Here is a 56,003-nt window from a genome sequence, read left to right as displayed (position 1 = left end):
GCCCGGGCCGACCGTCCAGGCGAGCACCTGCCGTCCGGCGGCCGTGTCCGCCGCTGGCAGGTGCCACACCTCGACCGGTACCGCGTCCGCCTGTGTCGCGCCCATCCGTACCCTTCCGCCCGTGTGCCGCCGTGCCCTGTGTCCGGTGTCCGGGCGCCATTGTGCCGACCGCGGTTCGGTCCGCGGGCCCGCCGTGGCCGAATCCGCTGCCCGCCGCCGACTGCGGATGCCACCATGGACGGGGACGCGAAGCGGGGAGAGAGGCGGGGTCGATGTCGTACGAGCTGGACCACGTGGTGCTGTGGGTGGCCGATCCGGTGCGGTCGGCGGGCTTCTACCGCGACGTGGTGGGGCTGGAGCCCGTGCGGCTGGCCGAGTACGAGGCGGGCGAGGCGCCGTTCGTGAGCATGCGGATCACGGCCGGCACGCTGATCGACCTGGTGCCGCTGACCGTGGCACCCCGGCTCAACGCCGCTCCCGGTGCGGCCGGCAGCGCCGGCAACAAGGCCAATCACGTCTGCCTGGCGATGTCCGAGGACGACTTCGAGGCGCTGCGCACCCGGCTGGAGGCGGGCGGCCACCCGGTGACCCCGTACGCGGAGAAGTCGTTCGGTGCCCGCGGCGTCGCGCCGCGGACGTACTACTTCGCCGACCCGGACGGGAACGTCCTGGAGGCCCGGTACTACGGCTGATCGCCGGGGCACGCCCTCAGGGCCGATCGCCGCCCGCCGGGGCGCGGGCTTCGGCCGCGAAGCGGGCGACCAGTGGACTGCGGTCGCCGCGCCGGTACGCCAGGCCGACGGAGGTGCGGGCGGTGTCCGGGGAGATCCGGCGGTAGGCGACACCGCGCAGTCGGAACCGCCGCACTCCGGCCGGTGCCAGGGACACCCCGAGGCCGGCCCCGACCAGCGCCGCCACCGTCTGCCACTCCACGGCCCGCTGGGCGACCCGCGGTTCGAACCCGGCCTCCCGGCACACTCCGACGATCCGGTCGTGGACCGTCGGCCCGCATGCCCGCGGCAGCAGGACGAACGGCTCCGCCGCAAGGCCCGACACCGGGACGACCCGTCGGGCCGCCAGCGGGTGCCCGGACGGCAGCACGGCGACGAAGCCCTCCGACAGCAGGGGTTCGACGACCAGGTCCGGGTCCTCGGGCGGCTCGCGCATCAGGCCGACGTCGATCGTGTGCGCGTGCAGCGCCGCCACCTGCGGCGCCGTGGTCATCTCGCGGATCTCCAGCTCCACCCCGGGATGCCCGTCCCGGAAGGCCCGCAGCAGGCCGGGCAGCACGGTCGGCGCCAGGGAGGCCGCGAAGCCGACCAGCAGCCGTCCCGCCTCGCCCGCCGCGACCCGGCGGGCCGCCGACAGCCCGGCCGACACCTCCTCCAGGGCCCGCCGCGCCGCAGGCAGCAGTTCCTCGCCCGCCGCCGTGAGCGCGACCCGCCCCGGTTCCCGGACGAACAGCGGATGGCCCACGCGGTCCTCCAGCCGCCGGATCTGCTGGCTCAGCGGCGGCTGCGCAATGCCCAGCCGCTCGGCGGCCCGCCCGAAGTGCAGTTCCTCGGCGAGCACGGCGAAGGCGTGCAGCTGGTTCAGTGCGAGCTCCGGGCGGCCGTCTTCCATACGCCGAGAGATATCACGAGGGCCGCTGCGGCGTATTGGACGTATCCCTGCAGGCCTGCCTACGGTCGGGGTCATGACGCAGCGACGGACGATCCTCAGCGGCTCCCTCTTCGAGGAGCAGATCGGCTACGCCCGGGCGGTGGTGGACGGCGACCGGGTGCACGTCTCCGGCACCACCGGCTTCGACTACACCGCCATGACCGTCTCCGAGGACGTCGTGGAGCAGGCCGAGCAGTGCCTGCGGAACATCACCGCGGCGCTCGCCGAGGCGGGCTGCACCCTCGCCGACGTCGTCCGGGTGCGCTACCTGCTGCCGGACCGCGCGGACTTCGAGCCCGTCTGGCCGGTGCTGCGCAGCGCGTTCGGCACCGTCCGCCCGGCCGCCACCATGATGGTCTGCGGTCTCGCCGACCCCCGGATGAAGGTGGAGATCGAGGTGGACGCACGGCGGCCCGCCACCGACCGATCGGCGGCGGGCCGGTCGTGGGACGCCGGGTCGAACGGACGGGGAGCGGCTCAGACCGAGTAGCCGAGGCGGCCCACGGTGCGGCGGCGCAGCAGCCGCAGCAGCGGGGCCGGCCGATCGGCGGGAGGTTCACTGCTGCCCCGGGCCAGGCTGGCGAGCCGGTCGGCCTCGTGGCCGCTCACCGCGACCGGCGCACCGATGCCGGGGTCGCGGTGGCCGGACAGCTCGACGAGGGCTGCAACGAGCACGGAGTAGTCGCTCATTCTGAGTTCCTTTCGGTCGATTACCTCTGACCTCAAGGATGACGTGCCGTCATGACACCAGGTTTGCAGGTGAGTCTCACTCTCGTGGCCGATCGGCGACCGGAGGTTACAAGCCGGTGACCGTGCGCCCGACGGTGTTACGGACGGGCGGTCCGGACGAGTTCGGGACGAGCCCGGGGCGTTCGGTCGGAGGGAATCACCGGCCCGCCCCGCGCGTTCAGCGGGCATGACGCTTCCTCCCGGCACCCAGGTCCTGCGCTACGCCGCGTTCACCACCGACCCGTCCGGCGGCAACCCCGCCGGCGTCGTGCCCGATGCGGCCGGGATCGACGACGACACACGGCTCGCGGTGGCCGCCGAGCTCGGCTACTCCGAGACCGCCTTCCTCACCAGGACGGGTGAACGGACCTACGAGGTGCGGTACTTCAGCCCGCTGGCGGAAGTGCCGTTCTGCGGACACGCCACCATCGCCTCGGCGGTGGCGCTCGGCGAGCGGATCGGTCCCGGCCCGCTGCTCTTCGAGACCAAGGCGGGCCCGGTGCCGGTCGACGTCGCCGCCGGTCCGCACGGCGGGCTGAGCGCCACGCTCACCAGCGTCGAGCCCTCCGTCGAGCCGGCCGCCGAGGAGGACGTGGCCGAGGCCCTGGCCGCCCTCGACTGGAGCGCCGACGACCTGGACGAGACGCTGCCGCCGCGGATCGCCTACGCCGGTGCCCGGCACCTGGTGCTCGCCGCCGCCACCCGCAAGCGGCTCGCCGACCTCGCGTACGACTTCGACCGGCTGGCCCGGCTGATGACCCGGCTCGACCTGACCACCGTCCAGCTGGTGCACCGCGTCTCGGACACCGTTTTCCACGTCCGCGACCCCTTCCCGGTCGGCGGGGTCGTGGAGGACCCGGCCACCGGTGCGGCCGCCGCCGCGTTCGGCGCGTACCTGAGCGAGCTGGAGGGCCTGGGGCAGGCCGTCCTCACCCTGCACCAGGGCGAGGACCTCGGCCGCCCGGGGCTGCTCCGCGTCGAACTGCGCGAGGGCGAGCGGCGGGTGCGGGTGAGCGGCGCCGCGGTGCGCATCCCCGACCCGGAGCGGTGACCGCCGCCGGCGGCCGTTCTCCGCGGCCTTCCTCCGCGCGCGTACTACGCAGGGAGTAGGCGCGCCCACCCCGGCGGGCTGACGCCCGGGCGGTGGTTCGGCGGCTAGCCTTCCCGGCATGACCGAGGAACCCCAGCCCTGGCAGCCGCCGTGGGTCCGCGCTTCGAAGGCGGGCTGGCCGGTCGCGTCCTCGGTGCTGGTCGCGGTCGCCCAGACGGTCGGGACGAGCGCGGCGGCCCGGCACCAGGCCGGGCGCCTGCCGCTGGACGCCTTCGGTTACCTGCTGCTCCTGCTCGGGCCGGCGCTGCTGGTCCTCCGGCAGCGCCGGCCGGTCGCCGTCGTGGTCGGCACCACCGCCGTCACCGTCGCCTACCTGTTCGCCGGGTACCCGTACGGGCCGGTCTTCATCAGCCTGGTGGTGGCCGTCTGCGTGGCCGTTCAGCGCGGCCACCGCCGGGCCGCCTGGGCCTGCGCGGGTGCCTTCTACACCGCCCACCTGCTGATCTCCTACGTCCTGCCCGCGGACTGGGTGCGCGGACCGGACTCCCGGCCGACCGGCTGGCAGGAACTCGGCGTCGCCGCCTGGCTGCTGCTGGTGCTCGCGGTCGCGGAGATCCTGCGCTTCCGGGCCGAGCGGATCGAGGCCGTCCGGGCCGCCGCCGAGCAGGCCCAGCGCCGCCGGATCGACGAGGAACGGCTGCGGATGGCCCGCGAACTGCACGACATCCTGGCGCACAGCATCTCGCTCATCCACGTCCAGGCGGGGGTCGCCCTGGAACTGCTCGACAGCAGGCCCGAGCAGGCCAGGACGGCGCTGACCACCATCAAGGCCGCCAGCAAGGAGGCGCTCGGCGAGGTCCGGCAGGTGCTCGGCACCCTGCGCGGCCCGGACGCCGCGGCACCGCGCAGCCCCGCCCCCGGCCTCGACCGGCTGGACGAGCTCGCCCAACAGGCCCGCCGGGCCGGGCTCGCGGTCGCCGTACGCAGCCGCGGCACCGCCCGGCCGTTGCCCCAGGGACTGGACCTGACCGCCTTCCGGATCGTCCAGGAGGCACTCACCAACGTCATCCGGCACTCGGCGGCACGCAGCGCCGACGTGCTGCTGGAGTGGTCGCCCGAGGGGCTCACCGTCCAGGTCGAGGACCCCGGCCCGGCGGGGGCGGGGGAGCCCGGAGGGTCGGGCAGCGGGCTGATCGGCATGCGGGAGCGGGTGTCTGCGGCCGGCGGCACCCTGGAGGCCGGGCCGCGGGCAGAAGGCGGCTTCCGGGTGAGGGCGTGGCTGCCGACGGCGGCGCCGGGCGGTCCGGCACCGTCGGGCGGTCCGGCGGGAGGCGAGGACGCGTGATCCGGGTACTGCTGGTGGACGACCAGGTGCTGGTGCGGGCCGGATTCCGCGCCCTGCTGGACGCCCAGCCCGACCTCGAGGTGGTCGGCGAGGCCGACGACGGCGAGCAGGCCGTCGCACTCGCCGCCGAACTGCACCCCGACGTGGTGCTGATGGACATCCGGATGCCCCGGCTCGACGGTCTGGAGGCCACCCGCCGGATCGGCTCCGACCCGGCGCTGGCCGCCGTCCGGGTGGTCGTGCTGACCACCTTCGAGCTCGACGAGTACGTCTTCGAGGCGCTCCGCTCCGGCGCCGCCGGGTTCCTCGTGAAGGACACCGAACCGGCCGAACTGCTCCGCGCCGTACGGGTGGCCGCGGCGGGCGACGCCCTGCTGTCCCCGGGCGTGACCCGACGGCTGATCGGCGAGTTCGCCGCCCGCTCCAAGTCCCCGCAGACGGGCGGATCGGAGGCGCTCGCCGCCCTCACCGACCGCGAACGGGAGGTGCTCGCCCTGGTCGGGCTGGGGCTCTCCAATGACGACATCGCCCGCCGACTGGTCGTCAGCCCGCTCACCGCCAAGACCCATGTGAGCCGGGCCATGGTGAAGCTCGGCGCCCGCGACCGGGCCCAACTGGTCGTCCTCGCCTACGAGTCGGGACTCGTCAGGCCCGGCTGGCTGGGGTAGCCGGCGGCCGGTGCCGTCGCCGGCTCCAGGGCCGGTGCTGTCCCTGGCAGCAGGGGCGGTGCTGTCCCCGGCTGCAGGGCCCGTGGTGGTGCAGGGTTCAGGACGAACACTCATGCAGGCGGGATGGTGACGGCCCCGGCGGCGGAGAAGACTTCACCGCATGCGAACCCTCCACCGGGCGGCACACCCGCCCGCCACTGCCGCCCTTGCCGTCCTGCTGTCCCTCGCCCCCCTCCTCACCCCGGCACGCGCCCGTGCCGCCGCACGGCGTGCCTCCCGCCGTGCGCCCTGCTGTGCGCCCTGCTGCGCCGGTACGTCCCGGCACCGCCACGGGTACTACGGCGGGAGTACCGCAGGTGCCGCTGGCCGGACGACGCGCAGGGCAGGCCCCGGGCGGGACGCTCGATGCAGTCCCGACACAGCCCTGCATCGAGGAGATGGACACCGTGGACACCCTGCTCGCACACGCCTACGGCCCCTGGCCCGGCCCGTGGATCCTGCTGATCCCGCTGGCCTGGGCTGCCGTGATCCTCCTGGTGGTGCTGATCCTGCGCCGTACGGTCTGGCGCGGCGGCCACGGCCCGGGCGGCCGGTGGCACGGCGGCAGCCCGCTCGCCACCCTCGGCGACCGGTACGCCCGCGGGGAGATCGACGCCGACGAGTACCGGGCCAGGCGCGCGGTGCTGACCGAGGCGGACAAGCGCACCGGCGGTGCACGATGACCGTCGTCGAGCTGCACGCCGCCGCCCGGGTCGCCGACGCGGTCAAGCTGTACGGCATCGGCGAGACGCAGGTCCGCGCCCTGGACCACGTCTCGGTGGAGTTCCCGGCCGGGCGGTTCACCGCCATCATGGGCCCGTCCGGCTCCGGCAAGTCCACCCTGATGCACTGTGTTGCGGGCCTGGACACCCTCACCGCCGGCAGCGCCTACATCGGCGGCACCGAGCTCGGCACCCTCAACGACCGCCGGCTGACCGAGCTGCGCCGCGAGCGCATCGGCTTCGTCTTCCAGTCGTTCAACCTGGTGCCCACCCTCACCGTCCGGGAGAACATCACCCTCCCGCTGGACCTGGCCGGCACGGCACCCGACCGGGACTGGGTGGACGCCCTGATCGACGTGGTCGGCCTCGGCGACCGGCTGCAGCACCGGCCGTCCGAGCTGTCCGGCGGCCAGCAGCAGCGCGTCGCCGTGGCCCGGGCGCTGGCCGGCCGGCCGCACGTGGTCTTCGCGGACGAACCGACCGGCAACCTGGACTCCCGCTCGGGCGCCGAGGTCCTCGGCCTGCTCCGGCAGGCCGTCGACACCATGGGCCAGGCCGTGGTGATGGTCACCCACGACCCCGGCGCCGCCGGCTGGGCCGACCAGGCGCTGTTCCTCGCGGACGGCCGACTGGTCGACAGCATGGACGCGCCCACCGCCGACCGGGTGCTCGACCGTATGAAGGCCTTCGACACCGCGCCCGGCCCCACCGCACCCGGCCCCGCGCCCACCGGCCCCACCGCACCCGGCCCCGCGCCCACCGGCCCCACCGCACCCGGCCGCACCGGGGCCACCACCCTCCGGAGGAGTGAGCGAGGATGAACACCGCCCTGCGGATCGGTCTCCGCTCGGCCCGCGCCCACCGGCGCCGGCTGGTGGGCACCGTGCTCGCCGTCCTGCTCGGCGTCGCCTTCCTGACCGGCACCATGGTGCTCGGCGACACCCTGCGGGCCAACTTCGACACCCTCTTCGCCGACGCCAACGCGGGCACCGGCGCGGTCGTCCGCAGCGCCGACGTGCTGCCGGCCCAGAACGTCCCCGGCGGTGTCCGCGCACCGGTGGACACGGCCCTCGCCGACCGGCTGCGGACGGTGCCCGGGGTGAGCGCCGCCGAGCCGTCCGTCCAGGGCGCCGGCCAGCTCGTCGGACGGAACGGGGAGCCGGTCGGCGGCAAGGGCCCGCCCACCCTGGCCGGCAACTGGCTCGCCGACGGTACCCTCAACCCCTACCGGCTGGCCGAGGGGCGGGCACCCTCCGCACCTGGCGAGGCGGTCGTCAACCGCGGCGCCGCGAAGGCCGGCGACCTGCACGTCGGCGACAGCACCGTGCTGCGCACCCCCGACCCGGTGCGGATCACCGTCGTCGGCATCGCAACGTTCGGCGCGGACGCGGACGGCATGGGCCCGTCCACCTTCACCGGTCTGACCCTCGCCGACGCCGAGAAGTACCTCACCCCCAAGGGCGAGGGCCAGGCCTCGGCGATCCGGCTCCGCTCCGACACCCTGACGCAGCAACAGCTCGTCGACCGGGTGGAGCCGGTGCTGCCGACCGGTGTCGAGGCACTGACCGGCCAGGCCGCGACCGCCGAGTCCACCGCGGACGTCTCCGGCCGCTTCCTGACCATGTTCACCACCCTGCTGCTGGTCTTCGCCGGGATCGCGCTGCTGGTGGCCACCTTCACCATCCACAACACCTTCGCCATCGTGGTGGCGCAGCGGACCCGGGAGAACGCGCTGCTCCGGGCGCTCGGCGCGAGCCGCCGCCAGGTCCTCGGCGGCACCCTGGCGGAGGCGGCCGTCGTCGCGGTGGTCGCCTCGGCGGCGGGCCTGGCCGGCGGCATCGGGGTGGCGGCCGGGCTGAAGGCGCTGTTCGCGGCCCTCGGCTTCTCGCTGCCCACCGGCGGGATGGTGATCGCCGCGGCCTCCGTCGTCCTGCCGCTCACCGTCGGTGTCGTGGTCACCCTGGGCTCCGCCCTGCTGCCGGCCGTCCGGGCCGGCCGCACCGCCCCGCTGGCGGCGCTCCGCGAGAGCTCGGTGGACGACGCGGCGAGCGGCCGCTCCGGCCGGGTCCGTGCAGCACTGGGCGCGGCCCTGCTGGTGGGCGGGGTGCCCGTGGCGGTGGCCGGTGCCACCGACGGGCCGTCGGTGGCCATGACCACCGCGGGCGCGGTGGCCGCGCTGGCCGGCACGGTCGTGCTCGGCCCGGTGGCGGCCGCGGTGGCCGTCCGGGTGCTCGGCGCCCCGCTGCCCCGGCTGCGCGGCGTCAGCGGTGCCCTGGCCCGGCGAAATGCGGCCCGCAACCCCTCGCGGACGGCGGCCACCGCGACCGCGCTGATGGTCGGCGTCGCCGTGGTGACGCTGTTCACCGTCTTCGCCGCCTCGATCCGCGCCACGCTGGACGACACCGTCGACCGCTCCTTCGCGGGCGACCTCGCCGTCACCGCACCCGCCTTCGGCGCCGGCGGCAGCGGCGTCAGCCCGAAGCTCGCCGAGGCCGTGCGCGGCCTGCCCGAGGTCGAGCAGGCCGTGGGCCTCGGCCGGGGTGTCGCCCGGATCGACGGCCACGGCCGGGAGTTGGACATCACCGACCCGGCCCGGCTGCCCGGCGTGGTCGGCCTCGGCCGGGTGGACGGCGACCTCGCCGCCCTGGGCACCGACGGCCTCGCCGTTTCCCGCAGCGAGGCGGCCGAGCGCGGATGGCAGCTGGGCTCGACGGTCTCCGTCGCCTTCACCGACGGCACGCAGCCGTTCACCGTCCGGGCGCTGTACCAGGGCGGCGGCGTGGCCGGCGACTACCTGATGACCCGCCAGGCCTGGGCGCCGCACCGGGTCCAGGACAGCGACACCCTGGTGGCGGTCGCCCTGAAGCCGGGCGTCTCCCTCGCCGAGGGCAAGGCAGCGGTGCAGCACGTCGCGGACGGCTTCGGCAAACCGCAGGTGCAGGACCGCGACGAGTACGCGGCGAGCGCCGCGGGCGGCGTCGACACCATGCTCTCCGTGGTCTACGCCCTGCTCGCCCTGGCCGTCCTGATCGCCCTGCTCGGCATCGCCAACACCCTGACGCTGTCCGTGCACGAGCGCACCCGGGAGCTCGGCCTGCTGCGGGCGGTCGGGCAGACGAGGGGCCAGCTGCGCTCGATGGTCCGCTGGGAGTCGGTGCTGGTCGCGGCGTTCGGCACGGTCGGCGGCCTCGGCCTCGGAGCCTTCCTGGGGTGGGCCCTGGTCCGGGCCTCCGACAGCGCGGGCACCGGCTCCTTCGCCCTCCCGCCCGGGCGGCTCGCCGTGGTGCTGCTGGCCGGCCTGGTGGCCGGCGCGGTCGCCGGGCTGCGCCCGGCCGGCCGGGCGGCCAGGCTGGACGTGCTGCGGGCGATCGCCGCGGACTGACCGGCCCCGTCGGGCCGGGCGCAGGACGGGCGCAACGGCGAGTGGTGCCGCTGCGCCCGTCCGTAACCGCTGTGGCGGTCGATAAGGGTTCGCTGGAGATGCGGTAACAGTCACTTATTGTAGTCACCTGTTACGCTTGGTGGGGGTGACGTCGTCAGGACAAGGGAGGCTCGCGATGGCTCTGCACACCGTGGACGTGGACCGCTCCGACCCGGAGTACCGCGCCTGGCTCAAGGAGGCCGTGCGCAGGGTCCAGGCGGACGCCAACCGCTCCGCCGACACCCACCTGCTGCGCTTCCCGCTCCCCGACGAGTGGGGCATTGACCTCTACCTCAAGGACGAGTCCACCCACCCCACCGGCAGCCTCAAGCACCGGCTGGCCCGCTCGCTCTTCCTGTACGGCCTCTGCAACGGCTGGATCAGACCCGGCAAGCCGGTCATCGAGGCGTCCAGCGGATCGACCGCCGTCTCGGAGGCGTACTTCGCCAAGCTGATCGGCGTCCCGTTCATCGCGGTGATGTCCCGGACGACCAGCCGGGCCAAGATAGAGCTGATCGAGTTCCACGGCGGCCGATGTCACCTCGTCGACGACCCCTGCGAGGTCTACGACGTGTCCGCCCGGCTCGCCGAGGAGACCGGCGGCCACTACATGGACCAGTTCACCTACGCCGAGCGCGCCACCGACTGGCGCGGCAACAACAACATCGCCGAGTCCGTCTTCGCCCAGCTGCGCCTGGAGCCGCACCCCGAGCCGGCCTGGATCGTCGCCACCGCGGGCACCGGCGGCACCTCCGCGACCATCGCCCGGTACGTGCACTACATGCAGTACGACACCCGGATCTGCGTGGCCGACCCGGAGAACTCCTGCTTCTTCGACGGCTGGGTCAACCACGACCCGGACGCGACCTGCACCAGTGGTTCGCGGATCGAGGGCATCGGCCGCCCCCGGATGGAGCCGAGCTTCGTGCCGGGCGCCGTCGACCGCATGATGAAGGTCCCCGATGCCGCCTCGATCGCGGCCGTCCGCGTCCTGGAACGGGTCCTCGGCAAGAAGGCCGGCGCCTCCACCGGCACCGGCCTCTGGAGCGCCCTGCGGATCGTCGCCGAGATGCGCGCCGCCGGCCGTACGGGCAGCATGGTCGCGCTCATCTGCGACCCGGGCGACCGCTACCTCGACAAGTACTACTCCGACGCCTGGCTCGCCGAACAGGGCATCGACATCACCGCCTACGTCGCCGAACTCGACGGATTCCTCGACGGATCGTCGATCGGCCTGGGCTGACCGAACGGCGGGGCGGCGCATCCCGGCCGCCCACCGGAGCCGGAGCCACGACCGGCCGAAGAAATCCCGGCCAGCGATGTCGAGAACCCGTGGCCGGCTCCGTCCCCGCGGTGAACGCGACCACAATGGGTCGCACCAGCACCGAGGAGGAGCACCATGGCCAAGTACCTGCTGCTCAAGCACTACCGCGGCGCCCCGGCGCCGGTGAACGACGTGCCGATGGACCAGTGGACGCCGGAGGAGATCTCGGCGCACATGCAGTACATGAGCGACTTCGCGGCCCGGCTGGAGCGGACCGGCGAGTTCGTCGACGGCCAGGCGCTCGCCCCCGAGGGGACGTTCGTCCGGTACGACGGGGAGGGCCGCCCGCCGGTCACCGACGGCCCGTTCGCCGAGACCAAGGACCTCATCGCCGGCTGGATGGTGATCGACGTCGACAGCTACGAGCGCGCCGTCGAGCTCGCCGGAGAACTGTCGGCCGCCCCCGGGGCGGGCGGGAAGCCCATCCACGAGTGGCTCGAGCTGCGCCCGTTCCTGTCGGCGCCGCCCACCATCACGGAGTGACCTCACCCATGGACGAGGCCCTGCTCCGGAGCCTCACGCCGAGCGTGCTCGGCATCCTCGTCCGCCGCGGAGCCGACTTCGCGGCGGCCGAGGACGCCGTACAGGACGCGCTGCTCGAGGCGGTCCGCGTCTGGCCGGACGACCCGCCCCGGGACCCGAAGGGCTGGCTGGTCACCGTGGCCTGGCGCAAGTTCCTCGACGCGGCCCGGGCGGACACCGCCCGCCGCCGGCGCGAGGACCTCGTCGACGAGGAACCGGCGCCCGGGCCCGCGTCCGGGGTGGACGACACGCTCCGGCTCTACTTCCTGTGCGCCCACCCGTCGCTGACGCCGGCGTCCGCCGTCGCCCTCACGCTGCGCGCCGTCGGCGGGCTGACCACCCGCCAGATCGCCCGGGCGTACCTGGTGCCCGAGGCGACCATGGCGCAGCGGATCAGCCGGGCCAAGCGCACCGTCTCCGGCGTGCGGTTCGACCGGCCGGGCGATGTCGCCACCGTCCTGCGCGTCCTCTACCTGGTCTTCAACGAGGGCTACTCCGGCGACGTCGACCTCGCCGCCGAGGCCATCAGGCTCACCCGGCAGCTCGCGGCCAGGGTCGACCACCCCGAGGTGGCGGGGCTGCTCGCCCTCATGCTGCTCCACCACGCCCGGCGCGCCGGCCGGACGGCGCCCGACGGCAGCCTGGTGCCGCTCGCCGAGCAGGACCGCGGCCGGTGGGACACCGCCTCGATCGCCGAGGGCGTCGAGATCCTGCAGGCGGCCCTCGCCCGCGACCGACTGGGCGAGTTCCAGGCCCAGGCCGCCATCGCGGCACTGCACGCCGACGCGCCCACCGCCGAGGAGACCGACTGGGTGCAGATCGTCGAGTGGTACGACGAGCTCATCCGCCTGACCGACAGCCCGGTCGTCCGGCTCAACCGTGCGGTCGCCGTCGGCGAGGCCGACGGACCGCGCGCCGGGCTGGCGGCGCTCGCGGCGCTGGACGACTCGCTGCCCCGCCGCACCGCGGTGGCGGCGCACCTCCACGAGCGCGACGGCGACCTCGCCACGGCCGCCCGGCTGTACGCCGAGGCGGCCCACCAGGCGCCCAACCTCGCCGAGCGCGACCACCTGGTGCGCCAGGCCGCCAGGCTCAACGCCCGCCGGCGCCGCTGACGGGCCGTTCCCGGGCGGCGACGTGCGCGGATCACCGCGTGCCAGGGGCGTTCTGCGCGCGCCCTTTCCTGAGGAGTCCTCAGCTCTTCCTGACTTTTTCGGTGCGCGGGGATTGACCGTGTCGAAACTCGGGGCCTAGGTTTCCTAAAACTTGCGAACTTGGTTCCGAAAATTTTCGCAAACCGGCTTTCGGTAACCCCACCCCACGCGAAGGGACCCCCCGTGATCAAGGCGACTCGTGCCGCGCTCGCCGGCGCCGCTGCCGCAGCCCTGGCCGTCTCCCTGATGGCCCTGCCCACCGCCTCGGCCGCCACCGGAGGCGAGGACGGCACCTCGACCGGCCGGGCGAAGGACGGCGCACCCCGCACCCTCGGCGAGCTCGGCCGCCGGGCCGGCATCCGGATCGGCACCGCCGTCGACATGTCGGCCCTGGCCGCCGACGCGCCGTACCGGGCCGAGGTCGCAGGCGAGTTCTCCTCGGTGACCCCGGAGAACGTCATGAAGTGGGAGGCGGTCGAGGCCACCCGGGGCAGCTACACCTGGGGCCCCGCCGATGAGTTGATCGACTTCGCCCGCGACAACCGCCAGTTCGTCCGCGGCCACACCCTGGTCTGGCACAGCCAGCTGCCCGCCTGGCTCACCACCGGCACCTTCACCCCCGACGAGCTCCGCGAGATCCTGCACCGTCACATCACCGACGAGGTCACCCACTTCAAGGGCAGGATCTGGCAGTGGGACGTCGTCAACGAGGCCTTCAACGAGGACGGCACCCTGCGCGACAGCATCTGGCTGCGCAACCTCGGCCCCGGCTACATCGCGGACGCCTTCCGCTGGGCCCACGAGGCCGACCCCAAGGCCGAGTTGTACATCAACGACTACAACGTCGAGGGCGTCAACGCGAAGAGCACGGCCCTCCTGGCCCTGGTCACCGAGCTGAAGAAGCAGCGGGTGCCGATCGACGGCGTGGGCGTCCAGGGCCACCTCGCCGTCCAGTACCCGGCCCCGCACGACATCGCCGACAACCTGCGGCGCTTCGACGACCTGGGCCTCGACACCGCGATCACCGAGGCCGACGTCCGCATGGTGCTCCCCGCCGACGCCACCAAGACCGAGGCCCAGGCCGAGGGCTACAGCGTGCTGCTGCAGGGCTGCCTGCTCACCGAGCACTGCACCGACTTCACGGTGTGGGGCTTCACCGACAAGTACTCCTGGGTCCCCGGCACCTTCTCCGGCCAGGGCTCGGCGAACATCCTCACCGAGGACTACCGGCCCAAGCCCGCGTACACGGCGCTCAGCCAGGACCTCCGGCTCGCCGGCCGCGGCTGACCGGCCGGCCTCGAGGGCCGTACGCCGGCCGCCCGGTTCGGACCGACCGGCACACGGGGGCGGGGAAGGAGCGGCGTCAGGCCAGGACGACCTCGCCGATCAGCTCCCGGGCGGCGGCCGCCGCCTCGGCCGGCAGGCCGGCGTCGGTGACCCAGGTGTCGACCTCGGCCAGTTCCGCGAAGGTGGACAGCCCGACCGTGCCCCACTTGGTGTGGTCGGCCACCAGCACCGTACGGCGGGCGGAGGCCACCAGGGCCCGATTGGTCTCCGCCTCCGCCAGGTTGGGCGTGGTCAGCCCGGCCTCCGGCGAGATGCCGTGCGTGCCGAGGAAGAGCAGGTCGAAGCGGAGCTCGCGGATCGCCCGGTCCGCCACCGGCCCGACCAGCGCATCGGAGGGCGTCCGGACGCCCCCGGTGAGCACCACGGTCGCGGCCGGGCCGCCGCCCCGCTGCGCCTGCTCGAAGACGTCCGAGACCCGCACCGAGTTGGTGACCACGGTGAGCCGCTCGATCCCGGTCAGCCGCCGGGCGAGGGCGTAGGTGGTGGTGCCCCCGGAGAGGGCGATCGCCGACCCGGGGGAGACCATCCGGGCGGCGGCGCGGGCGATCTGCTCCTTGGCGGACAGCTCCAACGCCGACTTCGCCTCGAAGCCGGGCTCGTGGGTGCGGGCCGGCCCGGCCGGCACCGCCCCGCCGTGCACCTTCTCGACGGCGCCGGAGCGGGCCAGCGCGTCGAGGTCCCGACGGATCGTCATGTCGGACACGTTCAGCTGCTTGGTGAGCTCGTTGACCCGGACGCCGCCGCGCCGCCGGATCTCGTCGAGGATCAGCGCACGGCGCTGTTCGGCGAGCAGCTGGGCGTTGTCGGTCACGGGTTCTCCTCGGGTCGTCTCCCGGCCCATCCTTGCACGTGACCGGCGCGCGACGGCCGGGAGCGGTCGAAGCCGTCCGGCACCTGCGCGGTACGGGGACCGGTTCAGACGGGCAGGTCCTCGGGGACGAGCAGCTGCAGCTCCTCGGTGGACGGGTCGGCGAGCTGGGCGACCCGCATCGCGTGCCGTTCCACCATCGTCTCGAACACCTGCCTGGCGGTCCGGCCGTTGCCGAACGCCGGGCCGCGCTCCAGCGAGGCGAAGTGCTCCCGCAGCGCCTTCTCGGTGGGCTCGGCCAGCTCGTACTCGTGCTCGGCGCACTGCGCGCGGGCGATCTCCAGCAGTTCGTCGGCGCTGTAGTCGGGGAAGGTGACGGTGCGGGAGAAGCGCGAGGACAGCCCGGGGTTGGCCGCCAGGAAGCGTTCCATCTCGGCGGTGTAGCCGGCGACGATCACCACGACCTCGTCCCGGTGGTCCTCCATGAGCTTGACCAGGGTGTCGATGGCCTCCCGGCCGAAGTCCCGGCCGCCGTCCTCCGGTGCCAGTGCGTACGCCTCGTCGATGAAGAGCACGCCGCCGCGGGCCCGGTCGAAGGCGGCCGCGGTGCGGATCGCGGTGGAGCCGATGTGCTCGCCGACCAGGTCGACCCGGGCCACCTCCACCAGGTGGCCGCGCTGCAGCACGCCGAGCGCGGCCAGGATCTCGCCGTACAGCCGGGCGACCGTGGTCTTGCCGGTGCCGGGGGCGCCGGTGAAGACCAGGTGCCGTCGGAGCGAGGGCGCCTTGAGTCCGGCCTGGCGGCGGCGCCGGCCGACGGTGATCAGATCGATCAGGGCGCGCACCTCCTGCTTGACGGTGGCCAGGCCGATCAGGGCGTCCAGGTCGGCGAGCGTCTCGTCGGCGGGGCGGCAGTCCGGGATCGGGGCGATCGCGGCGGGGCCGGAGGCGGGCCCGGCGCTGGTCAGCCGGGCGGTGGCCGGTACGAGCGCCGGGCCGGGCAGTCCGGCGGCGGGGCCGAGCCCGAACCCGGGCACACCGGGTGGCACCAGCGGCGGCGGAGGCACGAGCGTCCCGGCGAAGGAGGGGGAGGGGGCGGCGGGTAGTGCGGCGCGCGGCAGCGGGAGTGCGGGCGGCGGCGGGGGCACGTCGTCCGAGACGCAGCCCTCGGTGACCGGCCCCGCCTCGGAGAACTCGAAGCCGGCCCGCCCGTTCTGCTCCGCCCGGCAGCGGGTGAGCACCGTGCGGCAGCCGTCGATGACGTGGAAGCCGAAACCGCGGCCGTGCGAGACCCGGAAGTCCTCGAAGGTGCCGCGGCCCTGGGCGGAGACGTACACGCCCGCGTCGCCCGCACCGCGGACGGTGCATTCGCGCAGCACCGGGTCGGCGCCCTTGGCGACGATCACGCCGGTGGCGACGTCGGCGATCTCGCAGCCGGTCAGCAGGCCGCCGCTGCCGTGGTCGCGGAACCACAGCCCGGTGCCCGCCTCCTGGATGCGGCAGTCGGTCAGGTCGGCGGCGGCGCCGCCGCTCACCGAGACCGCGGAGGAGCGGATGCGGCTGAACGAGCAGTCGGCGGCGCTCGCCCGGGAGTCACGGTCGAGGACGAACAGGGCGTCCGGCAGGTCGTGCAGCGAGCAGTCGGCGAGGGAGACCCGGGCGCCGTCGCTCACCCAGAGCGCCGGGTAGTCGCCGCCCGCGGAGTGGATCTCGCTGCCCTCGGCCTCCACCTCGGTGTCGGCGTCCCAGACCGAGAGGGCGCCGCGGCCGAAGCCGTGCAGGGTGCACCGTTCGAGCCGCAGCCGGGCGCGGCCGCGCAGGTCGGCGGCGTTCTCCGGCAGGTCGTGGATGCGGCAGCCGGTGAGCAGCAGTTCGGCCTCGCTGTCCAGGGTGAGGCCGTTGCCGGTGACGCGGTGCACGGTGCAGTCGGTGAGCCGGCCGACGGCGCCGTCCTCGGCCTGGACACCGCTGCCGCGGATCTCGTAGATCTCGCAGCCGGTGAGTTCGGCGCCGCTGCCGGCGCCGGTGAGCAGCAGTCCGGCGCCGCCGGCGTGGTGGATGCGGCAGCGGTCGAGCACGGCGGCGGCACCGCCGAGCACGGCGATCCCGGCCTGGCCGGCGGCGGACACCTCCGACTCCTGCAGTCCGGCCCGGGCGCCGGCGCGCAGCCGTACGCCGAGGCCGGCCGGGTTGGCGACGGTGCAGCCGCGCAGGACGGCGGAGGCGCCCTCGGCGAGTTCGACGCCGGCCGAGGCCTGGGTGTCGATCCGGCAGGTGTTCAGCCGGGCGCCGTCCGCGGTGACGAGGACGGCGGGCAGCGAGCGGTCGGAGCCCTCGACGGTGAGGTCCTGCACGGTGGCGGCGGCGGTGACGGTGAGCGGCACGCCGGCCGGCGGGTTGATCCGGACGCTGCCGGGGCCCCCGGCGGCCAGGACGGTGACCGGCTTGTCGAGCAGCACCGCCTCGCGGAAGGTGCCGGGCCGCACGGTCACGGTGTCGCCGGGTTCGGCGGCCTCCAGGGCTTCCCGGAGCGTGTCGTACTCGCCGGCGCGGCGGCGCCAGCGGGACCCGCTGTCCTGCGTGACCCGGACCCTGAGCTCTGTCATGCGGTCTGTCGTCCCCACCTTCGTCATCGGCCCTGCGGATGGTCGGCCGCCTGCGCGGGTGCCCCGCTGCGGCAGGGGCGCCGTCCGCGCACTACAACGAGTGGGCGTCGGCGCGGTGCCGGTCAGCGCCGGGTGTCGGGCCGCGGGCGCGGGCCCTCCTCCAGCACGGTGACCTCGTCGCCGACCCGGAGGGTGCCGAGGACGTCGCCGACGGACCCCTCCGGACGCTCCGGAATGAGGTTCTGACCGAAGACCAGCTTCTTGCCGAACCGCCGCCGGCGGCCGAGCGTCAGCAGCGGCTCGGGCCCGCGCCGCTCGCCGGTCTCCTGGTCGGTGGTGGTGACCACGCAGCGCCCGCAGGGCTTGACCACCCGGAAGACCACCTCGCCGACCCTGATCCGGCGCCAGCCGTCCTCGGCCCACGGCTCGGTGCCGGAGACGACCAGGTTGGGGCGGAAGCGCTCCATCGGCAGCGGCTCGGCCCGCCGGTCGCCGTCGGGGTGGTCCGCGGCGAGGTGCCCGTTGAGCGCGTCCAGCGAGGCGGTGGTGGCGAGCAGCAGCGGGTAGCCGTCGGCCATGCTGGTGGTCTCGCCGGGCCGGCCGTACTCGGGGTCGATCTGCCGGCCGGTGGCCGGGGCCTCGAGGTGCAGCAGACGGACGTCGCCGAGCCGCTCGGCGAACCAGACCTGCACCTCCTTGGCCGCCTCGACCGCGGGGAACAGGGTGCCGAAGACGTCGCCCTGCGCGGCCTGGTCGCCGGCGGCGGTGCCGGGCACGGGGACGCGGATCGTCGCTCCGGACGGGTCGGTGACGGTCAGCGAGCCGTCGGGGTGCGGCTGGGTCCGGTACTGGCCGAGGGACGGCTCGTCCCGCTGGGTCACGGCGCGGCCGGTCGGGCCGGCGAGCATCCATCGGCGGTCCCCGGCGAGACCCCACGGTTCCACCCGGGCACTGTCGGGGCTCAGCCGGTAGGTCGACTTGACGGGGTAGACGTGGAGAGCTGTCAGCTGCGGCATGCCCCCATCCTGCCAGCCGCCGGCAGTGCTCCGGTGCCGCGGCCGGGAATGCACGGAGGCCGCCCGGTCCGCCTGGTACGGCGGTCCGGACGGCCCCCGGAGGAAGACCTCGGTGCCTGCTCCCCCGGCGCCCTCGTTCGCCGGGGTGGTGCGGGTGGGTCAGCCGGCCTGCGGGTAGTACGCGGGGCCGGGGTACTGCTGCTGGACGGGACGGACCGGGGCGACCGGTGCCGCCGGGCGCAGCTGGTTGCCGCCGAAGCTCTGGTCGGCGAAACCCTGCTGCTGGCCCTGGCCGAAACCCTGCGCGCCGAACTGGCCGGTCATCCCGGTCGGTGCCGACGCGAAGCTGTTCTGGCCGCCGAAGCTCTGGCCGGCCTGGTAGCCGCCCTGGGGCGACTGGAGGGCCGGCGCCTGCGGACGCTGCGGGGGGAGGTACGGCTGCTGGCCGTACCCGGGGACGGCCGGCTGCGGCGCCGACCCGTACATCGACGGCGCGGACTGCGCCGGGATGTACGAGGTGGCGGGGCCGCTGCTGGGGCCGGGGCCCAGGGCGAGGCGGGCCGGCGGCAGGGCGGGCAGGTTGGAGGCGGCCGGGCTGTCGAAGCCGGTGCCGTAACCGCTGCCGTAGCTGCTGCTGTAGCCGGAGCCGTAGGTGGCCGGGGGCAGGGCCGCCGGCACGTTGATGGGCGCGATCTGCGGGACACCGCGTTCTGCGACGAGGCTGTCGTAGATGGGCGTGCCGGAGGAGAAGGACGGAGAGGGGTAGCCGACTCCGTCGTAGGAGCGGGGCGAGGTCATGGGGCATACCGTAAGCCCACAACGTGCCTGCTGAGGAGAGTGGAACGGGGGGGATTTCGACCGTTCACACAGTCTTCGCTCGATTGGAACGCTCGAAAGCAGGCAAATCCGACATATCCTCGGCTACTTCAGGCCATCATCCGGGCCTGACCCCCGGTCGAACGCGGGGCGAACCGGCGGCATCGATCCGACGGACCCCGCGCCGTCCGAACCGGAGGGCGTGCGGAGCACCCCGCACGCCCTGTGGATCACCCGGCCGGACGTCGGCCGGGAAACCGCCGGTCAGCGCACGTGGACGGGCTGCGCCGGGAACCACGGCCGGCCGGCCGGCTCCGAGGTGCAGTGCGCACAGCGGACGGCCGCCGCCGGAACCGTGCTCAGGCAGTCGGGGCAGTCGGTCTTCGCCACCGGCGCGTCCTTGCGCGGCTCGAACCGCGCCTGCAGCCGGCCGACCGGCAGCACCACGGCGAAGTAGATCACCGCGGCGATCAGCACGAAGCCGATCAGTGCGTTGAGGAACGCCCCGTACGGGAACACCGTGCCGGCGACGGTGAACGCCTCCTTGCTGTGGTCGCCGACCGCCCCGCTGGCGATGCCGATCAGCGGAGTCAGGAACGCCGTCACGAAGCCCGTCACCACGGCCGTGAAGGCCGCCCCGATGCGATGCCGACCGCCAGGTCGACGACGTTGCCGCGCAGCAGGAAGCTGCGGAATCCCTTGAACACCGGGTGACTCCTCGAGAGTGCGTCGAGCCGCGCCGACGCGGCCGGGCCCCGCAGGGCCCGACCGGCATCCTGCCGAGGCGGGAGGGCCGCGGTCCAACCGCCGTCACCCGTTCCGCCCAGTCGTCGTACTGCAGGCGCCCACAGCGCCGCACGGAGGCTCGAAGGCCTCCGCCGGCTCCCCGGGTCAGACACCCGCCTCCCGCAGCCGCCCGGCCTGCGCCTGGACCTTCACCACCGCACCCGCGACCCGGCGCACCGCGTCCGCGTCCATGTGCGACCACAGCGGCACCGTGAGCACCGAGTCGGCCAGCCGGTCGGTCAGCGGCAGCGCCTTCGCCTGCCCCAGGTGCGCATAGGCCTTCTGCCGGTGCACCGGCGGGTGGAAGTAGCGGCGGCTGTCCACGCCCTCGGCCTTCAGCGCCCGGCCCAGCTGCGCCGCACCGAGCCCGAAGGCGGCGTCGTCCACGATCAGCGTGAGGTCCTTGAAGGTCGAGGTGTCGCCCGGCTCCGGCAGGGCGAGCCGCAGGCCCGGCAGCCCGGCAACGGCGGCCGCGAACACCTCCACCAGCGCCCCGCGGTGCGCCACCCGCTCTGGCAGCCCGGTCAGCGAGGCCAGGCCGACCGCCGCGTGCAGCTCGCTCATCCGCGCGTTCAGGCCCGGGAACAGCGTGTCGTAGTCGCCCGGGTTGCCGTAGTCGCGGGCGGTGCGCAGGGTTGCGGCGAGCGAGGCGTCCCGGGTGGCGACCAGGCCGCCCTCACCGGCCACCGCGACCTTCGTCGGGCTCATCGAGAACACCTCGGCCAGCCCGAAGCCGCCGATCGGCACCCCGCCGCGGGCGCTGCCGAAGCCGTGCGCGGCGTCGTAGACCAGCGGCATTCCGGCCGCGTCGGCGACCTGTTGCAGCCGCTCCACCTGGCAGGGCGTGCCGTAGACGTGGGTGGCCATCAGCGCGGCCGGCCGGTCGGCGGCCTTCAGCCGGGCCTCGGCGTCCTCCGGGTCGAGGGTGATGTCCTGCTCGCGGGCCTCGGCGAACAGCGGGGTGCCGCCCGCCCAGTGCGCGGCGTGCGCGGTCGCCGAGAAGGTGAAGCCGGGCATCAGCACCGGCCGCCCGCCGCCCACCCCGGCGGCCTGCAGCACCAGCATCAGGCCGGCCGTGCAGTTGGACACCGCCACCACGTGCTGCACGCCGAGCAGTTCGGCGGCGCGTTCCTCGAGTTCGGCGACCGTCCGGCCGTTGGTGAGCTGCCCGCTCTCCAGCACGGCGGCGATCCTGGCCAGCGCCTCCTCGCTGTGCGGCACCTTGACGCGGGTCAGTGGCAGGCCGTCGGGGAAGGCGGGGGTGCCGCCGAGGGCGGCGGGCGTGTCGAGGTCGGTGGTCGTCATGGTCGGGTCGATCCCCCCTGGGTCGATGTGGTGCCGGATGCCGGCCGTCCGCCGGGTGCCGGCGCGCTGCCGGCCGTCGGCGCAGTGCCGGGTGGAGGTGGTGCGTCCGGACCGCCGGTGCGGACCGGGGCTTCCTGCGCCGCGGCGCCCGTCCGCCCGCCCCACTGCCCGGGCTGCACCCGCCACAGCGGCGGCCGGGAGTGCGCGCGGGCCTTCGGGCGGTCCCCGTCGGGCCGCGGCACGGCGAGCAGCACCAGCACCAGCGGCAGCACCTGCACGCGTTCGCGCGACAGGATGCCCATGTTGTTGATGGTCGAGAAGGCCCAGCAGAACAACAGCGAGTAGACCAGCGTGAAGGCGATGTACGAGCGCCGCAGGAACCACCGCGGCACCTGGCTCAGCCGAGGCCAGCTGCGGATGAACAGCACCATCAGCGCGAAGCACTCCACGGACTGCACGAGGTTCTGGACGTTCGACGCCTCGAACGGGAACGGCCGGAACAGCACGCTGATCACGGCCACCGGGAGACCGGCGGGATTCAGGCTGACCTGTGGCGACTCCTCGTCCGCCGCCCCCTGGTTGATCACCGACCCGCCCTGCGAGGTCCGCCGCGAGGTCTCCGACAGCACCTGGTTGACGCTGTCGCCGCCGGTGCCGCTCGTCCCGAAGAACGTGGACACCTGCTGCAGCATCAGCATCACCATCACGCCCAGCACCGCGACGGTCAGGATCGTCCGCAGCGGGCCGAGCGCGCTCACCTGCTGCGGCCGCCGCCGCAGCACGTACGCCACCGTCAGGCCCGCGCCGGCCAGCACCGTCACGTGCGGGCGGACCATCGCCGTGCCCAGCGAGCCCAGCGCGATGCAGAGGAACGCGCCGAACCGGCGGTCCAGCAGCCGCGCCACCCCGTAGGTGGTCAGGCCCAGGCAGAACATCATCCAGGCGTCCTTACCGATGCTGGACGGCCAGAACAGCAGCGACGGCAGGAAGAACACCAGCTTGGCGTACCGCCGGGAGTCCGCCTCCGGGAAGGCGATCTGCAGCGCCCGCCAGAACAGCAGCAGGCCCCAGAAGCCGAACCAGGAGAACACCAGGAACCCGCCGACCAGCGAAGGCCCGGTGATCGCGTACACCACGCCGGTCACGATGATGACGAAGCCGGTGCCAGCGACCTTCATCCCCAGGTCGTAGTGGAACGTGCCGGACAGCGGGTTGTGGCTGCCCAGGAACAGTGCCAGCTCGGTGCCCCGCTGGTGGTACATCTTGGCGTCGGCCGCGCCGCCGTACAGCACGAAGGCCATCAGGTACCGCGGGAAGGCGCACAGCAGCTTCAGCGCCATCGCCAGCATCAGCAGCCGGAAGACGTCCTTCTCCGGGTTGGCCGCCGCCACCCGCGCCAGGATCGGCGTGCCGATCGCCATCAGCGCGGGCAGCACCAGCAGCGCCCCCCAGGTGTCGTAGCCGGTGTGCACCATGGCCAGGACGAACACCGTCACGTAGCCGATCACCAGGCCGCCCGCGACCGCCGACGACCACGGCACCCGCCGCGACAAGGCGGCCAGCGCCGTCCGGCCGGGCAGCAGGCGGGCCGCCGCCGCGGCCGGAGCCGCCATCAGAAGACCTCCAGATCGCCCAGGTTGAACCGCCAGTCCGCGGGGGTGCGGGCCGCCGCGAGCGGGCCGGACGGGGACCGCGCGGCCAGCACCATGCCGGTGCGCGGCACGGTCAGGTACCCGGCCCGCCGGGCGGCGGCGGCCGCCTCCGTGCCGGCCGCCAGGTGCCCGGCCACGTGGTCGCAGCCCGCCCGGGCGGCCTCCCGCAGCAGCCGGGCCGCACTGCCCCGGTCGCCCGGACGGACGATCACGTCGGCCAGCGTGAACTCGTGCAGCGGCCCGCGCCGGCGCGGCCGGCCGACGGCCAGCCCGGCGAGCTCGCCGCCGCGGTGGCAGGTGACCACCCGGTAGTCCAGGCCCGGGGCGTCGCCGTACCGCCAGCGCAGGAAGTCCGCGGTGCGGCGCACCGCCAGGCGGGTGTCGGTGACGTCGGCGGCGGCCCGCTCCCGCAGCAGCTCGTCCAGGCCGGTGCGCGGCCCCGCGAACCACTCGGCGGCGGTCGGCAGCGCGCAGACGAGCGGCCGTTCGCCGCCGCCGGAGCGCCGCGCCAGCGCCGCCCGCACCCCCAGGGCGAACGCGGCGGGCCGCGCCACCCGGACGGCGATCGGCACCCGGCCGAGCTCCTGCCAGCCCATTTTCAGATAGCCCGGCAGGCTGTTGCCGTTCGGGGTGTTGAAGACCAGCTCGGCCTCCGCCGAGACCTCCTCCAGCAGCCGCAGCGTGAGGTCCCGGAAGATCCCGCGGCCCTGGAAGTCCGGGTGGGTGGCGGTGTCCACCGGGCGGACGGCGGGCACCGCCCGGCCGCCCGACTGCCACTGCCACCGCAGGAACAGCCGCACCCCGGCGAGGCGCCCGTCCGCGTGCTCGGCCACCAGCCCGGGGCTGGAGCCGAACGGATTCTGCCGGTGCTTCCACTCGAAGAACTCGGCACTGCGCGTACCGGTCGGCCCGCCCGCCAGCGAGGCGGTCAGCAGATCCAGCACGGCGGGCGTGTCGGCGTCCCTCAGCGGACGGTACGTCAGCCCGGCGCTTGATGCGGTCATCTGGGTCTTCGGCTCCATGTCGTCTCGCTCGCCCGGCCCGGCGGGCCGGCCGCCACCCCGGTCAGCGGGCCAGCACCCGGGCGTACACCTGCTCGATCGCGCGCTGCGCCCCGGCCACGTCGAAGCCGCGGGACCGCTCCCGGGCCGCCTTGCCGAGGCGCTCGCGCAGCCCCTCGTCGGCGGCCAGCCGGCCGAGCGCCGCGGCCAGCGCCGCCGGGTCGCCGGGCGGCACCAGCAGGCCCTGCTCGCCGTCGTCCAGCACCTCCGGCATGCCGCCCACCCGGGTCACCACCGAGGGCAGGCCGCTGGTCATCGCCTCCATCAGGGCGACCGGCAGGCCCTCCTGGCGGGAGCTCAGGGTGAACACGTCCAGTGCGGGCAGCAGCGCGGGCACGTCCGGCCGGGATCCGGCGAACACCACCCCCGCCCCGGCCCCCGCCCGCAGCTCCGCCTCCAGCGGGCCGGCGCCGATCAGCACCAGGGCCGCCGACGGGTGCTCGCGGCGCAGCAGGTCGAAGGCGGCGAGCAGGCCGGCCTGGTCCTTCTTGGCGGTCAGGTTGCCGACCGTGCCCACCACCAGCGCGTCCTGCGGCAGGCCGAGTTCGGTGCGCGCGGCGGCCCGGGCGGCCGGCCCCTCGGGCGCGCCGGCGAGGTCCGGGCCGTGGTGCACCACCGTCACCCAGCCCTCGGCCGGGCGGCGCCGGGCGATGGTGGCCGCCACCGCGTGCGAGACCGCGACCACCGCGTCGTTGCGCCGGTACGTCAGCGCATTGGCCCAGCGGGTCGCCGTCCGGTAGCGCTCCCAGACGTTGTGCTCGGTGTGCACCAGCCGCGGCGCCCGCGGCCCGAACGCGGCGAGCCGGGCCGCCACCGCGGGGATCGGCATGTGCGAGTGCACCAGGTCGTAGCGCCGCTCGGAGAGCAGCCGCCGCAGCCGCACCGGCCAGAGCGCTCCCGGCGCCCCGCCCAGGCAGTGCACCCGCACCCCGGCCGCCTCCAGCGCCGGCACCAGGGCGTCCTTGTACGGCAGCACGTACGCGACCTCGATCTCGTACCGCTCGGTGTCGGCGTGCCGGGCGCAGTTGAGCAGCAGCTGTTCGGCGCCGCCCCGGCCGAGCCCCTTGGCAAGCCAGAGCACCCGCCGCCGGCCGCTCACCGGTCCTCGATTTCGCGCAGCTGGAGGGTGGTCTCCGCGACCGACTCGGCGGGGCGGCGGGCCCAGCTGGGCGCCGCCCGGTGGTGCTCCTCGGCGACCGCCGGGTCGGGCCGCGGCGCACGCTCCGCAGCCGCCGGTGCGGCCGGCTCCTCGGCGGGCGCCGGCACCGGCGCGGGCGCGGGCCGCTCGGCCGCCGCGCGGGCGGACGGGCCGCCGGTGCGGCCGATCAGCAGCGCGCCGGTGCGCAGCCCGTCCCGCTTCAGCCGCCGCCCGGACGGGCCGATGGTGCCGAGCAGCGCCACGCCGGCCACCGGCACACCGGTCCGGGCCAGCAGCTCGGAGACCCGGTCGGCCTGCTCCGGCGTCACGTTCCCGGCCAGCGCCGTCACCAGCACCGCGTCGGAGTGCTGGACCAGGTCGTAGGCGTCGTTGGCGTGCAGCAGCGGCGAGGTGTCGATGAGCACCACGTCGGCGTGCTCCCTGGCCCGGCGCAGCACCTCGCCGGCCCGCAGCACCAGCGCCGCCGGGTAGGCGGTGGTGTTGCCGCCGGTGATCAGGCGGACGCCGTCCACCCCGGTCTCCCGGATCAGGTCGTCCAGGGCGGGCAGCCGCTCGCCGCTGAGGAGTTCGGCCATGCCCGGGCCGTCGCCGACACCGAAGTGCAGGTGGGCCTGCGGGTGGCGGAAGTCGCAGTCGAGGACCAGCACCGCGCGGCCGGTCTCGGCGAGCGCCGCGGCCAGGTTGGCGACGGTGGTGGTGCGGCCGTCACCGCTGCGCCCGGACATCACCAGGACCACCGGCGCCGGGCCGGTGCGGGCCTTCCTGGCCGTCCCGGTGCGCTCCTGGCCGGGCCGGCCGGAGAGCGACTCGGGGCCGGTCAGCAGCAGGGTGGAGCGCAGCGAGCGGTACGCCTCGGCGGCCGGGTCGGAGGGGCGGGCCACCACCAGCGGCTCGCGCAGCCGCCGCAGCCGCCGGCCGAGCTGCGGGATCTCGCCGATGACCGGCAGGTTGAAGGCCTCCTCGGTGGCGTTGCGGGTGCGCAGCCGGGTGTCCATCCGGCTGAGCATCAGCGCGGCGACCACGCCGAGCGACAGGCCGAGGACGACCGCCAGCGAGAGCCGCACGCCGCGGCTGGGGGAGGTGAGCAGGCTGCCGCCGGCCTCCTTGGCGTCGATGCTGCCCCACTGCTGGATGGCGTCGGTCTGGCTGTAGTTCTGCAGGGTGCTGATGTCGGTGAGGGTCTTGGTGAGCGCGTTCAGGGCGGCGGTCAGCTGCGGCTGGAGCTTCGGCTGGTCGGCGGCGCCGGCCTTGGTGAAGGCGTGCTGGAGGCTGTTGACCTGATCCTGCTGGCTGTCGGCCTGCGCCCGGAGCCGCTTGATCGACTCGTCGGCGCTCTTCTTCGACTCCTGGCTGTAGCCGTTGATGGTGGCCTCGGAGAGCGCCGCCGCGAGGTCGGTGCAGGTCTGCTGGGTCGGCCCGGTGGTGGTGAAGACCAGCATCTGGGTGGAGGCCGCGGTGACCGTCCGGCGGGCGGCGAGGGCGGCCACGTCGGTCATCCCGAGCTTCTTGGCGGCGGTCGTGGTCACGTCCGAGCCCTGCGCGTAGCTGAGCACCTGGTCGGCGCGGACGGACTCGCCGGCGCCGGCGACCGGTGTGATCGCGACCTTGCACTGCCACTTGCCGTCGTCCACGGCGTCGCCCGCCGGGGTGAGCAGGAAGCCGATGATCAGCGCCGCGACGGTGCAGCCGACCAGCAGCCGCCAGTAGCGCCGCAGGACGGTGAAGTGGTTTGCCGGTTCCACCGGTTGGTTCCCCTCGCGATCGTGGTGCGGGCACGCGGCGGACAGGTCGGGCCGCGTCGTCGGCGGACCCCGGTGGCGCCGGGTGCGGTGAGGCTGGACGGGACGGCCCCGGGAGCCCCGGGGTGCGCGGTCAGGTGGCGGCCGGTAACGCATCCGGTCGGCGGGTGCCCGGCGGCAGGCCGGCGCATCGTGGCTGTCGAAGTGACATCAGGCCCCCTGACGGCGTCGCCCACCCGGCCGCCCCGGCCCGGATGCCTCGCGCGGATCGCCGTGCCCCCCGGCTGCCCGCTTCCCCCCTGCGATGCTTGCCGTCGCGGACCTGCGGCGCAAGCGCTTTGACGATTCTCGGCAGGGCGCATTTCGGCGCTCCCGCACGCCCTGCAATGGTTCCGGCTGGATTGTCCGAGTTTGACGGTGCGTCAACCCGCCGTGCGAATCAGCCCCTCGCCGGCGCCCGGCGCAGCGACCGCTCGTAGAAGCCGACCATCTGCGCGGACACCTGCGACAGGGTGAACGAGGCCAGGAACCGCGCCCGCGCCGCCTTCACCCGCACCCGGGCCGCCGCCGTGTCGTCCAGCGCCGACACCAGCGCCCCGGCCAGCTCGGCCGGCCGCTCCGGCGGCACCAGCAGCGCGTAGTCCTCCGAGCCGACCGTCTCCCGCAGCGCCGGCACGTCCGCGCACACCAGCGGCACCCCGACGCCCATCGCCTCCATCGCCGCGCTGCCCAGCCCCTCCCACCGGGAGGGCACCGCGAAGGCGTCCGCCGCGGCCATCAGGTCGTACACGTCGCCGCGCGGCCCCAGGAAACGCACCTGCCCTGCCCGGCCCGCCAGCTCCTCCAGCCGCGCCGTCTCCGTCCCCGGGCTGCCCGCCAGCAGCAGCACCGCCTCCGGCACCTGCCGGCGCACCTGCGCGAACGCCTCCACCAGCACGTCCAGGCCCTTCTGGTACTGCTGCCGGGCCGCGGCCAGCACCACCGGGGTGTCCTCCGCCAGCCCCAGCGCCACCCGCACCGCGGCCCGCCGCTCCGGCGTCACCGAACCCAGCAGCTCCGGGTCGCGCCCGCGCGGCACCACGTCGATCCGGTCCGGCGACACCCGCAGCCGCCGCGCCATCGACGAGGCGACGTGCCGGGTCAGCGCATGGAACCGGCGGGTGCCCTGGGCGGTCGCCGCATCCACCGCCTGCGCCGCCCGCACCTTCCACGGCGACAGCCCCCGCGCGTGCAGGTGCTCCGGCCCGTACGAGGAGTTCACCAGGCTCGACACCACCGGCGTCCCCGCCGCCAGCGCCGCCGCCCGGCCCAGCACGTCCGACTCGTACAGCGTCGTGTGCACCAGGTCCGGCCGGTGCTCGCGGACCAGCCGGCGCAGCCCCGCCGCCGTCCCCGCCCGCCCCGCCCGGTGCACCCCGAACACCCGCGCCCCCGCCGCCACCAGCTGCGGCTGGAACCCGTCCGGCGACTCCTTCAGGTACGCGACGTCCAACCGCACCCCCGAGCGCACCAGGTGCGGCGCCATCGCCGCCAGCCCCTGCTCGGCACCGCCGATCCGGTGCAGGCTGTCGATCACATAGAGCACATGCACAGCAGCGACCCCCCGGGAACCCCGGCGCGGCAGGTCTCCCGCCCGTCCCGCGCACTGACAGGCGCTCAGCATCCCAGCCCCGGCCCGCCTCCGCCAGGAAATCCGGCAGGAGGGCCCGCGCGGCCCGCACCCCGCGCACCCCGCCGGCCCGCCCGCCCCGATCCCGGCAACCACCTGCGCGGCGCGGGCGGGCTGTGCCAGGGTCGGGGCATGCCAGCCGCCGAGTCAGCGCAGCCCGCCGTCCTGCACCTGGTCACCGACCCGCGGCGGCGCGGCGCGCAGAACCTCGCCCGCGACCTGCACGCCGAACTGCTGCGCCGCGGCCACCGCTCCGAACTGCGCTCCCTCCAGCCGCACCCCGACGCGCCCGACACCCGGGACGCGCCCCCGCTCGGCGCCACCCGCTACCACCCGGCCACCCTGCGGGCCCTGCGCGCCGCCGCCCGCCGCGCCGACGTCGTCGTCGCCCACGGCTCCTCCACCCTCCCGGCCTGCGCCGCCGCCCTGCTCGGCACCCGCACCCCCTTCGTCTACGTCAACATCGGCGACCCCCGGCACTGGACGGCCACCCCCGCCCGCCGCCTGCGCACCGGCCTCCTGCTGCGCCGCGCCGCCGCCGTCGCCGCCATCTCCGACGGCGCCCGCACCGTCCTCCTCGACCACTTCCGGCTCCCCGCCCGTACGGTGCGCACCATCCCCAACGGCCGCGCCGCCGACCGCTACCCGCCCGCCGCCGACCCGGACGACCGGCGCGCCGCCCGCGCCGCCCTCGGCCTGCCCGCCGACGGGCCGCTGCTCGCCTGGGTCGGCGCCCTCGCCGGGGAGAAGCGCCCCGACCTCGCGATCGACGCCCTGGCCAAGATCCCCGGCGTCCACCTCGCCCTGGCCGGCGACGGCCCGCTGCGCGCCGCCACCGCCGCCCGCGACACCACCGGCCGGGCCACCTTCCTCGGCACCCTCGCCGACCCAGCACCGCTCTACCGGGCCGCCGACGCCCTGCTGCTCACCAGCGACAGCGAAGGCGTGCCCGGCGTGCTGATCGAAGCCGCCCTGGCTGGCCTGCCCGCCGTCGCCACCGACGTCGGCTGGGTCCGCGACGTCGTCCTGGACGGCGTCACCGGCACCCTCGTCCCGCCCGGCGACGCCGCCGCCCTCGCCGTCGCCGCCGAGAAGCTGCTCGCCGACGCCCACGGCGCACTCGGCGCCGCCGCCCGCCGCCACGCCCTCGCCCGCTTCGACCTCGCCGTCGTCACCGACGCCTGGCAACAACTCCTCACCGAAACCGCCCGCCGCTGAAACGAGGTGCTCGGGCGGGCACTTCAGGGGCGCGACCGTTCACCTGCAACTGCCTGTCCGCCACGGGCGGCCGGGCGCATACTGTGCTCCGCGGCTCGCACCCGCGCGACAGGGCCACCCCGGACCCGGCCCGGCTGTGCCGCGGCGGGGGGTGTGCGGTGGCGGTACTCGCGATCATCGTCGGAGTGGGCCTGCTCTGGCTGATCACCGGCGTCCGGGTGGTCCAGCAGTACGAGCGCGGCGTGGTCTTCCGGCTCGGCCAGGTCCGCGGGCAGGTCCGCGGCCCCGGCCCCACCCTGCTCATCCCGGTCGTCGACCGGATGCGCAAGGTCAACGTCCAGGTCATCACCATGCCGGTGCCCGCGCAGGAGGGCATCACCCGCGACAACGTCTCCGTCCGGGTCGACGCCGTGGTCTACTTCCGGGTCGTCGAGCCGATCCGCGCCACCGTCGACGTGCAGAACTACATGTTCGCCATGTCCCAGGTCGCCCAGACCTCGCTGCGCTCCATCATCGGCAAGAGCGAGCTCGACGACCTGCTCTCCGGCCGCGAGGGCCTCCACCGCGGCCTCGAACTCATGCTGGAGAGCCCGGCGGTGGGCTGGGGCGTGCACATCGACCGGGTCGAGATCAAGGACGTCGCGCTGCCCGACTCGATGAAGCGCTCGATGGCCCGCCAGGCGGAGGCCGACCGCGAGCGCCGCGCCCGCATCATCACCGCCGACGGCGAGTTCCAGGCCGCCGCCAAGCTCGCCGAGGCCGCCACCGTCATGGACGCCACCCCGGCCGCCCTGCAGCTGCGCCTGCTGCAGACCGTCGTCGAGGTCGCCGCCGAGAAGAACTCCACCCTGGTGCTGCCCTTCCCGGTCGAGCTGCTGCGCTTCTTCGACGCCGGCGCCGCCAAGGCCGCAGCCGCCGCGGCGACACCCGCCGTGCCCCACCAGGCCGCCGCACCCGCGGACCCGCCGGCACCGGAGGCGTGATCGGTTCAGGGGCGCGGGGAACTGCGCAATCCGGATGCGGGCTGCCGTACGGACCAGGGCCCGGCCCGAACCGTATTGACGGCCACTCCCGGCCTGCGCAGTTCCCCGCGCCCCTATGGGTGGGCCCCGCGCCCTACGGGGAAGCCCTGCACTCGGCCGATCGGGCGAATCCGTCCCCGACCGCCCCGCACCGGCTGGATCATGACGCGACGCCACTGCCAGGCTGGCGCCCGTGAAGCTGCTGCGCACCGCCACCGCCCTGCTCGCCCTCACCGCCGGCCTCGCCCCGGGCACCGCCGCGGCCGCCGCCCCCGACACCCCGCGGGACGGCGCCCACGCCCTGCACCCGGGCCACCCGCAGCGCACCGCGGCCCAGCACCAGGAGGCCGTGGAGTTCTTCTGGTACGGCTGCAAGCACTGCGCCCTGTTCGAGGAGCCGCTGGAGCGCTGGGCCGCCCGGCACAGCGCGGACGTCCTGCTGCGCCGCGTCCCCGCCGTCTGGCCCGGCGGCCCCGACGAGCAGCGCCAACTCGGCCACGCCCGGCTGTACTACACGCTGGAGAGGCTCGGAGAGGTCGACCGGCTGCAGGCCGCGGCGTTCCGGGCCGTCCGCGAGCGCCGCGCCGACCTCGCCACCGAGTCCGGTGCCGAGGCCTGGGCGCTCACCCAGGGCGTGGACACCGCCGCCTTCCGGGCCGCGTACCGCTCCGCCGAGGTGGACCGCCTGGTCGCCGACGCCCCCGAGCAGCTCGTCCGGAACCGCATCACCGAGATCCCGACCGTGCTGATCGGCTCCGGCCGGACGTCCCCGACCGGCGCGGGCGGTGTCGAGCGGATGCCGGACGCCATGGACGGCCTCGTCGAGCACCGCTGAGCCCCCTGCCGCCGACCCGTCCCACCTTCACCGAACAAGCCCCTGGCGCGCACACCTTGTGCCAGAGTGGACGCCCGGGCCGCACCTCCGCTGAGCTGCGGCCCACCGGCATCCACATGCGAGAGGGCGGGGGCCCGTGGGGGGACACAGCACGCAGGTCGTCGACGGGGGCGGGACGGAGACGGCGGTCCGGCCGGCCGTGCCCGAAGGACCGCCGCCGGAGCTGGTCTTCAAACGTCGGCTGCGCCCGGCGCAGACCGCCCGCGAACTCTGGGCCGCCCGCGAACTCGTCCGCGCCCTCGCCGAACGCGACCTGCGCGCCCGCTACAAGCAGGCCGTCCTCGGCTTCGCCTGGGCGGTGCTCACCCCGCTCGCGCTGTGCGCCATCTTCACCCTGGTCTTCCACCGGGCCGTGAAGATCGACACCGGCGGGGTGTCCTACCCGCTGTTCGCCTACGTCGGCCTGATCGTCTGGCAGTTCTTCAGCAACACCATGAACCAGGGCGCGCTGAGCCTCGCCAACAACCTCAGCCTGCTCAACAAGGTGTACTGCCCGCGCGAGGTCTTCCCGCTGGCCACCATGCTGGTCGCCTCCGTCGACATGCTGATCGGCGTCGGCGTGCTCGGCGTGCTCTTCCTGGCCACCTGGACGGCCCCGGCCGCGACCGCCCTGTGGGTGCTGCCGCTGCTCGCGATCCAGTTCGCCTTCACCTACGGCGTGGCGCTGATCCTCTCCGTCGCGGTGGTGTACCTGCGCGACGTCCGCCACCTGCTGCCGATCATCACGCAGATGGGCGTCTTCGCGACCCCGGTCGCGTACCCGCTGGCCCGGATCCCCGCCCGGATGCAGGAGATCTACTGCGGCGTCAACCCGCTCGGCGCCGTCATCGAGGGCTACCGCCGCGCCCTGCTGTACGGCCAGGCCCCCGACGCCCGCCTCACCGTCATCGCCGCGGTGTCCTCGCTGGTCTTCCTGGTCGGCGGCTACCTGTTCTTCAAGAAGCTGGAAACGGGGATCGCCGATGTCGCGTGAGTACGAGCTGGGCACCATCCGCACCGAGCACGTCTGGAAGCGCTTCAAGGCCGACCAGCAGCGGATGCTGCTGCGCGACAAGGTCGAGTCGATGGCCCGCCGGCTGCGCGGCGGCCGCGGCGAGGACTGGCGCTGGGCGCTGCGCGACATCAACCTGCACATCGAACCCGGCGAGTCTGTCGGCCTGATCGGCTCCAACGGCTCCGGCAAGTCCACCCTGCTGAAGATGCTGACCCGGGTGATGTACCCGTACGGCGGCATCATCGACGTCCGCGGCCGGATCGGCGCCCTGATCGAGATCCGGGCCGGCATCCACCCGGACCTCACCGGCCGGGAGAACGTCTACCTGTTCGGCGCGCTGCTCGGCCTCAAGCGCCGCGAAGTCGCGTCCCGCTTCGACGACATCGTCGAGTTCGCCCGCCTCGGCGGCGCCATCGACCGGCAGGTCAAGTTCTACTCCTCCGGCATGCAGATGCGCCTCGGCTTCGCCGTCGCCGCCTACCTGGAGCCGCACGTCCTGCTGGTCGACGAGGTGCTCGCCGTCGGCGACGCCGTCTTCCAGCAGCGCTGCCTGGACCGGATGCGAGAGGTCGCCGAGCAGGGCACCACCATCGTCTTCGTCTCCCACGACCTGCCCGCCGTCCAGTCCATCTGCCGCCGCGGCGTCTGGCTGGAGCAGGGCACCGTCCGGGTCGACGCCGGGATCAAGGACGCCCTCGCCGGGTACCGCGACTCCATCGAGGCCCAGTCCGAGGCCTCCGCCCGCACCGGCGAGCCGCTCCAACTGCTCAAGTACGAGGTCACCGGCGAAGACCGCGAGAACCTCGTCACCGACGAGCCGATGACCGTCGAACTCACCCTCGGCGGCGACTACCGCGGCGACGCCACCCTGCACCTCGGCGTCAGCGAGGGCACCTCCAGCCCGATCTTCCAGATCAGCCACGAGATCCGGCTCACCGGCGACGACCACCACGTCGCCTGCGTGATACCCCGCCTCCCGCTGCCCCGCGGCCGCTACACCCTCTGGGCGGGCGTCTACTCCATCGGCAAGACCGACGGCGGCACCCTGATGAGCTGGCACTCCGTCGGACAGTTCGACGTGTTCGGCCCCATGCTGGACACCCCGCCGCGCGCCGTGGTGCTGGCCGCGCCGGTCTTCGTCCCGCACCACTGGGAGGAGTGACCGCGGTGAGACCCGTCCGGGTGCTCGTGCACCTCAACAACCTCGCCCTCGGCGGCGCCCAGCTCAACGCCGTGGACATCGCCCGCACCATGCGCGACCGCGGCCATCACCCGGTGCTCTTCGCCCAGGGCGTCGCCGGCGACGCACCCCTGGTCGGGGTCGCCGCCGGCCACGGCCTCGACGTCGTGGTGGCCGGCGGCCCGGACACTCCGCACGCCGAGGTCCGCCGCAGGATGCAGAAGCTGGCGGACGAACACGGCAGCGAACTGATCCACGCCTGGGAGGTACGGGCCGCCCGCAACGGCTTCTTCGGGCCCGGTCGGCTCGGCCGGATCCCCGTCGTCACCACCTTCTACGGCATCCGCATGCTGCGCGGCATGCCCAGGCACCAGCCGCTCGTCCTCGGTCTCGGCGCCCTCGTCGGCGACGGCAGGGCCTTCGGCCACCGCGACGTCCGCCTCGTCGAACCGCCCGTCAACACCGGCACCGACGCCCCCGGCCAGGTCGACGGCGCCGCCTGGCGCCGCGAACACGGCATTGGGGACGAGGAGTTGCTCCTCGCCATCGTCACCCGCCTGGTGCCCGACCTGGAGAAGGACGCCGGCGCCGAACTCACCGTCGACGCCGTCCGCAGGCTCGACGACCCCCGGGTCCGCCTCGCCGTCGTCGGCGCCGGCCCCAGCCTGGAGCGGCTGCGCGCCCGCGCCGCCGAGGCCAACGCCGCTCTCGGACGCGAAGCCGTCCTCGTCCCGGGCCAGATGGCCGACCCCCGGCCCGCCTACGACGCCGCCGACATCGTCCTCGGCATGGGCGGCTCCGCCCTCCGCGGCCTGGCCTTCGCCAAGCCCGTCGTCGTCCACGGCGCCGCCGGCTACACCGCCGTCCACGAACCCGGCCCGCTCGTCGAACCGCACGCCTCCCGCTGCATGTACGGCTTCGGCGACGGCAGCCGCGACCCCGGGCCGCTCGCCGAACAGCTCCGCAGCCTCCTCGACGACCCCGGCCGCCGCACCGAACTCGGCCGCTGGGGACGCGAATGGGTGGTCGGCCGGTTCTCGCTCGACAGCGTCACCAGCGCCTTCGAACAGCTCTACCTCGAAGTGCTGGCAGCCCCGCCCGGCCCCGCCCGCTGGCTGCGCGACCTCGAGCAGATGACCCGCTACGAGTTCACCAAGCCCACCGCACTGCGCCTGCTCGGACGGTGACCCGCCGTCCGGCATTCCCAGTGATCGGACCCGTCGATCCGGCGTTGTAACGGCGTTGCCGCAGCTGGCAGCATCCATACGTCGGGTCGTTCGCGGGCGTAGCGCGCGGCGACCGCTCCGCCCTCCTTCCAACCAAGGGATCTGACAGCATGTCACGCGAGATCAGCGTCGCCATCGCCTACCACTCCGGCTACGGCCACACCGCCCGCCAGGCCGAGTTCGTCCGCCAGGGCGCGGAGGACGTTCCGGGCACCACCGTCCACCTGATCGCCGTCGACCAGATCACCGACGAGCAGTGGGAGCAGCTCGACGCCGCCGACGCCATCATCTTCGGCTCGCCGACCTACCTGGGCGACGTGTCGGCGGCCTTCCGCACCTTCGTCGAGAAGACCAGCGGCCGCTGGATGAAGCAGCAGTGGAAGGACAAGCTGGCCGCCGGCTTCGTCAACTCCGGCGCCAAGAGCGGCGACAAGCTGCACAGCCTGCAGTCGCTGTCGCTGTTCGCCGCCCAGCACAGCATGATGTGGGTCAACCTCGGCCTGCTGCCCGGCTGGAACAAGTCCACCGCCTCCGAGTTCGACCTGAACCGCCTCGGCGTGTGGCTCGGCGCCGCCGCCCAGTCCAACGGCGACCAGGGCGCCGACGCCATGCACAAGTCCGACCTGGCCACCGCCGAGCACCTCGGCCGCCGCGTCGCCGAGCAGGCCCACCGCATCTCGGCCTGACGCCGGGGGCACCTCCCGGCCGAAGGCCGGGGGAGAACTGCGCGCAGTGGCAAGGCACATGGTCGATGCCTTCCGACTCGCGCAGTTCTCCGCTCCCCCGTTCCGGGCGGCCCTACTTGTACGTGCGGCCCTTCCAGGCCGCTCCCCGGCCGCGCCAGTGCTGTACCGCCGAGTCGACCGTCATCAGCAGGTACAGCCCCGCCGTGAACGGCAGCAGCAGCGCCTCCGCCGCCGGCCGCCCGTAGTACCGCTCCATGGGGACGAACGTCCCCGCCGTCACCGCCCAGGCGGCGCCGCCGAGGGCAGCCGTCCACGCCGACCCCGAGGCCGCCCCGGCGACCACCGCAACGACCGGCACCAGGTACACCAGGGCCAGCCCCAGGACCGTCCCGGCCAGCAGCACCGGCGAGTACCGCAGCTGGGCGTAGGCACTGCGCGACACCATCCGCCACAGCTCCGCCAGCCGCGGGTAGGGCCGCACGCTGTCCACCTGTTCGGCGAGCCCGAGCCAGGTCCGGCCGCCGGTGCGTTTCACCGCCCGGGCGAGGTTGACGTCGTCGATGACGGCCCCGCGGATCGCGGCCACGCCGCCCGCCCGCTCCAGCGCCTCCCGCCGGACGAGGGTGCAGCCGCCCGCCGCGGCGGCGGTCGCGGCCCCGGGCCGGTTGCTCCACCGGAACGGGTACAGCTGGGCGAAGAAGTACACGAAGGCCGGGACGATCAGCCGCTCCCACCGGGTCTCCACCCGCAGCCGGGCCATCTGCGAGACCAGGTCGAGGCCGTTCGCCTCGGCGGCGGCGACCAGGTCGGCGAGCAGGGTCGGGCCGTGGGCGATGTCGGCGTCGGTGAGCAGCAGGTGGTCGGTGTCGCCGGCGAGTTCGACGCCGTGCCGCAGGGCCCAGAGCTTGCCCGTCCAGCCGTCGGGGAGCGGGGGAGGGGTGGTGACGGTCAGCGGCAGCCCGCCGCCCTCGCCGAGCTGTCCGGCGATCGCGCCGGTGCCGTCGGAGCTGTGGTCGTCGACGAGGATCACCCGGGCCGAGCCGGGGTACTTCTGGGCGAGCAGCCCGGGCAGCGAGTGCGGCAGTACGGCGGCCTCGTCCCGGGCGGGCACCACCACGGCGACCGACGGCCACCTGCGCGGCACGGGCCGGGGCGGCAGCCGCTGGTCGGTGCGCCAGAACATGCCGTGGCAGCAGGCCAGCCACACCCAGACGGCCAGGGACAGCGCGGACACCCACTGCAGCACGGTCACGCTGGCAGTCTGCCGCACCGGATCCGTCCGCAGCGGTTCCCGTGCGGGACGGTTCGGTAGAGTCGTCCCCTGTGAAGATCGCACTGGTGGACTCCGGACTCGGACTGCTCGCGGCCGCCGCCGCCCTGCGCCGGCTGCGCCCCGACGCGGACCTGGTGCTGTCCTCCGACCCCGACGGCATGCCCTGGGGCCCGCGCACCCCGGAGGACATCGCCGAGCACGCCCTGGCCTGTGCCCGGGCGGCCGCCGCCCTCGAGCCGCACGCCCTGGTGGTGGCCTGCAACACCGCCTCCGTGCACGGCCTGGCCCGGCTGCGGGCCGAGCTGGAGCCGGGCCTGCCGGTGATCGGCACCGTCCCCGCGATCAAGCCGGCCGCGGCCGAGGGCGGCAGGGTCGCGATCTGGGCCACCCCGGCCACCACCGGCAGCGCCTACCAGCGCGGCCTGATCGCGGACTTCGGCGGCTCCGCCGAGGTCGCCGAGGTGGCCTGCCCGGGCCTCGCGGACGCCGTGGAGCGCGGCGACCGGGCCGCCGTCACGGCCGCCGTCGCCGATGCCGCGTCCCGCACCCCGGCCGGCACCACCGGCGTCGTCCTCGGCTGCACCCACTACGAACTCGTCCGGGACGAGATCCGTGCCGCGCTCGCCGACTCCGCCGCCCCCGGCCTGCGGCTGTACGGCTCCGCGGACGCGGTGGCCGCCCAGGCGCTGCGCCGGCTCGACGGTGCGGGCGTCACCGCGGGCGGCGGAACGCTGACCGTGCTGCACAGCGGCCGTCCGACCGTCCTGTCCGAGGCCGCCGCCCGCTACCCGGAGGGCCGGCTGATCTCGAGCCCCGTCCCGGCCTGAGCCGCCGCCCGGCGGCGATTGCACCGTTCCGGCCCGCCGACGGGCCGTCCGTTCGTAGGGTGACGGCATGACCGAAACGATCACCTTCGACCGGCTGTGCAACTTCCGCGACCTCGGCGGCCACCGGACGGCGGACGGCCGCACCGTCCGACCCGGCCTGCTCTACCGTTCCGACTCGCTGGGCAAGCTGGACGGCTCCGACCTGGACCGCTTCCGGGCGCTCGGCATCCGTACGGTGATCGACCTGCGCTACCCGTGGGAGATCGCGCAGACCGCCCGCATCCCGGACTTCCCCGGGCTGGCCTTCCACAACCTGTCGATCGAGCACCGCCCGTACGACCAGGCCGCCCTCGGGCCGGACGTCGACCCCGGCCCGTACCTCGCCGAGCGCTACGCCGAGGTCGCCGAGGACGGCGCCGGCGAACTGGCCGAGGTGCTGGGGGTGATCGCCGCCGCGGACGCCCCGCTGGCCTTCCACTGCTACTCGGGCAAGGACCGGACGGGCATCGTGGCGGCCCTCGTCCTCACCCTGCTCGGCGTCGCGGAGGAGGACATCCTGGCCGACTTCGCCCGGACCGAGCACGCCACCGCCACGCTGGTCGCCGAGTGGCACGCCCGCCACCCCGACCTCACCCTCGTCTGGCCCGGCTACGGCCGCGCACCCGCAGACATCATGCGCCGCTTCCTCGCCGCCCTGACCACCCGCTACGGCTCCGTCGCCGCCTACGCCGCCACCCGTCTCGGAGCCGACGACACCCTGACCGCCTCCCTCCGCACCCGCCTCCTCACCCCCTGACAGCCAACGGGCAACGGGAAACCCACCAGGGGCGCGGGGAACGGCGCGAGTCGGAAGGCATCGAGCGTCTGCCTTCCCACTGCGCGCAGTTCCCCGCGCCCCTGTTTTTGTGGCCGGCCCGTATGCCTCTGCTAGACCGTTGCCCCGCGCCAGCGCTGCACGGCCGGCTCCAGCCCCGAGAGGATGGTGTCGAAGCGCCTCGTCCCGGTCGTGGAGTCGACCTGCAGCCGGCTGATCTGCAGCGGATGGGCGGGCAGTCGGGGGCCGAGCCGGTGGTCGGAGAGGAAGCCCAGGCGGTAGCCGAGCCGCCGCAGCACCGCGTCGGCCCGCGGGTCGTACCCGCCGTCCGGGTAGGCGAAGGCGGTGGGCGCCTCGCCGAGCCACTGGGTGAGGGCCAGGTGGGCCGCGGTGATCTCGGTCTGCACGGTGGAGTCGTCGCAGCGGCTCAGGCAGGGGTGGCCCAGGGTGTGGTTGCCGATGGCGATGTCGGCGGCCTGCAGGGCCCGGAGGTCCTCGGGGTGCAGCTGCTCCTGCCGCGGCGGCAGCCGGTCCGCGCTGACCCGCAGCTCCTGCAGGCAGCGCCGGCGGTCCGGGTCGGGCAGCTCGCGCAGACGGGCGAGCAGCCGCCCGGTGGCCCTGCCGGGCAGCAGCCGGGCCCGGCCGCCGTGCCGGGCGAGGTAGGCGGCCTCGTGCCACCAGAACGGCCGGTCGGTGCCGATGAGCTCGGCGATCACGAAGGCGGCGGCCGGGATGCCGCGGGCGGCGAGGAGGGGCAGGGCGTGGGTGAAGACGGTGCGGTCGGCGTCGTCGAAGGTGATGAGCACCGAGCGCGGCGGCAGCGGGCGGCCCTCGGTGACGGCCCGCTCGACGGCCGTCAGCGAGACCGGGTTGGCGAGCCGGCGCAGCCGGTCCAGCTGGGCGCCGAAGGAGCGCGGGTCGGTGACGCCGTGGTAGGCGAGGACGGCGAGCCGCTGGGCCGCGCGGGCCCGGAAGAGGGGCTGGACCGGGGTGAGGCGGAGCCAGCTGCCGCGGTTGCGCAGCGGGGCGCGGTCGTGGGTGTGCACAGGGTCGCGTCGGACGGTCGTGGTCGGCAGGGCGCTGACGGTCGTCGAATCGGAGTACGGCACGCGGTTCCCCCCTAGGTCGCCGCAGTACGGCGTGGCGGTACCGTCGGCAGGCGGAGCCCGGCCTCCGACCCCGGGTGCGGCGGCTCCGCCCCCGGTGTGATCCGGTCCGCGCCGAGGACTCCCTGCCCGGCTGCGAACGGCTCCTGGATCGCTCAATGTAATGGAGACCCACGGGCCCGACGGATGGTTGTACGGTCGTCGGCGAAATTTCGTCCGTCGTGCGCGGGCGCTTTTCCGGCGCTCTCGTGGACACTGGGCGGTATGCCGGGGGAGGGGTGCTCGGATAGCGTGGAGGACATGGTGCACACGGATGGTCACGAGTCCCTGACTCGATGGGCACGGATGTGGAGCGGGTGCGCGCTGGAGCGCCACAAGCTGCTTCTCACGCTGGTCGGTGCCGCCTGCATCGTGGTGGGCATCCTGGTGGCCGTCCTGGTGCCGGAGAGCGACGGTCCGGCCTGGGCGATGGCGGTCGCGGGTTGCCTGGCGGCCGGTGTCGTGGTGCTGGCTCGGGTCGCCGTGGCCTGGCTGCGCAAGCCCGCCCGGGTCGGCTGACGGACCCCTCCCGGCCGCTCCGCCTCTCCGGCCCTCTCGAGCCCGGTCCCACGAGCCCGGTCCCCTCGCGCCCCCTGCGCCGGCCCCGCGTGCGAGCGCCCCGATTCCCGCCCGCCCGCGCCCCGATTCCCGCCCGCCCGCGCCTCCGATTCCTGGCCGGAAAGCGCCCGGGAATGACCGGACCGGCCGGTTTTCGGCCCGCCTACCCGCTTCTTTCACATTTTCGGGGCAGCAGCCCCACACTTCCCCCTACTGTGGTTCCCGCCCGGGCGCCACCACCCCGGGCACGGGCCGGTACGACGGCGCCGGGGAGGGCGCCGCGGAGGGGAGAACGATGGGGACGACCGCCGCGCCCGCGGCTGCCGGAGGGTTCCGCACCACGCTCAAGCGCGGCCTGGCCCGCGCCGCCGGCTCGGTGCCCGGAGAAGGCGCCACCTTCCTCATCTACCACCGGATCGGCGGCGGCACCGCCGACGAGCTCGACGTCGCGACCGTCGACTTCACCGCCCAGCTGGACCTGCTCGCCGAGCTGCCGCCCGGCCGGGTCGTCTCCATCGACGAGGCCGGCGACCGGCTTGCCGCCGACCGCCGCACCCCGAGCACCGTGCTGACCTTCGACGACGGCTTCGCCGACGTGTACGAGCGGGCCTGGCCGCTGCTCAAGGAGCGCGGCCTGCCGTTCACCGTCTACCTGGCCAGCGGGCACGTCGGCGGCGAGATGCGCTGGGAGGGCTCGACCGCCAAGGGCCCGGCCGCGCCCGGCCTCGGCTGGGAGCAGCTGCGCGAGATGGCCGACTCCGGCCTGTGCACGGTCGCCAACCACACCCGCACCCACGCCCGGCCCGTCCTGCTGACCACCGCCGAGCTCGACGGCTGCAACGACGACGTGGAGCAGCACCTCGGCACCCGGCCCCGGCACTTCGCCTACACCTGGGGCGTGCCGGTGCCGCACATGGCCGTCGCCCTGCGGGCCCGGTTCCGCACCGCCGCCACCGGCGAGGTCGGCCGCAACCTGCCCGGCTCGGACCCGGCCCGGTTCTGCCGGGTGCCCGTCCGCCGCACCGACCCGATCGACTTCTTCCGCGCCAAGCTCCACGGTCGGCTGATCCCCGAGCGCGCCTACGCCCGGATCGTGGCCACCGCCAAGGCGGTGGGCGCCCGTGCCTGAGCCCGCCGTGACCGGCGTCCCCGCCGGCGCCCCGCGTCCCGCGCCCCGGCTGCGCGGCCCGGGCGGCCGCCCGCTGCGGGTCGCCCACCTGACCACCGTCGACATGAGCCTGCAGCTGCTGCTCGCCACCGAGCTCACGGTCGACGTGGAGGCCGGCTTCGAGACCTACGGGATCAGCGCACCCGGCCCGTACGTGCCGCAGCTGGAGGCGATCGGGGTGCGGCACGAGCCGCTGCACTCGCTGACCCGCTCCTGGCAGCCGCGGGCCGACGCGGCCGCCGGCCGGGAGCTGCTCGCCGTGCTGCACCGCATCCGGCCGGACGTGCTGCACACGCACAACCCCAAGACCGGGGTGCTGGGCCGGATCCTCGGCCGGCTGGCCGGCGTCCCGGTGGTGGTCAACACCTGCCACGGGCTCTGGGCGCAGGCCCATGACCCGTGGGCGAAGCGCGCCTTCGTGCTCGGCGTGGAGGCGCTGGCCGGCCGGTTCTCGCACGCGGAGCTGTACCAGAACGCCGAGGACCGCCGCACCCTCGCCCGCGCCGTGCCGCGCCACCGCTCACGGGTGGTCGGCAACGGCGTCGACCTGACCAGGTTCACCGAGGACCGCTCGGCCGCCCGCGCCCGGCTGCGGGCCGAGCTCGGGGTGTCCGACGGCGAGCTGCTGGTCGGCGGGGTCGGCCGGCAGGTCGCCGAGAAGGGCATCCGGGAGTACGCCGAGGCGGCCCGGGCCCTCGCCGGCAAGGCCCGCTTCGTCTGGATCGGCCCGCCCGACCCGGACAAGCCGGACGCCCTGGGCGGGCCCGAGAGCGGCGTGGAGTTCCTCGGCGCCCGTTCCGACATGCCCGAGCTGTACGCGGCGCTCGACGTCTTCGTCCTGCCCTCCTACCGCGAGGGCTTCTCACGCTCGGCCATGGAGGCCGCGGCCGGCGGCCTGCCGATGGTCCTGAGCGACATACGCGGCTGCCGGGAGATCGGCACCCACGGCGAGCACCTGCTGCTCGCACCGCCCGGCGACGCCCGGGCGCTCACCACGGCGCTGGACCGGCTCCTCACCGGGCCGGACCTGCGCACCCGGCTCGGCACCGCGGCCCGCAGCAGGGCACTCGCCGAGTTCGACCAGCGCGCGGTCGCCCGGGTCTCGCTCGAGACCTACGCGGCCGTCGCCAGGGTCCGACAGCTGCCCTGGACGGCCGGCTGAGGGGCCCGCACACCACACATCCGTCCTGGGGGGAGAGCATGCAGCCTGTTGGGGGAGGAATCAGGCGTGGCGGTGATCTGCTGATCGCCGCGACGGCCGGGATCGTCGCGATCCCGCTCGGCCTGCTCGTCTACGTGCTGATCCGGTGCACCATGGGCGGGCCGGTGCTGTTCCGGCAGACCCGCACCGGCCGGCACGGCAAGGAGTTCGACATCCTCAAGTTCCGCACCATGCGGGAGAAACGTTACGCCGACGAGCCGGACGCACCACGCATCACCCGGCTCGGCCGCCTGCTGCGCACCACCAGCCTCGACGAACTGCCCCAGCTCTGGAACGTCGCCCGCGGGGAGATGGGCGTCATCGGCCCCCGGCCGACCCTGCCCGAGCAGGTCGTCCACTACTCCGACCGCCAGCGCGGCCGGCTCGCCGTCCGCCCGGGCCTCACCGGCTGGGCCCAGGTCAAGGGCCGCAACTCGATCACCTGGCCCGAGCGCATCGAACTCGACCTCTGGTACATCGCCCACCGCTCCCTCCTCCTCGACCTGCGCATCCTGCTGCTCACCGTCAAGGTGCTGCTCCGCCCCGCCGGCATCACCGCCGCCGGCGGCGTCAACCCCGGCTTCCCCGCCCCCGCCGAGGCACCCGACCTGGTCGTGGTGCCGCTGATGGCCCCGCGGGAGGCCGAGCAGGTCGCCCCGACCGCCGCCGCCACCCGATGATGGAGCCATGACCGACCAGCTGTGGATCGCCGGCGCCGGGGGCGTCGGCCGTGAGGCACTCGACACCGCACTCGCGGCCGGCGTCCCGGTCGCCGGCTTCCTCGACGACCGGGCCCGCGGCACCGAGGTGCGCGGCCTGAAGGTGATCGCCCCGGAGGACCTGCCGCCCGGCAGCCGCTACCTGGTCGGCATCGCCGACCCGGACGTCCGGCTCCGGCTCGCCGCCCTGCTCGACGCGGCGGGCGGCGAGCCCGCCGTGCTCGTCCACCCGCGGGCACTGATCGCCCCGGACACCGAGCTCGCCCCCGGCTGCCTGGTGATGGGCGGCGCGTACATCTCCAGCAGCGTCCGCCTCGGTGCACACGGCCAGGTGCACTACAACGCGACGGTCGGCCACGACGCCGTCCTGGGGGAGCGGGTCACCGTCTATCCGGGCGGCAACGTCTCCGGCTCCGTCCGGCTGGCGGACGGGGCCACCGTCGGCTCCAACGCCGTGGTGCTGCAGGGCCGCACGGTCGGCGCCGGCGCCTTCGTCGGCGCGGCCGCCGTGGTCACCCGGGACATCGCCCCCGGCACCGTCGTCATCGGCTCCCCGGCCCGCCCGCTCCACCGGCCGGCGGTCGGCTGACGAAGGCCCGACCCGGCTACGGGGGCTAGGGTCGCTCCATGGCCATCCCGAGCTTTCTCGCCGAACTCCGTGCCCTCGTCGGCACCCGTCCGCTCTGGCTCTCCGGCGTTGCCGCCGTGATCGTCGACGACCGCGGCCGCGTCCTGCTCAACCGCCGCAGCGACAACGGCAGATGGGCGCTGATCGGCGGCATCCTCGACCCGGGCGAGCAGCCCGCCGAGGGCCTCGCCCGGGAGGTGCTGGAGGAGACCGGGGTGCACGTGGAGCCCGAGCGGCTGACCTCGGTGACCGTCTCCCCGCTGGTGGAGTACCCGAACGGCGACCGCGCCCAGTACCTCGACCTCACCTTCCGCTGCCGGCTGCTGGCCGGCGAGCCGCGGGTGAACGACGACGAGTCGCTGGAGGTCGGCTGGTTCGCCCCGGACGCGCTGCCCCCGCTGGACGACTACGCCCGGCACCGGCTGGCCCTCGCCCTGGCCGGTGCCGAGCACACCGTCTTCTCCTTCGAACCGCAGGTCAGCAGGAGCTGAACCACTCCGCGGTGCGTTCCAGGCCCTCCCGCAGCGGCACCGGCCGGACGTCCGGGAACAGCTCGCGCAGCCGTCCGTTGTCGGCCTGCGAGTCCCGGACGTCCCCCGCGCGCGGCTCGGTGTGCTCGGTCTCCAGCGGCCGGCCGAGCACCGAGCCCAGCTCGCCGATCAGCTCCATCAGGGTCGTCCGGGTGCCGAACGCCAGGTTCACCGGGTCCGGGTGGACGACCCGGCGCAGCACCGCCTCGGTCAGCACCTGGGCGACCGTGCCGACGTAGGTGAAGTCGCGGCTCTGCCCGCCGTCGCCGTGCACCGTCAGCGGACGGCCGGCCAGCGCCGCGTCCAGGAAGGCCGGCACCACCGCCGCGTACGCGTGCCCGGCAGGCTGCAGCGGGCCGAACACGTTGAAGAACCGCAGCGGCAGCACACCCAGCCCGTAGCAGTGGTGGTAGGCCGCCAGGTACGCCTCGGTGGCCAGCTTGCTCACCGCGTACGGACTCATCGGGGCGGTGCGCATCGTCTCGCGCTTGGGAAGCTCGCGGTTGGCGCCGTACACCGAGGACGAGGAGGCCGCCGCCACGTACAGGCCGCCCGCGCGGCGGGCCGCCTCCAGCACCTGCAGGGTGCCGGTGGCGTTGGCGTGGTGGCTGGCCAGCGGGTCGGCCACGGACCGGGGGACGGAGGGCAGGGCCGCCAGGTGCACCACCGCGTCGGCGCCCGCGAACGCCTCGTCGAGCAGTGCCGCGTCCAGGATCGTGCCCTGGTGGAAGGCGACGTCCAGGCCCTCCAGATTGGCCTTGTCGCCGGTGGACAGGTCGTCCACCACCCGGACCTCCGCGACCTCGGGCCGGGCCAGCAGGGCCCGCGCCAGATTGGCGCCGATGAAGCCGGCTCCGCCGGTGACGACCACGCGCATGCTGGGACTCCCCCCGTTCGGCCGGAGCCTCTCCCCGCCCCGCGCTCCCGGCCGATGCTAGCGGCGGCACCCGCCGCCGGGTGGTCGTTCCATCACAAATGGGGCCGACCGGTCCCGGATCGGTCGGCAACAGGGCCCGCGGCGTCGCGTGCCGACAGCTCTCGCCCGGCCGCACATCCCTCGTCGCACGCAGCGCCGCTGCGCTCTCCTCACGATGCACGCCCGGACTCGGCTCTCGACCCGCTCCTTGTTCCGCGCTCCCTATTGCCGACCGATCTTGTGCTGGCGGTAGGTCTCCTCGGCCGCGTCCAGCACCGCCGCCAGGTCGCCGCCCGCCGTCGCGGTCACCACCGCCGCCACCGCGCCCTCCACGAACGGGGCGTCCGCGAACCGCACCGGGAAGGGCAGCCCGTGCTCGTCCGCGTCCGCGAGCAGCGCCAGCACCGTGGAGACCGCGCTGCCCATGTCGGACAGCACCGCGACCCCGTGCCCCTGGTCCACCCGCCGGGCCGCCGCCGCCACCAGCACCGCACTGGTGCCCAGACCGTCGGACTGGCTGCCGCCGGCCGCCGCGACCGGCGAAGGGTCCTCGCTGCCGGTCATGGTCAGCGCCAGCTTCCGCACCGCCAGCGCCAGCTCGTGGCTGTGCGAGACCAGTACCACCCCGACCCTGCCGTGCCCGGCCGGCCGGCTCGGCCGGGGCACCGACGCGGGCCGCGTCGCGGTCGCGGACCCGACGCCGGGGGCTGACGGGGCGTCGGAGATCGGGATCACATCGGCGCGCGTACCGGCCCGGCGGTCCATCGGCTGCTCCTGTGGGCTGCGAAGGTCTGGAAGGGCACTGCAGAAGCTGAACGCCCTGAGGGCACCACTCTCGCAGCCCGCCGCGTCCGGACCGGCCAATGGCGGCCGTGTCTACCACAGCGGATGCCGTGCCCGTGGGTGATCCGCCGCATCCGCCGCACTGTCGGCGAACCCGCCCCGCCGGAACGGCCCCGCTGGCTACGCTGGAGGCCGGACGACATCGGGAGGAGCACGGTATGGCGGCCAACACGGTGGCGGGCACGGAGCACGGCCGGAAGCCCGTCCTGGACCTCGACGGGGCGGAGTGGCTCTCCAGCAGCCAGGGGGCCGGCGACGTCCAGATCGCCTTCGTCGAGGGATACATCGCGATGCGGGACGGCCGCAGCCCCGACGGCCCCGCGCTGATCTTCACCCCGGCCGAGTGGCGGGCCTTCGTCCTCGGTGCACGGGACGGCGAGTTCGACCTGACCTGACCCGGCCGCGGTCGGCACACGGAACGCCGGGCGGACCTCCGGCTGAACCCCCGGTGACGCCCCGGAGGTCACAAATGAATTCTGATGGTCCGAAACTCGTTGACTGCTGGACAAGCAGCGGCCCACAGTATGGAGCAGGCAGACGCCGTGCCGACCGCCCCCACGCGGTCGAGCACGGCGCCCGCTGTGCTACCCGTCACCGGCGCCGGCGACGAGTTCCTCCCGAGGTTTCCCCACACGCACCTGAGTGCGTCGGCCGGTCCGGGCCCGTGGAAGGGCCGGTCGTCGCCGGGAGGTGTGGCACCGTGCCGAGAGCTACTCGACACCGGTACCGGTGCCCGGGTCATCCGCACGCCCCCACGCGGCGGTGCCCCGGACAGGTCCGCGAGTGCGACGGGCCGGGGCCCCGCGAACCTGGCTTGTGGAGTTGTCGTTCGTACTGCTGCGCCGCCCCGGCCCGGTGTCCTCGGACGCCGGCTCCGGCGACGGTCGATCAGGTCTGTTCGCACGACGATGTGCTGAGCGAGGGAAAGCGCGCCATGACACGCCTGAACAAGCCGCCCCCCGGTGGGGCGAGCCCACAGCGACTGTCGTGCTGAACCGAACGTAGCCCGGACGGTTGCTCAGAGTCAACATTGGTCTCTGAGCGTCGATGCCCGGCCGGTCACCGCCGTGCGCCCGCGTGCGCCGGAGCACCCGTGCGCGGGCCGGACGGCCGGGGCCCCGTACGATGGTGTCATGTCATTCCTTCGCCGTCGCTCGGGCTCGCCCGCAGGTCCGGACTTCGACGTGCTCGCCATGGACCCGGGCGACTGGCCCGGCCACTTCGGTGCCATGACGATGAACGCCCAGGACGGCTCGTGCCAGGGCATCTTCCTGCGCTACGACCTCTTCGGGGGCCGCGGCCCCGCCATGTTCATCGGCAACCTGCCGGAGGGCTCGCCCGCCCGCGAACCCGAGGACGACGTGCCCTTCGAGGTCCGCCAGCTCCTCGCCGCCCTCGAGAACGACGAGCCGGTGGAGTTCGTCTCCGCCGAGGACTTCCCGGTCATGCTCGGCGACGACCTGCTCATCGTGAAGAAGGTCAAGGTCAGCGAGGAGCGGGTGTTCTGCTCCCAGTTCGGCCGCAGCGACGGCGTGCTGGTCACCATCGCCTCCTGGGACCGCCCCATCGCCGACGACCTCTACCAACTGCTCAAGCCGCTGCCCGCAGAGATGTTCCAGCAGGGCTGAACCGACCGGTACGGGCGCGCTTGACGGTGGCGATCAACGCTTCGTACAGTCGCCGACATGTCATGCCTCCTCCCGCTGCTCACCCGCCGCAGACATCTGGACCTGCGGCGCAACGCAGGCGGGACCTGTCCGGGCAGATGACCGGGGCCCCGGCCCCCTCGTCGTCCCCGCGGCACCGGGCCGCCGTCGGCCGCCCGCGTCCGACCGGGCCGTCGGTCGGCCGTCCCGCCCGCCGCCGCCCCCACCCGGTGCCGTCCGCCGCCCGCCGCGTCCACGCCGCCAGCCCGGAGACACCGACATGACCCCAGCACCGACCCCGGTCGACGAGCACGCCGCCGTCGCCGACGCCCTCGCCCGCCTGCCCCGCGTCGCCGACCTGCTCGCCGCCCGTGCGGAGGAGCACGACCGCGACGGCACCTTCCCGTACCAGGGCGTCGAAGCCGTCCACGAGGCCGGACTGCTCACCCTCACCGTCGCCCGCCGGCACGGCGGCGCGGGCGCCGGCCTCGCCGACACCGTCCACGTCCTGGCCGGCCTCGGCCGCGGCGACGCCTCCGTTGCCGTCCTCGTCGCACACACCCTGCTGCTCCACGCCGAACAGGCCCGCGGCGGCCTCTGGCCCGCCGCCTCCTACCGGCGGGTGCTCACCGAGTCCCGGCGCGGCCCCGCACTGCTCGGCACCCTGCGCTCCGAGCCCGGCGGCCCGGTCGGCGCCCCGCCCGCCACCGTCGCCCACTGGGACGGCGAGGCCTGGGAGTTGACGGGGAGAAAGACCGACTGCAGCGGTGCCGAGGCACTCTCCTGGATGGCCGTGCACGCCCGCACCGACGAGACCGTGCCCCGGGTCGGCCTCTTCCTCGTCCGCGGGGACAGCCCCGGCCTCGAGATCGACCCGGTCTGGGACCAGCTCGGCCTGCGCGCCAGCGCCGGCCACGACGTGATCCTCGACAAGGTCCGGGTCGCCCCCGAGCACGCCGTCCGGCTCACCCTGACCGGGCACACCGACCCCGCACAGCAGGCCGCCGCCGAACTCTCACGGGCCTGGCACGACCTGGCGCTCTCCGCCGTCCACCTCGGCACCGCACGCGCCGCCCAGGACTGGCTGATCCGCTTCCTGCGGCAGCGCACCCCCGCCAACCTCACCGAACCGCTGGCCGAACTGCCGCGGTACCGCTACGCGCTCGGCGAGATAGAGGCCTCGCTGATCGGCGCCGAGGAAGTGCTCCGCGCGACCGCGGCCGGCATCGACCGCGGCGACCGCGAGGCCGTCGCCCGCAGCGCGGCCGGCCGCCTCATCGCCGGCCGGGCCGCAGGCTCCGCCGTCCAGGAGGCCGTGGCCCTCACCGGCAACCCGGGGCTCAGCCGCCGCCACCCGCTGGAGCGGTACCTGCGCGACGTCCTCAGCAGCCGGATGCACTTCCCCCCGGACGAGGCCGTCCTCGACACCCTCGGCCGCGCCGCCCTCGACCGAGGCAACCCCCGCCGCCCCTCGTAACCGCGGCAGGGGAGCCGTTCGGCCGACCCGGAAAGGGGCGCGGGGAACGGTGCGGGACGGAAGGTGTGGCGTCGTTCCTCCCGTTCCGAGCAGTTCCCCGCGCCCCTACGGGCTTGCCCTGTTGCCCCTGGTGGTCACTCCGCTTCCGGTGCCGTCAGCGGGTGCCGACCGCTGCGCGGACCGCGCGGCGGGCCAGGGCCGCGTCGTCGTAGAGGCGGCGGATCATGATGCGCTGTTCCTCGCCCGCGCCCGGGACGTCGTGCAGGCGGATCTCCCGCATCAGCACCATGACCAGGTTGACCAGGAAGGCGTCCCGGGCCAGCGTGCCGCCGGACTGGGCGAGCTGGCTGATCTGGCGGCGGGCCGCGGTGTCCCCGGAGAGCACGCTCCACAGCACCGCCAGGTCGTACCCGGGCAGGTACCAGCCGGCCTCCTCCCAGTCGAGCAGCACCGGGCCGGACGGGGCCAGCAGCAGGTTGCCGAGCAGGGCGTCGCCGTGGCACAGCTGCCAGGGGCTGCTGGCGAGGCCGTGCAGCAGCTGCCGGAGGTCGCCGGCGTCCCGGTCGGTCAGCTGGCCGACCGAGTGGAAGCGCGCGATCTCGAGCTGGTAGTCGAGCGGCTTGCCGAAGACGTCGGTCGGCGGCCGCCACAGGTTGAGGGTCCGGACGGCGCCGAGCACGGCCCGCACCTCACCCGGGGTGGGCGGGTTCACCGGGTGCCGCTCGCGCGCCGCCGGGCGGCCGGGCACCCGCTCGAGCACCAGCACGCAGCGGTCGTGGTCGGCCGCCACCAGCCGCGGCAGCCGGACCGGCGGGCGGTGCCGGACGAACGCCCGGTAGACGGCGACCTCGTGGTGGAAGCGGGCGATCAGCTGTTCGTCCCTGGCGGCCTGCGGGGCAAGGCACTTGGCGACGACCGGGGCGCGTCCGATGGTGCCGGCGACGAGGATGTGCCGGCTGCCCTCCCGCAGCACCTGGCGGGGGAGGAACGCGGGACATATCCGCGAGACGGCGGCCAGCGCGGCCTTCACGGCGGGCGTCTGGAGCGCGGCGGGGTCGACCCGGTCGACGAAGCCGTCGCCCGTCCGGGTGGTCAGCAGTCGGCCGCCCACGGGGCGGCCGGCCTGGTCGGGCCGTCCGGCGAGCGCGGTGCGGGCCAGGGCGGTGCGGGGGTCGCGCAGCTCGGTGCCCCGCGGCGCGGGCCGGCCGCCGGCCGCGGTGGGGGGCCGCAGCGCGGGGCGGGCCTGGCCCGGGATGTGGCGCGCGCTGCCCGGTTCGAGGGCGGGTGCCGGGCGGGTGCCGGTGCTGGCTGTGGAGTACATGGGCTGGTGAGGGTCCCTTCCTGGCCGACTGCTGTGCCGTCTGTGCCCGGCGCCGGGGGCTTTGCGGTGCCCCTGGCGGGCCGGGCGGCCCCGGGTGGAGTGCGGGCGTCGGGCGCGGAGCGGGCGGGCCTCCTCCGCACCCTGGGGAATGCGGTGTCCGCCTGCCGCGCCGTGCCCGACGCCCCCGCGCCACCCGGCTTCGCCACCCCCTCCGAGGGAGCCCCGGAGGTGTCCGCCCGGAACCTGTGGACCCGGACCCTGACGGCCCGTCGGCCGGAACCGTGGACGCTCCGGCAGCTTCCCGGCTCCGAAGTCGGGGTGGCGCCTTCCTACCTGACACCCCGTTGGCACTGGCACACCATGTGGCGTGCCCTGGCGAACCCTGGCGAATGGTCGCGTGGCATGTGACAGAGCCACTACTGTCGAAAACAGCCGAGGAACCTGGGGGCTTCACGTGAGCAAGGGGCCGAACGCCAGACTCGCCGACCTGTTCGCCCTGACCGGATGGTCCAAGGGCGAGCTCGCCAGGCTGGTCAACCGGCGCGGTGCGGCGATGGGGCAGCAGCAGCTGTCGACCGACACCTCGCGGGTCCGGCGCTGGATCGAGCAGGGGGAGATCCCCCGCGATCCGGTGCCGAGGGTGCTCGCCGCCGTGTTCACGGAGCGGCTCGGCCGTGTCGTCACCACTGAGGACCTCGGTCTCGAGCGACACCGGCCCACCAGGGCGGGCACCCCCACGGAGACGGCGGCGGTGGTGCCCTGGCAGCCGGATCGGACAGCGGCGGTCCTCACCGAGTTCACGGGAATGGACCTCATGCTGAACCGACGCGGTCTGGTCGGTGCGGGCGCGGCGCTCGCCGCCGGCACCGTCATCGCCGACAACCTCCACGACTGGCTCACCGGCGACGGTGTGGCGTACGCCGCCGAACGGCCCGGCCCGCGCCACGTGTTCACCCAGAGCGGTGCACAACCGGTCGTGGACGTGTACGACGCCGGCCCGGTCGGCAACGACGAAGTCTCCGCCCTGGAGCGGTCCGTGGAGGTCTTCCGGGCCTGGGACGCCTCCCGCGGCGGCGGCCTCCAGCGCAAGGCCGTGGTGGGCCAGCTGAACGAGGTCGGCGGGATCCTGACGCACCGCCACAGTCCGGCCGTGGAGCGCCGGTTGTGGACGGTCGCGGCCAACCTGGCCGTGCTGGCCGGCTGGATGTCCCACGACGTGGGCCTGGAGCCCACCGCGCAGAAGTACTTCGTGATCGCCGCGCAGGCCGCGAAGGAGGCCGACGACCGCCCGCGGGCCGGCGAGGCGATCTCCCGGGCGGCCCGCCAGATGCTCCATCTCGGCCGGGCCGACGACGCGTTGGAGCTGATGCAGCTCGCCCAGGCCAGCGCGGGGGACCGCGCGCAGCCCCGGACCCGCGCCATGCTGCACACCGTCGAGGCGTGGGCGCAGGCCTCGCTGGGCCGCTCCGAGGCGACCCGCCGGGTGCTGGGCGAGGCCGAGGACCTCTTCGTCCAGGAGGCCGAGGAGGCGCCGCCGAGCTGGATGCAGCTGTTCAACGAGGCGGAACTGCACGGGATGCAGGCGCTGGTGTACCGGACGCTCGCCGAGCACGACCCGGGCGCGGTCCGGCTCGCCGAGCACCATGCGCGGCGCGCCATCGACCTGCGTCCGGCCGGCCGGGAGCGCTCCGCCCTGCTGGACCAGATCACGCTGGCCTCGGTGTACTGGATCTCCGGCGAGCCCGACGCGGCGTGCCTGCAGGCCAAGCTGGCGATGAACGCGATCAACCAGACCTCCTCGATGCGCACCTGGGACCGGTTGCGCGAGATGTACCGGCTGGCCGGCCGCTACCGGGGGATGCCGGAGGTGGCGGAGCTGCGCGAGGAGATCGACGCGGTGATGCCGCAGCGGCGGCGCCAGGTCTGACCCGTCCGCCCGGGCCCGGGGCGGTGGGCCCGGGGTGTGCAGGGGTGCGCCCGGGGTTTCCTCGGGATGTCCTCGGTCGTGCCCGCGTGGGTGTGCCTCAGGCCGGGCGCAGCAGCATCCGCAGTGCGGTGGCCCGTCCGTCGGTGCCGATCAGCGGTGCGCCGGTGCAGCGCAGCACGGCCGTGCGGCCGTCGGGGCGGCGTATTCGGAGGGTGGCGGAGCAGGCCTGCCCGTGCACCAGGATGCGGGTGACCAGGTGGCAGAGCTGCGGCCGGTCCTCGGCGTGCAGCAGGGCGGGCAGGGCGTCGAGGGTGAGCGGGCCGAGGCGGCGGTCGCGGCCGAGCAGGCGGAACGCGCCGTCCGACCAGTGCACGCGGTCGGTGAGCAGGTCCCACTCGGCGGCGGCGACGTCTCCCGGGCGGCTCACGGCGGGTGCGGGGCCGGCGGTCAGGCTCATCGGGGCTCGCTGCGGTTCTGAGAGGTGAGGGTACGGCCCGCGGGGGGCCGGGGGAGGCCCCGTGGGGGCGGCCTGTCGCACGAGCGTCCCACATTCGCGCGTCCGATGTGGGGGATATGCGGACATCGTCCGTGGATTTTCCAGAGGCATATGCCGGAGCGGCGGGCGCCTCCAGGGCCGCGGCACCGCCGGCGGGGCGCCCGACGGCTGTTCTCCGCCGCCGTTCCGTTGCCCTGTGTGCAGATAACGGTCCCAAGCGGTAGCCTTCGGTGATTCCGGCGCCCGGGCGCCTGTCCAGGACCGATCCACCCCCGGCGACGGAAATCCCGTTGCCTCGACGACCGCCGCAACGGATGCTGACCTCATGTTCGAGCCAGTGATAGCGCCCAGTGCCAGTCTCGTCGGCCTCCTGCAGAGAGGCCGCGGCGACGGGCAACTGCATGCCCTGGCAGCCGACCGTGCCGAGGCGATCGACGCCCTGGAGTACTGCGTCACCCACGACCCCCGCGCCGACTGGCAGGTCGAGAACCGCTCCCTCTACTACGCGCGCCTCTACATGGAGCTGGAGGCGCCGCTCACCGGCATCAAGCGCCACCTGCACGCACCCGAGGACGCCGTCGACCAGGACGAGGCCCGCACCGGCCTCGCCCTCTCGGTCCTCGGCCACCTCGCCGCGTACGGCCGCCGCGACGCCCTCGACCTGCTGCGCGGCTACACCGCCGCCGGCTGGAACTGGTCGTGGGCGCTCGACGAGCTGGCCCTGCGCGACGACGACCGGGCCCTGCTGCAGCTCGCCCCCGCCGTCCTCGACCGCTTCCCGGCCGGCCCGGAGGGCGACGCGAGCCTGCGGGCCGCCATCCGCGGCGCGTACGAACCGCGGCCCTGGCGGCTGTGGGCCGCCCACCACCCGCGGGTCGCCGCGGCCGGCGAGCAGTCACCCTTCGACCTGTGGCAGCGCCAGCTCGACCGCGGCGGCGTCACCCCGGGCTGGAGCACCGCCGACGTGCTCGCCTGGGCCGACCGTCCGGACCCGGCCGCCGCCCCCGGTGCGCCCGACGCCGCTGCCGCCGCCCGCCGGGCCGCCGCTGCCGCCCGCTGCCTGGCCGCCGTCGTCCGGCCCGAGGACCGCGGCGAGGTGCTGCACGCCGCCCGCCACGGCGAGGTCGGCGCCCGCACCGCCGCCCTGCGCTACCTGGTCGACCGCAACGATCCCGCGGCGGCCGGCCTGATCGAGGCCGCTGCCGCCGACGTCGACGAGCGGATCGTCACCGCGGCCCTGGAGGTGCTCGGCCGGATGCGCGGCCCCCAGGCGCTGGCGCACGCCCGCCGCTGGGCCGACCCGGCCACCGGCGGCGCCGACAGCGCCCTCGGCGAGGCCGCCGTCCAGTTGCTGGCCGACGCCGGCGAGCCCGCCGACGGGCCGCTGGTGGTGGACGCGCTGCGCCGCTGGATCTCCGTCCGCGGCGTCGAGGGAGCCGGTCTGGCCACCCTGGTCGACGGTGCGGGGCGGCTGGCCGCCGCCGCAGCCGTCCCCGCCCTGCGCCACGTGTACGGGGAGACGGTCTCCTCGGAGCTGCGCGGCCGCGCCGCCCGCGCCCTGGCCGCCACCGACCCGCACTTCGCCGAGGGCCCGGCCGTCGAATGCCTGTGGGACTGCGAGGAGTCCACCCGGGAACTGGCCGCCCGCCATGTCACCACCACGGGTGACGTTCGCGTGCTGGAACGCCTGCGCCGGCTCGCCGCCGACCCGGCGGAGGAGGCCGAGGTGCACGCCGCCGTGCGTGTGCGGCTGACGGCGCGGGAGCGTCCGTAGATCATCGAAGGTTGCGATTCCGGGCAAAACGCCCCCGGGCTTGCGGCATGATGAGCGGGACCTTCGCCAGCACGTCCCCTGGAGCACCGGCGCCATGAACCGATCCCGTCTGCTCGCCCGCGCCGCCGTGCCGCTGGCCGCCGCGGCCTCCGTGCTGGCCCTCGCCGCCCCGGCGCTGGCCCATGTCGAGGTCGGGTCGGCCACCGCGCGGGCCCTCGCGACGGACGCCGTGGTCGCCTTCGACGCCGAGGGGGAGTCGACCACCGCCGGCATCAAGCAGGTCCGGGTCGTGCTGCCGGAGGGCATCGCCCCGTCCGACGTGGCGCTCGTCGAGGCGCCCAAGGGCTGGACGTTCACCCTCTCCGCGGACGGCTTCCAGGTGGCCGGGGCGGCCCTGGCACCCGGGAAGAGCGCCGCCTACAAGGTCAAGGTGCGACAGCTGCCGGACGCCAGGTCGGTCGCCTTCAAGACGCTGGTCGGCTACTCCGGCGGCCGCGTCGACCGCTGGATCGAGCTGCCGCAGGGCAGCGCCAAGCCCGACCACCCCGCGCCGGTGCTGAAGCTCGCCGCCGCCGCGCCCGGCGCCAAGCCGCTGCCGGCCTCCCCGTCGGCCGCCGCCACTGCCTCCGCTGCCGTCACCGACGCGCCCTCGCTCGCGCCGAGCCCCGCGAGCTCCTCGGCGAGCCCGGGGGCCACCGCCCCCGTCGCCTCGGACAGGGGCTCGGGCAGCGGCACCGCAACGATCCTCGTGGTGGCCCTCCTCGCCGCAGCGATCGTCGGCGTCGTCCTCTGGCGCCGCCGCGCCGCACCGCACGACTGACGCCGCAACAGAGGGAGGGGCCCCGGGGGCGCGGCGGGGCCGGCCCCCCCCCCCGGGGGCGGGGGGGCAACGCCGCGGCGCCCCCGGCCCGCGCCCGG

General features: G+C 74.9%; 52 protein-coding genes and 1 pseudogene (1 of these 53 running past the window's edge). 33 read left to right on the top strand and 20 right to left on the bottom strand.

Annotation, left to right across the window (positions count from 1 at the left end; genetic code table 11):
- Nucleotides 1-105 carry the beginning of a hypothetical protein gene (locus tag AB0M03_RS27950; protein WP_363495780.1) on the bottom strand. 831 nt of this gene lie to the left of the window's left edge, so the window shows 105 of its 936 coding nt (coding positions 1-105); its start codon is at nt 103-105; the stop codon falls past the left edge of the window.
- A 167-nt stretch (nt 106-272) separates the two neighbouring features.
- On the opposite strand from AB0M03_RS27950, the gene AB0M03_RS27945 reads away from it, so the two are divergent.
- On the top strand, nt 273-692 hold the full coding sequence (locus tag AB0M03_RS27945) for a VOC family protein (RefSeq protein WP_363495777.1): 420 nt from the start codon (nt 273-275) through the stop codon (nt 690-692).
- 16 nt (nt 693-708) lie between these two features.
- Here the strand turns inward: AB0M03_RS27945 and AB0M03_RS27940 are convergent, their stop codons facing one another.
- Nucleotides 709-1,623, bottom strand: a complete 915-nt coding sequence (locus tag AB0M03_RS27940; protein WP_363495774.1) for a LysR family transcriptional regulator — start codon at nt 1,621-1,623, stop codon at nt 709-711.
- 73 nt (nt 1,624-1,696) lie between these two features.
- Between AB0M03_RS27940 and AB0M03_RS27935 the strand changes: the two genes are divergently transcribed.
- Entirely contained in the window at nt 1,697-2,152 is a 456-nt protein-coding gene (locus AB0M03_RS27935) for a RidA family protein (RefSeq protein WP_363495772.1), read from the top strand.
- Here the strand turns inward: AB0M03_RS27935 and AB0M03_RS27930 are convergent.
- On the bottom strand, nt 2,140-2,352 hold the full coding sequence (locus tag AB0M03_RS27930; RefSeq protein WP_363495769.1) for a hypothetical protein: 213 nt from the start codon (nt 2,350-2,352) through the stop codon (nt 2,140-2,142). The two genes, AB0M03_RS27935 and AB0M03_RS27930, sit on opposite strands and share 13 nt — an antisense overlap.
- Before the next feature lie 226 nt (nt 2,353-2,578).
- On the opposite strand from AB0M03_RS27930, the gene AB0M03_RS27925 reads away from it, so the two are divergent.
- From AB0M03_RS27925 to AB0M03_RS27880, 10 genes are all read left to right on the top strand, one after another.
- A complete protein-coding gene (locus AB0M03_RS27925; protein ID WP_363495766.1) occupies nt 2,579-3,442 on the top strand; it encodes a PhzF family phenazine biosynthesis isomerase in 864 nt (287 codons plus the stop codon).
- Between the two features lie 118 nt (nt 3,443-3,560).
- A complete protein-coding gene (locus tag AB0M03_RS27920) occupies nt 3,561-4,787 on the top strand; it encodes a sensor histidine kinase (protein WP_363495763.1) in 1,227 nt (408 codons plus the stop codon).
- Nucleotides 4,784-5,455 (top strand): response regulator transcription factor, encoded by a 672-nt coding sequence (locus tag AB0M03_RS27915; protein ID WP_363495760.1) that lies wholly within the window; start codon nt 4,784-4,786, stop codon nt 5,453-5,455. Before AB0M03_RS27920 ends, AB0M03_RS27915 begins: the two co-directional genes overlap by 4 nt.
- A gap of 437 nt (nt 5,456-5,892) precedes the next feature.
- Entirely contained in the window at nt 5,893-6,177 is a 285-nt protein-coding gene (locus tag AB0M03_RS27910; protein ID WP_363495757.1) for an SHOCT domain-containing protein, read from the top strand.
- Complete coding sequence (locus AB0M03_RS27905; protein WP_363495754.1) at nt 6,174-7,037, top strand: ABC transporter ATP-binding protein; 864 nt, start codon at nt 6,174-6,176, stop codon at nt 7,035-7,037. Before AB0M03_RS27910 ends, AB0M03_RS27905 begins: the two co-directional genes overlap by 4 nt.
- On the top strand, nt 7,034-9,598 hold the full coding sequence (locus AB0M03_RS27900; protein ID WP_363495751.1) for an FtsX-like permease family protein: 2,565 nt from the start codon (nt 7,034-7,036) through the stop codon (nt 9,596-9,598). The genes AB0M03_RS27905 and AB0M03_RS27900 overlap by 4 nt, the downstream gene beginning before the upstream one ends.
- A 175-nt stretch (nt 9,599-9,773) precedes the next feature.
- A complete protein-coding gene (locus AB0M03_RS27895; protein WP_363495748.1) occupies nt 9,774-10,880 on the top strand; it encodes a PLP-dependent cysteine synthase family protein in 1,107 nt (368 codons plus the stop codon).
- Between the two features lie 156 nt (nt 10,881-11,036).
- The gene (locus AB0M03_RS27890; RefSeq protein WP_363495745.1) at nt 11,037-11,444 is read left to right on the top strand and encodes a YciI family protein; all 408 of its coding nucleotides are present in this window, start codon (nt 11,037-11,039) and stop codon (nt 11,442-11,444) included.
- Between the two features lie 8 nt (nt 11,445-11,452).
- Complete coding sequence (locus AB0M03_RS27885; protein WP_363495807.1) at nt 11,453-12,598, top strand: DUF6596 domain-containing protein; 1,146 nt, start codon at nt 11,453-11,455, stop codon at nt 12,596-12,598.
- Nucleotides 12,599-12,820: 222 nt separating this feature from the next.
- Nucleotides 12,821-13,924 (top strand): endo-1,4-beta-xylanase, encoded by a 1,104-nt coding sequence (locus tag AB0M03_RS27880; protein WP_363495742.1) that lies wholly within the window; start codon nt 12,821-12,823, stop codon nt 13,922-13,924.
- 76 nt (nt 13,925-14,000) lie between these two features.
- Here AB0M03_RS27880 and AB0M03_RS27875 read toward each other — a convergent pair whose 3' ends face one another.
- From AB0M03_RS27875 to AB0M03_RS27825, 11 genes and pseudogenes are all read right to left on the bottom strand, one after another.
- Nucleotides 14,001-14,795 (bottom strand): DeoR/GlpR family DNA-binding transcription regulator, encoded by a 795-nt coding sequence (locus AB0M03_RS27875; protein WP_363495739.1) that lies wholly within the window; start codon nt 14,793-14,795, stop codon nt 14,001-14,003.
- Nucleotides 14,796-14,899: 104 nt separating this feature from the next.
- A complete protein-coding gene (locus tag AB0M03_RS27870; RefSeq protein WP_363495736.1) occupies nt 14,900-17,398 on the bottom strand; it encodes a right-handed parallel beta-helix repeat-containing protein in 2,499 nt (832 codons plus the stop codon).
- A 122-nt stretch (nt 17,399-17,520) separates the two neighbouring features.
- Complete coding sequence (locus tag AB0M03_RS27865) at nt 17,521-18,414, bottom strand: MOSC N-terminal beta barrel domain-containing protein (RefSeq protein WP_363495733.1); 894 nt, start codon at nt 18,412-18,414, stop codon at nt 17,521-17,523.
- Nucleotides 18,415-18,573: 159 nt separating this feature from the next.
- Nucleotides 18,574-19,212, bottom strand: coding sequence for a DUF6643 family protein (locus tag AB0M03_RS27860; protein WP_363495730.1), 639 nt, complete (start codon nt 19,210-19,212; stop codon nt 18,574-18,576).
- 282 nt (nt 19,213-19,494) lie between these two features.
- Nucleotides 19,495-19,937: pseudogene (gene mscL, locus AB0M03_RS27855) on the bottom strand (large conductance mechanosensitive channel protein MscL).
- Nucleotides 19,938-20,121: 184 nt separating this feature from the next.
- Nucleotides 20,122-21,321 carry a DegT/DnrJ/EryC1/StrS family aminotransferase gene (locus tag AB0M03_RS27850; RefSeq protein ID WP_363495727.1) on the bottom strand — a complete coding sequence of 400 codons (1,200 nt, stop codon included), beginning with the start codon at nt 21,319-21,321 and terminating at the stop codon, nt 20,122-20,124.
- Entirely contained in the window at nt 21,318-22,934 is a 1,617-nt protein-coding gene (locus AB0M03_RS27845) for a hypothetical protein (protein ID WP_363495724.1), read from the bottom strand. Before AB0M03_RS27845 ends, AB0M03_RS27850 begins: the two co-directional genes overlap by 4 nt.
- On the bottom strand, nt 22,934-23,977 hold the full coding sequence (locus tag AB0M03_RS27840; RefSeq protein ID WP_363495721.1) for a GNAT family N-acetyltransferase: 1,044 nt from the start codon (nt 23,975-23,977) through the stop codon (nt 22,934-22,936). Before AB0M03_RS27840 ends, AB0M03_RS27845 begins: the two co-directional genes overlap by 1 nt.
- Nucleotides 23,978-24,038: 61 nt before the next feature.
- Nucleotides 24,039-25,133 (bottom strand): glycosyltransferase, encoded by a 1,095-nt coding sequence (locus AB0M03_RS27835; protein ID WP_363495718.1) that lies wholly within the window; start codon nt 25,131-25,133, stop codon nt 24,039-24,041.
- Nucleotides 25,130-26,935 carry an AAA family ATPase gene (locus AB0M03_RS27830; protein WP_363495715.1) on the bottom strand — a complete coding sequence of 602 codons (1,806 nt, stop codon included), beginning with the start codon at nt 26,933-26,935 and terminating at the stop codon, nt 25,130-25,132. The genes AB0M03_RS27835 and AB0M03_RS27830 overlap by 4 nt, the downstream gene beginning before the upstream one ends.
- 436 nt (nt 26,936-27,371) lie before the next feature.
- Complete coding sequence (locus AB0M03_RS27825) at nt 27,372-28,508, bottom strand: glycosyltransferase family 4 protein (RefSeq protein WP_363495712.1); 1,137 nt, start codon at nt 28,506-28,508, stop codon at nt 27,372-27,374.
- A 225-nt stretch (nt 28,509-28,733) separates the two neighbouring features.
- Here AB0M03_RS27825 and AB0M03_RS27820 point away from each other — a divergent pair, with 225 nt between their 5' ends.
- The 7 genes from AB0M03_RS27820 (at nt 28,734) to AB0M03_RS27790 (ending at nt 35,822) form a co-directional block, all read left to right on the top strand.
- Entirely contained in the window at nt 28,734-29,819 is a 1,086-nt protein-coding gene (locus AB0M03_RS27820) for a glycosyltransferase (protein ID WP_363495709.1), read from the top strand.
- A gap of 158 nt (nt 29,820-29,977) precedes the next feature.
- Nucleotides 29,978-30,802, top strand: coding sequence for an SPFH domain-containing protein (locus tag AB0M03_RS27815; RefSeq protein ID WP_363495707.1), 825 nt, complete (start codon nt 29,978-29,980; stop codon nt 30,800-30,802).
- A 232-nt stretch (nt 30,803-31,034) separates the two neighbouring features.
- A complete protein-coding gene (locus tag AB0M03_RS27810; RefSeq protein WP_363495704.1) occupies nt 31,035-31,676 on the top strand; it encodes a thiol:disulfide interchange protein DsbA/DsbL in 642 nt (213 codons plus the stop codon).
- A 136-nt stretch (nt 31,677-31,812) separates the two neighbouring features.
- A complete protein-coding gene (locus AB0M03_RS27805; RefSeq protein ID WP_363495701.1) occupies nt 31,813-32,709 on the top strand; it encodes an ABC transporter permease in 897 nt (298 codons plus the stop codon).
- Entirely contained in the window at nt 32,699-33,892 is a 1,194-nt protein-coding gene (locus AB0M03_RS27800) for an ABC transporter ATP-binding protein (protein ID WP_363495698.1), read from the top strand. Before AB0M03_RS27805 ends, AB0M03_RS27800 begins: the two co-directional genes overlap by 11 nt.
- Nucleotides 33,893-33,897: 5 nt before the next feature.
- Nucleotides 33,898-35,097, top strand: a complete 1,200-nt coding sequence (locus tag AB0M03_RS27795) for a glycosyltransferase (protein ID WP_363495695.1) — start codon at nt 33,898-33,900, stop codon at nt 35,095-35,097.
- Nucleotides 35,098-35,246: 149 nt separating this feature from the next.
- A complete protein-coding gene (locus AB0M03_RS27790; RefSeq protein ID WP_363495693.1) occupies nt 35,247-35,822 on the top strand; it encodes a flavodoxin family protein in 576 nt (191 codons plus the stop codon).
- A gap of 112 nt (nt 35,823-35,934) precedes the next feature.
- Here the strand turns inward: AB0M03_RS27790 and AB0M03_RS27785 are convergent, their stop codons facing one another.
- Entirely contained in the window at nt 35,935-37,074 is a 1,140-nt protein-coding gene (locus AB0M03_RS27785) for a glycosyltransferase (RefSeq protein ID WP_363495690.1), read from the bottom strand.
- 71 nt (nt 37,075-37,145) lie between these two features.
- On the opposite strand from AB0M03_RS27785, the gene AB0M03_RS27780 reads away from it, so the two are divergent.
- A complete protein-coding gene (locus tag AB0M03_RS27780) occupies nt 37,146-37,922 on the top strand; it encodes an aspartate/glutamate racemase family protein (protein ID WP_363495687.1) in 777 nt (258 codons plus the stop codon).
- A gap of 67 nt (nt 37,923-37,989) precedes the next feature.
- Nucleotides 37,990-38,718 carry a tyrosine-protein phosphatase gene (locus AB0M03_RS27775; RefSeq protein WP_363495684.1) on the top strand — a complete coding sequence of 243 codons (729 nt, stop codon included), beginning with the start codon at nt 37,990-37,992 and terminating at the stop codon, nt 38,716-38,718.
- 131 nt (nt 38,719-38,849) lie between these two features.
- On the opposite strand, the gene AB0M03_RS27770 is transcribed toward AB0M03_RS27775, so the two are convergent.
- Entirely contained in the window at nt 38,850-39,845 is a 996-nt protein-coding gene (locus AB0M03_RS27770) for a polysaccharide deacetylase family protein (protein WP_363495681.1), read from the bottom strand.
- Between the two features lie 297 nt (nt 39,846-40,142).
- Between AB0M03_RS27770 and AB0M03_RS27765 the strand changes: the two genes are divergently transcribed.
- From AB0M03_RS27765 to AB0M03_RS27740, 6 genes are all read left to right on the top strand, one after another.
- Complete coding sequence (locus tag AB0M03_RS27765; protein WP_363495678.1) at nt 40,143-40,400, top strand: hypothetical protein; 258 nt, start codon at nt 40,143-40,145, stop codon at nt 40,398-40,400.
- A gap of 334 nt (nt 40,401-40,734) precedes the next feature.
- Complete coding sequence (locus tag AB0M03_RS27760) at nt 40,735-41,568, top strand: polysaccharide deacetylase family protein (protein ID WP_363495675.1); 834 nt, start codon at nt 40,735-40,737, stop codon at nt 41,566-41,568.
- Complete coding sequence (locus tag AB0M03_RS27755) at nt 41,561-42,769, top strand: glycosyltransferase family 4 protein (RefSeq protein ID WP_363495672.1); 1,209 nt, start codon at nt 41,561-41,563, stop codon at nt 42,767-42,769. The genes AB0M03_RS27760 and AB0M03_RS27755 overlap by 8 nt, the downstream gene beginning before the upstream one ends.
- A 38-nt stretch (nt 42,770-42,807) precedes the next feature.
- Nucleotides 42,808-43,488: a sugar transferase gene (locus AB0M03_RS27750; protein WP_363495669.1), complete on the top strand. Its 681-nt coding sequence runs from the start codon at nt 42,808-42,810 to the stop codon at nt 43,486-43,488.
- A gap of 7 nt (nt 43,489-43,495) precedes the next feature.
- Entirely contained in the window at nt 43,496-44,116 is a 621-nt protein-coding gene (locus AB0M03_RS27745) for a NeuD/PglB/VioB family sugar acetyltransferase (RefSeq protein ID WP_363495666.1), read from the top strand.
- Between the two features lie 38 nt (nt 44,117-44,154).
- A complete protein-coding gene (locus tag AB0M03_RS27740; RefSeq protein WP_363495663.1) occupies nt 44,155-44,646 on the top strand; it encodes an NUDIX domain-containing protein in 492 nt (163 codons plus the stop codon).
- On the opposite strand, the gene AB0M03_RS27735 is transcribed toward AB0M03_RS27740, so the two are convergent.
- Both AB0M03_RS27735 and AB0M03_RS27730 read right to left on the bottom strand, forming a co-directional pair.
- Nucleotides 44,633-45,562: an NAD-dependent epimerase/dehydratase family protein gene (locus AB0M03_RS27735; protein ID WP_363495660.1), complete on the bottom strand. Its 930-nt coding sequence runs from the start codon at nt 45,560-45,562 to the stop codon at nt 44,633-44,635. The genes AB0M03_RS27740 and AB0M03_RS27735 overlap by 14 nt on opposite strands.
- Before the next feature lie 261 nt (nt 45,563-45,823).
- Nucleotides 45,824-46,366 (bottom strand): PTS fructose transporter subunit IIA, encoded by a 543-nt coding sequence (locus AB0M03_RS27730; protein ID WP_363495657.1) that lies wholly within the window; start codon nt 46,364-46,366, stop codon nt 45,824-45,826.
- A gap of 236 nt (nt 46,367-46,602) precedes the next feature.
- On the opposite strand from AB0M03_RS27730, the gene AB0M03_RS27725 reads away from it, so the two are divergent.
- The 3 genes from AB0M03_RS27725 to AB0M03_RS27715 all read left to right on the top strand — a co-directional run bounded on the left by AB0M03_RS27725 (nt 46,603) and on the right by AB0M03_RS27715 (nt 49,567).
- The gene (locus AB0M03_RS27725) at nt 46,603-46,839 is read left to right on the top strand and encodes a DUF397 domain-containing protein (protein ID WP_363495654.1); all 237 of its coding nucleotides are present in this window, start codon (nt 46,603-46,605) and stop codon (nt 46,837-46,839) included.
- A gap of 738 nt (nt 46,840-47,577) precedes the next feature.
- On the top strand, nt 47,578-48,072 hold the full coding sequence (locus AB0M03_RS27720) for a hypothetical protein (RefSeq protein WP_363495651.1): 495 nt from the start codon (nt 47,578-47,580) through the stop codon (nt 48,070-48,072).
- Between the two features lie 298 nt (nt 48,073-48,370).
- The gene (locus AB0M03_RS27715) at nt 48,371-49,567 is read left to right on the top strand and encodes an acyl-CoA dehydrogenase family protein (RefSeq protein WP_363495648.1); all 1,197 of its coding nucleotides are present in this window, start codon (nt 48,371-48,373) and stop codon (nt 49,565-49,567) included.
- 154 nt (nt 49,568-49,721) lie between these two features.
- Here AB0M03_RS27715 and AB0M03_RS27710 read toward each other — a convergent pair whose 3' ends face one another.
- On the bottom strand, nt 49,722-50,888 hold the full coding sequence (locus AB0M03_RS27710) for an aminoglycoside phosphotransferase family protein (RefSeq protein WP_363495645.1): 1,167 nt from the start codon (nt 50,886-50,888) through the stop codon (nt 49,722-49,724).
- A 454-nt stretch (nt 50,889-51,342) separates the two neighbouring features.
- Here AB0M03_RS27710 and AB0M03_RS27705 point away from each other — a divergent pair, with 454 nt between their 5' ends.
- Nucleotides 51,343-52,815 (top strand): hypothetical protein, encoded by a 1,473-nt coding sequence (locus AB0M03_RS27705; RefSeq protein WP_363495642.1) that lies wholly within the window; start codon nt 51,343-51,345, stop codon nt 52,813-52,815.
- A 97-nt stretch (nt 52,816-52,912) separates the two neighbouring features.
- On the opposite strand, the gene AB0M03_RS27700 is transcribed toward AB0M03_RS27705, so the two are convergent.
- Nucleotides 52,913-53,272 (bottom strand): PAS domain-containing protein, encoded by a 360-nt coding sequence (locus AB0M03_RS27700; protein ID WP_363495639.1) that lies wholly within the window; start codon nt 53,270-53,272, stop codon nt 52,913-52,915.
- 364 nt (nt 53,273-53,636) lie between these two features.
- Between AB0M03_RS27700 and AB0M03_RS27695 the strand changes: the two genes are divergently transcribed.
- Nucleotides 53,637-55,085, top strand: a complete 1,449-nt coding sequence (locus AB0M03_RS27695; protein ID WP_363495636.1) for a HEAT repeat domain-containing protein — start codon at nt 53,637-53,639, stop codon at nt 55,083-55,085.
- Between the two features lie 94 nt (nt 55,086-55,179).
- Nucleotides 55,180-55,905, top strand: coding sequence for a DUF1775 domain-containing protein (locus tag AB0M03_RS27690; protein WP_363495633.1), 726 nt, complete (start codon nt 55,180-55,182; stop codon nt 55,903-55,905).
- Nucleotides 55,906-56,003 lie beyond the last annotated feature (98 nt).

Source organism: Kitasatospora sp. NPDC051914 (genome assembly GCF_040680995.1).
Taxonomy (GTDB): Bacteria; Actinomycetota; Actinomycetes; order Streptomycetales; family Streptomycetaceae; genus Kitasatospora.
The sequence above is the reverse complement of the archived record's forward strand: the minus strand, read 5'-3'. Positions and strand labels throughout refer to the sequence as shown.

Bases quoted from the DNA above. Each gene is read 5' to 3' on its own strand.
- AB0M03_RS27800 (WP_363495698.1), top strand. From the start codon at position 32,699: ATGTCGCGTGAGTACGAGCTGGGCACCATCCGCACCGAGCACGTCTGG.
- AB0M03_RS27745 (WP_363495666.1), top strand. From the start codon at position 43,496: ATGACCGACCAGCTGTGGATCGCCGGCGCCGGGGGCGTCGGCCGTGAG.
- AB0M03_RS27885 (WP_363495807.1), top strand. From the start codon at position 11,453: ATGGACGAGGCCCTGCTCCGGAGCCTCACGCCGAGCGTGCTCGGCATC.
- AB0M03_RS27905 (WP_363495754.1), top strand. From the start codon at position 6,174: ATGACCGTCGTCGAGCTGCACGCCGCCGCCCGGGTCGCCGACGCGGTC.
- AB0M03_RS27940 (WP_363495774.1), bottom strand. From the start codon at position 1,623: ATGGAAGACGGCCGCCCGGAGCTCGCACTGAACCAGCTGCACGCCTTC.
- AB0M03_RS27895 (WP_363495748.1), top strand. From the start codon at position 9,774: ATGGCTCTGCACACCGTGGACGTGGACCGCTCCGACCCGGAGTACCGC.
- AB0M03_RS27760 (WP_363495675.1), top strand. From the start codon at position 40,735: ATGGGGACGACCGCCGCGCCCGCGGCTGCCGGAGGGTTCCGCACCACG.
- AB0M03_RS27920 (WP_363495763.1), top strand. From the start codon at position 3,561: ATGACCGAGGAACCCCAGCCCTGGCAGCCGCCGTGGGTCCGCGCTTCG.
- AB0M03_RS27845 (WP_363495724.1), bottom strand. From the start codon at position 22,934: ATGGCGGCTCCGGCCGCGGCGGCGGCCCGCCTGCTGCCCGGCCGGACG.
- AB0M03_RS27900 (WP_363495751.1), top strand. From the start codon at position 7,034: ATGAACACCGCCCTGCGGATCGGTCTCCGCTCGGCCCGCGCCCACCGG.
- AB0M03_RS27865 (WP_363495733.1), bottom strand. From the start codon at position 18,414: ATGCCGCAGCTGACAGCTCTCCACGTCTACCCCGTCAAGTCGACCTAC.
- AB0M03_RS27860 (WP_363495730.1), bottom strand. From the start codon at position 19,212: ATGACCTCGCCCCGCTCCTACGACGGAGTCGGCTACCCCTCTCCGTCC.
- AB0M03_RS27775 (WP_363495684.1), top strand. From the start codon at position 37,990: ATGACCGAAACGATCACCTTCGACCGGCTGTGCAACTTCCGCGACCTC.
- AB0M03_RS27720 (WP_363495651.1), top strand. From the start codon at position 47,578: ATGTCATTCCTTCGCCGTCGCTCGGGCTCGCCCGCAGGTCCGGACTTC.
- AB0M03_RS27710 (WP_363495645.1), bottom strand. From the start codon at position 50,888: ATGTACTCCACAGCCAGCACCGGCACCCGCCCGGCACCCGCCCTCGAA.
- AB0M03_RS27695 (WP_363495636.1), top strand. From the start codon at position 53,637: ATGTTCGAGCCAGTGATAGCGCCCAGTGCCAGTCTCGTCGGCCTCCTG.
- AB0M03_RS27740 (WP_363495663.1), top strand. From the start codon at position 44,155: ATGGCCATCCCGAGCTTTCTCGCCGAACTCCGTGCCCTCGTCGGCACC.
- AB0M03_RS27725 (WP_363495654.1), top strand. From the start codon at position 46,603: ATGGCGGCCAACACGGTGGCGGGCACGGAGCACGGCCGGAAGCCCGTC.
- AB0M03_RS27870 (WP_363495736.1), bottom strand. From the start codon at position 17,398: ATGACAGAGCTCAGGGTCCGGGTCACGCAGGACAGCGGGTCCCGCTGG.
- AB0M03_RS27700 (WP_363495639.1), bottom strand. From the start codon at position 53,272: ATGAGCCTGACCGCCGGCCCCGCACCCGCCGTGAGCCGCCCGGGAGAC.
- AB0M03_RS27935 (WP_363495772.1), top strand. From the start codon at position 1,697: ATGACGCAGCGACGGACGATCCTCAGCGGCTCCCTCTTCGAGGAGCAG.
- AB0M03_RS27930 (WP_363495769.1), bottom strand. From the start codon at position 2,352: ATGAGCGACTACTCCGTGCTCGTTGCAGCCCTCGTCGAGCTGTCCGGC.
- AB0M03_RS27715 (WP_363495648.1), top strand. From the start codon at position 48,371: ATGACCCCAGCACCGACCCCGGTCGACGAGCACGCCGCCGTCGCCGAC.
- AB0M03_RS27820 (WP_363495709.1), top strand. From the start codon at position 28,734: ATGCCAGCCGCCGAGTCAGCGCAGCCCGCCGTCCTGCACCTGGTCACC.
- AB0M03_RS27945 (WP_363495777.1), top strand. From the start codon at position 273: ATGTCGTACGAGCTGGACCACGTGGTGCTGTGGGTGGCCGATCCGGTG.
- AB0M03_RS27735 (WP_363495660.1), bottom strand. From the start codon at position 45,562: ATGCGCGTGGTCGTCACCGGCGGAGCCGGCTTCATCGGCGCCAATCTG.
- AB0M03_RS27890 (WP_363495745.1), top strand. From the start codon at position 11,037: ATGGCCAAGTACCTGCTGCTCAAGCACTACCGCGGCGCCCCGGCGCCG.
- AB0M03_RS27690 (WP_363495633.1), top strand. From the start codon at position 55,180: ATGAACCGATCCCGTCTGCTCGCCCGCGCCGCCGTGCCGCTGGCCGCC.
- AB0M03_RS27790 (WP_363495693.1), top strand. From the start codon at position 35,247: ATGTCACGCGAGATCAGCGTCGCCATCGCCTACCACTCCGGCTACGGC.
- AB0M03_RS27840 (WP_363495721.1), bottom strand. From the start codon at position 23,977: ATGACCGCATCAAGCGCCGGGCTGACGTACCGTCCGCTGAGGGACGCC.
- AB0M03_RS27750 (WP_363495669.1), top strand. From the start codon at position 42,808: ATGCAGCCTGTTGGGGGAGGAATCAGGCGTGGCGGTGATCTGCTGATC.
- AB0M03_RS27850 (WP_363495727.1), bottom strand. From the start codon at position 21,321: ATGACGACCACCGACCTCGACACGCCCGCCGCCCTCGGCGGCACCCCC.
- AB0M03_RS27925 (WP_363495766.1), top strand. From the start codon at position 2,579: ATGACGCTTCCTCCCGGCACCCAGGTCCTGCGCTACGCCGCGTTCACC.
- AB0M03_RS27765 (WP_363495678.1), top strand. From the start codon at position 40,143: ATGGTGCACACGGATGGTCACGAGTCCCTGACTCGATGGGCACGGATG.
- AB0M03_RS27730 (WP_363495657.1), bottom strand. From the start codon at position 46,366: ATGGACCGCCGGGCCGGTACGCGCGCCGATGTGATCCCGATCTCCGAC.
- AB0M03_RS27910 (WP_363495757.1), top strand. From the start codon at position 5,893: ATGGACACCGTGGACACCCTGCTCGCACACGCCTACGGCCCCTGGCCC.